52 protein-coding genes and 3 pseudogenes (1 of these 55 cut by a window edge) are annotated in these 56005 nt (G+C 66.2%); 21 read left to right on the top strand and 34 right to left on the bottom strand.

The genetic code is table 11. The annotated features are described in order from the left end of the window. The 3 genes in view from AB3X98_RS17885 to AB3X98_RS17875 are tightly spaced (at most 16 nt apart) and all read right to left on the bottom strand, a layout consistent with a single transcriptional unit that may run on beyond the window. Positions 1–673, bottom strand: partial view of an ATP-binding cassette domain-containing protein gene (locus AB3X98_RS17885; RefSeq protein ID WP_069265810.1) — the 5' portion only. It extends 1187 nt beyond the left edge of the window; only the first 673 of its 1860 coding nucleotides appear in the window; its start codon is at positions 671–673; its stop codon lies off the left edge, out of view. A 3-nt stretch (positions 674–676) separates the two neighbouring features. Next, on the bottom strand, positions 677–1576 hold the full coding sequence (locus AB3X98_RS17880) for a branched-chain amino acid ABC transporter permease (RefSeq protein WP_069265809.1): 900 nt from the start codon (positions 1574–1576) through the stop codon (positions 677–679). 16 nt (positions 1577–1592) lie between these two features. Further along, a complete protein-coding gene (locus tag AB3X98_RS17875; RefSeq protein ID WP_368602380.1) occupies positions 1593–2759 on the bottom strand; it encodes a branched-chain amino acid ABC transporter substrate-binding protein in 1167 nt (388 codons plus the stop codon). Between the two features lie 271 nt (positions 2760–3030). Here AB3X98_RS17875 and AB3X98_RS17870 point away from each other — a divergent pair, with 271 nt between their 5' ends. Next, positions 3031–4275, top strand: a complete 1245-nt coding sequence (locus tag AB3X98_RS17870; protein ID WP_342949048.1) for a D-amino acid dehydrogenase — start codon at positions 3031–3033, stop codon at positions 4273–4275. Further along, positions 4272–5057 carry an aspartate/glutamate racemase family protein gene (locus AB3X98_RS17865; protein ID WP_368602379.1) on the top strand — a complete coding sequence of 262 codons (786 nt, stop codon included), beginning with the start codon at positions 4272–4274 and terminating at the stop codon, positions 5055–5057. The genes AB3X98_RS17870 and AB3X98_RS17865 overlap by 4 nt, the downstream gene beginning before the upstream one ends. Before the next feature lie 152 nt (positions 5058–5209). Here AB3X98_RS17865 and AB3X98_RS17860 read toward each other — a convergent pair whose 3' ends face one another. From AB3X98_RS17860 to AB3X98_RS17805, 12 genes and pseudogenes are all read right to left on the bottom strand, one after another. Next, entirely contained in the window at positions 5210–6175 is a 966-nt protein-coding gene (locus AB3X98_RS17860; RefSeq protein ID WP_069265805.1) for a chemotaxis protein, read from the bottom strand. A 126-nt stretch (positions 6176–6301) separates the two neighbouring features. Beyond that, positions 6302–8647 (bottom strand): putative bifunctional diguanylate cyclase/phosphodiesterase, encoded by a 2346-nt coding sequence (locus tag AB3X98_RS17855; RefSeq protein ID WP_368602378.1) that lies wholly within the window; start codon positions 8645–8647, stop codon positions 6302–6304. Positions 8648–8943: 296 nt separating this feature from the next. Beyond that, on the bottom strand, positions 8944–9237 hold the full coding sequence (locus AB3X98_RS17850; RefSeq protein ID WP_028202427.1) for a hypothetical protein: 294 nt from the start codon (positions 9235–9237) through the stop codon (positions 8944–8946). 22 nt (positions 9238–9259) lie between these two features. Next, on the bottom strand, positions 9260–9778 hold the full coding sequence (locus AB3X98_RS17845) for a hotdog family protein (RefSeq protein WP_368602377.1): 519 nt from the start codon (positions 9776–9778) through the stop codon (positions 9260–9262). Beyond that, on the bottom strand, positions 9775–10602 hold the full coding sequence (locus AB3X98_RS17840; RefSeq protein WP_368602376.1) for a beta-ketoacyl synthase chain length factor: 828 nt from the start codon (positions 10600–10602) through the stop codon (positions 9775–9777). Before AB3X98_RS17840 ends, AB3X98_RS17845 begins: the two co-directional genes overlap by 4 nt. Positions 10603–10607: 5 nt before the next feature. After that, positions 10608–11813, bottom strand: a complete 1206-nt coding sequence (locus AB3X98_RS17835; RefSeq protein WP_368610294.1) for a beta-ketoacyl-[acyl-carrier-protein] synthase family protein — start codon at positions 11811–11813, stop codon at positions 10608–10610. Between the two features lie 30 nt (positions 11814–11843). Beyond that, entirely contained in the window at positions 11844–12704 is an 861-nt protein-coding gene (locus tag AB3X98_RS17830) for a polysaccharide deacetylase family protein (RefSeq protein ID WP_368602374.1), read from the bottom strand. Beyond that, complete coding sequence (locus AB3X98_RS17825) at positions 12701–15244, bottom strand: MMPL family transporter (RefSeq protein ID WP_368602373.1); 2544 nt, start codon at positions 15242–15244, stop codon at positions 12701–12703. The genes AB3X98_RS17830 and AB3X98_RS17825 overlap by 4 nt, the downstream gene beginning before the upstream one ends. Next, positions 15244–15813, bottom strand: coding sequence for an outer membrane lipoprotein carrier protein LolA (locus tag AB3X98_RS17820; protein ID WP_368602591.1), 570 nt, complete (start codon positions 15811–15813; stop codon positions 15244–15246). The genes AB3X98_RS17825 and AB3X98_RS17820 overlap by 1 nt, the downstream gene beginning before the upstream one ends. Before the next feature lie 218 nt (positions 15814–16031). Beyond that, a pseudogene (locus tag AB3X98_RS17815) lies at positions 16032–16937 on the bottom strand (acyl-CoA synthetase); the annotation flags it as partial. Then, positions 16934–18673: an AMP-binding protein gene (locus AB3X98_RS17810; RefSeq protein ID WP_368602590.1), complete on the bottom strand. Its 1740-nt coding sequence runs from the start codon at positions 18671–18673 to the stop codon at positions 16934–16936. The gene AB3X98_RS17810 and the pseudogene AB3X98_RS17815, both read right to left, overlap by 4 nt. A gap of 68 nt (positions 18674–18741) precedes the next feature. Continuing rightward, a complete protein-coding gene (locus AB3X98_RS17805) occupies positions 18742–19398 on the bottom strand; it encodes a hypothetical protein (RefSeq protein WP_368602372.1) in 657 nt (218 codons plus the stop codon). A gap of 527 nt (positions 19399–19925) precedes the next feature. Here AB3X98_RS17805 and AB3X98_RS17800 point away from each other — a divergent pair. The 3 genes from AB3X98_RS17800 (at position 19926) to AB3X98_RS17790 (ending at position 21973) form a co-directional block, all read left to right on the top strand. After that, positions 19926–20186 (top strand): phosphopantetheine-binding protein, encoded by a 261-nt coding sequence (locus AB3X98_RS17800; protein ID WP_069265977.1) that lies wholly within the window; start codon positions 19926–19928, stop codon positions 20184–20186. Between the two features lie 71 nt (positions 20187–20257). After that, entirely contained in the window at positions 20258–20974 is a 717-nt protein-coding gene (gene fabG, locus AB3X98_RS17795) for a 3-oxoacyl-ACP reductase FabG (RefSeq protein ID WP_069265799.1), read from the top strand. Positions 20975–21214: 240 nt separating this feature from the next. Then, positions 21215–21973 carry a glycosyltransferase family 2 protein gene (locus tag AB3X98_RS17790; RefSeq protein ID WP_342949057.1) on the top strand — a complete coding sequence of 253 codons (759 nt, stop codon included), beginning with the start codon at positions 21215–21217 and terminating at the stop codon, positions 21971–21973. Between the two features lie 15 nt (positions 21974–21988). On the opposite strand, the gene AB3X98_RS17785 is transcribed toward AB3X98_RS17790, so the two are convergent. Further along, on the bottom strand, positions 21989–25567 hold the full coding sequence (locus AB3X98_RS17785) for an indolepyruvate ferredoxin oxidoreductase family protein (RefSeq protein ID WP_368602371.1): 3579 nt from the start codon (positions 25565–25567) through the stop codon (positions 21989–21991). A gap of 345 nt (positions 25568–25912) precedes the next feature. Here AB3X98_RS17785 and AB3X98_RS17780 point away from each other — a divergent pair, with 345 nt between their 5' ends. From AB3X98_RS17780 to AB3X98_RS17765, 4 genes are all read left to right on the top strand, one after another. Further along, positions 25913–26431: a hypothetical protein gene (locus tag AB3X98_RS17780; RefSeq protein WP_368602370.1), complete on the top strand. Its 519-nt coding sequence runs from the start codon at positions 25913–25915 to the stop codon at positions 26429–26431. Positions 26432–26706: 275 nt separating this feature from the next. Continuing rightward, complete coding sequence (locus AB3X98_RS17775) at positions 26707–27864, top strand: HPP family protein (protein ID WP_368602369.1); 1158 nt, start codon at positions 26707–26709, stop codon at positions 27862–27864. A 120-nt stretch (positions 27865–27984) separates the two neighbouring features. Further along, on the top strand, positions 27985–28398 hold the full coding sequence (locus AB3X98_RS17770) for a MarR family winged helix-turn-helix transcriptional regulator (RefSeq protein ID WP_069265794.1): 414 nt from the start codon (positions 27985–27987) through the stop codon (positions 28396–28398). A 12-nt stretch (positions 28399–28410) separates the two neighbouring features. Further along, the gene (locus AB3X98_RS17765; protein WP_368602368.1) at positions 28411–30213 is read left to right on the top strand and encodes a chloride channel protein; all 1803 of its coding nucleotides are present in this window, start codon (positions 28411–28413) and stop codon (positions 30211–30213) included. A 16-nt stretch (positions 30214–30229) separates the two neighbouring features. Here AB3X98_RS17765 and AB3X98_RS17760 read toward each other — a convergent pair whose 3' ends face one another. The 4 genes from AB3X98_RS17760 to AB3X98_RS17745 form a co-directional block, all read right to left on the bottom strand. Then, on the bottom strand, positions 30230–30637 hold the full coding sequence (locus AB3X98_RS17760; protein WP_368602367.1) for a DUF2000 family protein: 408 nt from the start codon (positions 30635–30637) through the stop codon (positions 30230–30232). 98 nt (positions 30638–30735) lie between these two features. Then, positions 30736–31593 (bottom strand): sigma-70 family RNA polymerase sigma factor, encoded by an 858-nt coding sequence (locus AB3X98_RS17755; protein WP_342949063.1) that lies wholly within the window; start codon positions 31591–31593, stop codon positions 30736–30738. After that, the gene (locus AB3X98_RS17750; protein ID WP_368602366.1) at positions 31590–32066 is read right to left on the bottom strand and encodes a carboxymuconolactone decarboxylase family protein; all 477 of its coding nucleotides are present in this window, start codon (positions 32064–32066) and stop codon (positions 31590–31592) included. The genes AB3X98_RS17755 and AB3X98_RS17750 overlap by 4 nt, the downstream gene beginning before the upstream one ends. Before the next feature lie 141 nt (positions 32067–32207). Continuing rightward, positions 32208–32978 (bottom strand): alpha/beta fold hydrolase, encoded by a 771-nt coding sequence (locus tag AB3X98_RS17745; protein WP_368602365.1) that lies wholly within the window; start codon positions 32976–32978, stop codon positions 32208–32210. A gap of 174 nt (positions 32979–33152) precedes the next feature. On the opposite strand from AB3X98_RS17745, the gene AB3X98_RS17740 reads away from it, so the two are divergent. Beyond that, a complete protein-coding gene (locus AB3X98_RS17740; RefSeq protein WP_069265788.1) occupies positions 33153–33773 on the top strand; it encodes a TetR/AcrR family transcriptional regulator in 621 nt (206 codons plus the stop codon). On the opposite strand, the gene AB3X98_RS17735 is transcribed toward AB3X98_RS17740, so the two are convergent. Next, on the bottom strand, positions 33758–34534 hold the full coding sequence (locus tag AB3X98_RS17735) for an SDR family NAD(P)-dependent oxidoreductase (protein WP_069265787.1): 777 nt from the start codon (positions 34532–34534) through the stop codon (positions 33758–33760). The genes AB3X98_RS17740 and AB3X98_RS17735 overlap by 16 nt on opposite strands. 189 nt (positions 34535–34723) lie before the next feature. Between AB3X98_RS17735 and AB3X98_RS17730 the strand changes: the two genes are divergently transcribed. Further along, positions 34724–35623, top strand: coding sequence for a LysR family transcriptional regulator (locus AB3X98_RS17730; RefSeq protein ID WP_069265786.1), 900 nt, complete (start codon positions 34724–34726; stop codon positions 35621–35623). Positions 35624–35753: 130 nt separating this feature from the next. Here AB3X98_RS17730 and AB3X98_RS17725 read toward each other — a convergent pair. After that, positions 35754–35840: pseudogene (locus AB3X98_RS17725) on the bottom strand (LysE family translocator); the annotation flags it as partial. Positions 35841–35908: 68 nt separating this feature from the next. After that, on the bottom strand, positions 35909–36310 hold the full coding sequence (locus tag AB3X98_RS17720; protein WP_368602364.1) for a hypothetical protein: 402 nt from the start codon (positions 36308–36310) through the stop codon (positions 35909–35911). Between the two features lie 108 nt (positions 36311–36418). On the opposite strand from AB3X98_RS17720, the gene AB3X98_RS17715 reads away from it, so the two are divergent. Then, a complete protein-coding gene (locus tag AB3X98_RS17715) occupies positions 36419–37387 on the top strand; it encodes a LysR family transcriptional regulator (RefSeq protein WP_368602363.1) in 969 nt (322 codons plus the stop codon). Positions 37388–37536: 149 nt separating this feature from the next. Continuing rightward, positions 37537–38556: an alcohol dehydrogenase gene (locus tag AB3X98_RS17710; RefSeq protein WP_069265783.1), complete on the top strand. Its 1020-nt coding sequence runs from the start codon at positions 37537–37539 to the stop codon at positions 38554–38556. A gap of 64 nt (positions 38557–38620) precedes the next feature. On the opposite strand, the gene AB3X98_RS17705 is transcribed toward AB3X98_RS17710, so the two are convergent. Next, positions 38621–40387 carry a SulP family inorganic anion transporter gene (locus AB3X98_RS17705; protein WP_368602362.1) on the bottom strand — a complete coding sequence of 589 codons (1767 nt, stop codon included), beginning with the start codon at positions 40385–40387 and terminating at the stop codon, positions 38621–38623. A gap of 411 nt (positions 40388–40798) precedes the next feature. On the opposite strand from AB3X98_RS17705, the gene AB3X98_RS17700 reads away from it, so the two are divergent. After that, positions 40799–41383, top strand: coding sequence for an ANTAR domain-containing response regulator (locus AB3X98_RS17700; protein ID WP_069265976.1), 585 nt, complete (start codon positions 40799–40801; stop codon positions 41381–41383). 19 nt (positions 41384–41402) lie between these two features. After that, a complete protein-coding gene (locus AB3X98_RS17695; RefSeq protein WP_368602361.1) occupies positions 41403–42524 on the top strand; it encodes a CmpA/NrtA family ABC transporter substrate-binding protein in 1122 nt (373 codons plus the stop codon). 24 nt (positions 42525–42548) lie between these two features. On the opposite strand, the gene AB3X98_RS17690 is transcribed toward AB3X98_RS17695, so the two are convergent. The 5 genes from AB3X98_RS17690 to AB3X98_RS17670 all read right to left on the bottom strand — a co-directional run bounded on the left by AB3X98_RS17690 (position 42549) and on the right by AB3X98_RS17670 (position 46683). Continuing rightward, positions 42549–42842 (bottom strand): antibiotic biosynthesis monooxygenase, encoded by a 294-nt coding sequence (locus AB3X98_RS17690; protein WP_028202455.1) that lies wholly within the window; start codon positions 42840–42842, stop codon positions 42549–42551. Positions 42843–42902: 60 nt separating this feature from the next. Then, entirely contained in the window at positions 42903–44012 is a 1110-nt protein-coding gene (locus AB3X98_RS17685) for an NAD(P)/FAD-dependent oxidoreductase (RefSeq protein ID WP_368602360.1), read from the bottom strand. 160 nt (positions 44013–44172) lie between these two features. Next, on the bottom strand, positions 44173–45228 hold the full coding sequence (locus AB3X98_RS17680; protein ID WP_342949106.1) for a porin: 1056 nt from the start codon (positions 45226–45228) through the stop codon (positions 44173–44175). Positions 45229–45481: 253 nt separating this feature from the next. Further along, positions 45482–45841 carry a protocatechuate 3,4-dioxygenase gene (locus AB3X98_RS17675; protein ID WP_324157852.1) on the bottom strand — a complete coding sequence of 120 codons (360 nt, stop codon included), beginning with the start codon at positions 45839–45841 and terminating at the stop codon, positions 45482–45484. Further along, positions 45838–46683, bottom strand: coding sequence for a gallate dioxygenase (locus tag AB3X98_RS17670; RefSeq protein WP_368602359.1), 846 nt, complete (start codon positions 46681–46683; stop codon positions 45838–45840). The genes AB3X98_RS17675 and AB3X98_RS17670 overlap by 4 nt, the downstream gene beginning before the upstream one ends. Before the next feature lie 373 nt (positions 46684–47056). Here AB3X98_RS17670 and AB3X98_RS17665 point away from each other — a divergent pair, with 373 nt between their 5' ends. Both AB3X98_RS17665 and AB3X98_RS17660 read left to right on the top strand, forming a co-directional pair. After that, complete coding sequence (locus AB3X98_RS17665) at positions 47057–47800, top strand: GntR family transcriptional regulator (protein ID WP_368602358.1); 744 nt, start codon at positions 47057–47059, stop codon at positions 47798–47800. Between the two features lie 40 nt (positions 47801–47840). After that, the gene (locus AB3X98_RS17660; RefSeq protein ID WP_368602357.1) at positions 47841–49100 is read left to right on the top strand and encodes a LysR family transcriptional regulator; all 1260 of its coding nucleotides are present in this window, start codon (positions 47841–47843) and stop codon (positions 49098–49100) included. A gap of 68 nt (positions 49101–49168) precedes the next feature. Here AB3X98_RS17660 and AB3X98_RS17655 read toward each other — a convergent pair whose 3' ends face one another. After that, positions 49169–50053: a GNAT family N-acetyltransferase gene (locus tag AB3X98_RS17655; protein ID WP_368602356.1), complete on the bottom strand. Its 885-nt coding sequence runs from the start codon at positions 50051–50053 to the stop codon at positions 49169–49171. Positions 50054–50177: 124 nt separating this feature from the next. Here AB3X98_RS17655 and AB3X98_RS17650 point away from each other — a divergent pair, with 124 nt between their 5' ends. Then, on the top strand, positions 50178–50681 hold the full coding sequence (locus AB3X98_RS17650; protein WP_368610293.1) for a hypothetical protein: 504 nt from the start codon (positions 50178–50180) through the stop codon (positions 50679–50681). Between the two features lie 105 nt (positions 50682–50786). Here AB3X98_RS17650 and AB3X98_RS17645 read toward each other — a convergent pair. Together AB3X98_RS17645 and AB3X98_RS17640 are read right to left on the bottom strand one after the other, a co-directional pair. Continuing rightward, positions 50787–50921: pseudogene (locus tag AB3X98_RS17645) on the bottom strand (NAD(P)-binding domain-containing protein); the annotation flags it as partial. Positions 50922–50985: 64 nt separating this feature from the next. Further along, positions 50986–51726 carry an SDR family NAD(P)-dependent oxidoreductase gene (locus AB3X98_RS17640; protein ID WP_069265773.1) on the bottom strand — a complete coding sequence of 247 codons (741 nt, stop codon included), beginning with the start codon at positions 51724–51726 and terminating at the stop codon, positions 50986–50988. Positions 51727–51847: 121 nt separating this feature from the next. Between AB3X98_RS17640 and AB3X98_RS17635 the strand changes: the two genes are divergently transcribed. After that, on the top strand, positions 51848–52738 hold the full coding sequence (locus AB3X98_RS17635; RefSeq protein ID WP_069265772.1) for a LysR family transcriptional regulator: 891 nt from the start codon (positions 51848–51850) through the stop codon (positions 52736–52738). 27 nt (positions 52739–52765) lie between these two features. Here AB3X98_RS17635 and AB3X98_RS17630 read toward each other — a convergent pair whose 3' ends face one another. Continuing rightward, entirely contained in the window at positions 52766–53656 is an 891-nt protein-coding gene (locus AB3X98_RS17630; protein WP_368602354.1) for a LysR substrate-binding domain-containing protein, read from the bottom strand. A gap of 101 nt (positions 53657–53757) precedes the next feature. Here AB3X98_RS17630 and AB3X98_RS17625 point away from each other — a divergent pair, with 101 nt between their 5' ends. Together AB3X98_RS17625 and AB3X98_RS17620 are read left to right on the top strand one after the other, a co-directional pair. After that, positions 53758–54348: a LysE family translocator gene (locus AB3X98_RS17625; protein ID WP_069265770.1), complete on the top strand. Its 591-nt coding sequence runs from the start codon at positions 53758–53760 to the stop codon at positions 54346–54348. Between the two features lie 2 nt (positions 54349–54350). Then, positions 54351–54743: a cupin domain-containing protein gene (locus AB3X98_RS17620; RefSeq protein WP_069265769.1), complete on the top strand. Its 393-nt coding sequence runs from the start codon at positions 54351–54353 to the stop codon at positions 54741–54743. Positions 54744–54777: 34 nt separating this feature from the next. On the opposite strand, the gene AB3X98_RS17615 is transcribed toward AB3X98_RS17620, so the two are convergent. Beyond that, a complete protein-coding gene (locus AB3X98_RS17615) occupies positions 54778–55866 on the bottom strand; it encodes an NADH:flavin oxidoreductase/NADH oxidase (protein ID WP_368602353.1) in 1089 nt (362 codons plus the stop codon). Between the last annotated feature and the right edge of the window lie 139 nt (positions 55867–56005).

The following is a 56005-nucleotide window of genomic DNA, read 5'->3' as shown; positions in this document are numbered from 1 at the left end:
GACTGCCCGCGAGGCCGCCGATCAGTGCGCCGATCACGTAGGCGAGCATCTTCACGCGCAGGGTCGCGACACCCACCGCTTCGGCGGCGGCTTCGTCCTCGCGGATGCTGGTCCAAGCGCGGCCGAGGCGCGAGCGTCCGAGCCGCACGGCGAACACCAGCACGACGATGAAGAACGCCATGCCCAGCACATACACCGAGCGCGGCGAACTGAATTCGAAGCCGAACAGGCTCGGCGGCTCGATGCCGTAGATGCCGTTCGGGCCGCCGGTAATGTCGAGATTGGTGGCAACGATGCGCGTAATCTCGCCGAAGCCGAGCGTGACGATGGCGAGATAGTCGCTACGCAGGCGCAGCGTGGGGTAGCCGATCACGACGCCGGAAGCGCCCGCGAACACCAGGCTGAACGGCAGCGTCGCCCAGAACGAGAAGTGCAGCAGCGTTTCCAGCAGCGCCGTCGTATAGGCGCCGATGGCAAAAAACGCCGCGTAGCCGAGGTCGAGCAACCCGGCATAGCCCACGACGATGTTCAACCCGAGGCCCAGAATCGCGTAGGTGATGATGGTGAGCCCGACATCGACGACATAGCCGCTCGCGAACTTGGGCAGCGCGATCGCCAACGCGAGCAGCACGCCGGAAACGACCCATGAAGTGTCCGTGGCCCGCGCGCGCATGTCTCACATCCTCTCGACCACGCGTTCGCCGAATAGCCCGGTGGGCTTCACCACGAGCACGGCGATCAGCACACCGAACACGAACACGTCGGTCCATTGGGAGGAGACATATCCCGCGCCGAACGCCTCCAGCAAACCGATCAGGAAGCCGCCCACCATCGCCCCCGGAATATTGCCGATGCCGCCGAGCACGGCCGCCGTGAACGCGCGCAGCCCGAGCACGAAGCCCATGAAGAAGTTGATCTGCGTGTAGAAGAGCCCTTCCATCACGCCGGCGACCGCGGCGAGCGCCGAACCGATGAAAAACGTGAGCTGGATGAGCCGCTCGACGTCGATGCCCATGAGCCGCGCCGCGTCCTGGTCGATGGCGAGCGCGCGCATGGCCGTACCGACGAACGTATGGTGTACGAACAGATACAGCGCGATCATCAGCGCGAAGCTGGCCGCGATAATGCCGATCTGCGCGAACGTGATGTGCACTTGCGCAACGTCGAAGCCCGTATGCGTGAGCAGGTGCGGGTACGTACGAAAGCCCGCGCCGTAGGCAATCAGGACGCCGTTCTCCAGCAGCAGAGAAACGGCTAGCGCCGTAATGAGAATGGACAGGCGCGGCGCGCGCAGCAACGGCTGATAGGCCACGCGCGCGATCGCCACGCCGAGCACGCCGGTCGCGAGCATGGCCACCGCGAAGGCCACGAACAGCGCGAGCGCGAGCGGCAGGCGAGCGGCCGCGAGCGCGGCGAGCGCGGTCCAGCCCACGAACGCGCCCACCATGAAGAGATCCCCGTGTGCGAAGTTGATGAGCCGGATAATGCCGTAGACCATCGTGTAGCCGAGGGCGACGAGCGCGTAGAACGAGCCGATCGTCAGCCCCTCGATGACGAACTGGAAGAAGGTGCTCATGAGCGGCCCGGTACGCTTACTTCATAGCCACCCACTTGCCGCTGGCATCCTGGCGTTGGTAAGGCTCGAACTGATCGTTATGCACGACGACCGTGATGTACACGGCACGGCTGCGGTCGCCCTTCGGATTGAAGCCGATCGTTCCCGTGGCGCCCTGGTAGTCCGTGATCTTGTGCAGCGCGGCGCTGATGTCTGCGGGCTTTGCCGACTTGCCGTCGGCGATGGCCTTGGCGGTCACGCCCACGGCGTCGTACTCGTACACCGAGTACGGCCCCGGCCCCTGACCATAGCTCTTGTTGTACTGATCGAGGTAGTCGTGCGCACCAGGAAGGAACTGTGCGAGCGGCGCAGTCGTGATGATCATGCCGTCGGCGGCTGGCCCTGCCGTCTTCATGAGCGTGGGGTCATTGGTGCCGTCGCCGCCCATGAAGGTCATCTTCAGGCCCACCTGGCGCGCTTCCTTCACGAGCAGACCCGCTTCGGAGAAATAGCCCGTGTAATAGATCACGTCCGGCTTGAGCGAGGAAACCTTGGTGAGCGTCGGCGAATAATCCATCTGGCCCGGCGTGATCGAGTCGGCATAGACCACGTCCACGCCCATCTTCTTGAGCGATTCCACCGTGTTCTGCGCGAGACCCTTGGCGTAGGTCGTGTTGTCGTCGATCACTGCCGCGCGCTTCGCGTGCAGCGAATTCTTGATGAAGCTGGCCGCGAAAGGCCCTTGCTCGTCGTCACGGCCAATCGTGCGGAACACATTGTCGTAGCCCATTTCCGTGAGCTTCGGATTGGTCGAGGCATCGAGCACGTAGGGAATGCCGGCGCGGTGGAATGCGGTCAACTCGGGCAGTGCCGCGCTGGAACAGTAGCCGCCCGCCACGGCAACCACGCCCGCGTCCACGAGCTTCTGCGCGGCCTGTACCGCCGTTTGTGCGTCGCATGCGTCGTCTTCGGGCACGAGTTCGATCTGCTTGCCGAGCACGCCGCCCGCCGCGTTGATTTTGGCGGCCGCGAGCTTCGCGCCGTTCAGGATATCCGTGCCCGCTGCGGCGCTGCTGCCCGAAAGCGGCACCGGCACGCCGATCTTGATGGTCTGCGCCTGGGTGAGTCCAGGCGCCAGCGCGGCGAGCGAGAAGAGCGTGAGCGCGAGGGTTGCGTGCAGCGCGCCATTGTTCTGAGGATTCATGTGAGCGGCTCCTGAGCGTGGACCCGACCGGGCGATGCCGCAACGCAGGCGAGCCCGCGCGGTCAGTTAGCGAAACGAAATAATTCGTCCAGTGCGATGCCCTGCAGGTCTCGCGCGCTCATGGCGCGCGGCTTGCATGGGACCGGCGCATAACGACTTATCCATGATAGATGCACGTCACCGTTTAACTGCCTAGGGTATGCGCGTATACAAATTACGTGCGCTCGCGGCAGCGTGAAGGTAATTTGTATACACGCATGGAGGGGTGCGAATGAAGACCATCGTACTGGGCGGCGGCATCGCGGGCGTCACGAGCGCGTATTACCTTGCGCGCGACGGCCGCGACGTCACCGTTATCGAGCGACGCTCAGGCGTTGCACTCGAAACCAGTTTCGCCAACGCGGGGCTCGTCGCGCCGGGGCACTCGTACACGTGGGCCTCGCCGCGTGCGCCGAAAATCCTGCTCAAATCGCTGTTCGTCGAAGGCCAGGCGCTGCGCCTGCGCCTGAAGGCCGATCCGCATATGTGGGCCTGGTGCGCGCAATTCCTGCTCAACTGCACCGAGGCGCGCTCGCGCGAGAACACCTCGCGCAAGGTCAAGTTGTGCCGCTATTCGCAGCATCAACTGCAAGAGATCACGGCGCGCGAGCAGCTCGAATACGACCTCATCAGCCGCGGCCTGCTCTATCTCTATCGCGACGCCGCCTCGTTCGAGCGCGGCCGCGCCCACATGTCGATCCTCGTGGAAAACGGACTGCCGCTCGAAACGCTCGACGCCGCCGCCGTTGCAGCACGCGAACCGGCGCTCGCCCACGCGCGCGAGCGCATCGCGGGCGCGATCTACTGCCCCAGCGACGCAAGCGGCGATGCCCACCGCTTCACGCGCGGGCTCAAGGAAGTTTGCGAACGTATGGGTGTGCGCTTCGTGTTCGATGCCCCGATCGAGGCCATCGAAGCCACCGGCGACCGCATTGCCGGCGTGCGCACGAGCGCGGGCATGATTCAGGGCGACGACTACGTGCTCGCGCTCGGCTCCTGGTCGCCGATCCTCGCGCGGCCACTCGGCTATCGCATCGCGGTCTATCCGGTGAAGGGCTATTCGGCCACGTTCCCCTGCGGGCCCGGGCACCGGCCGCCCGAGATGGGTGGCGTCGACGAGAATCACCTCGTGGCATGGGCGCGTTTTGGCGCGCGCCTGCGCTTCACGGCCACTGCGGATTTCGCGGGCTACGACACGCGCCACACGCCCGCCGATTTCACTTCCATGATGCAGGCGGCGCGCGAACTCTTTCCCCAGGGCGCCGATTACACGCAGCCGGCGTACTGGGCCGGGCTGCGGCCGATGACGCCCGAAGGCACGCCGCTGATCGGCCGCACGCGCCATCGCAACTTCTTTCTGAACACGGGTCACGGACACATGGGCTGGACCATGTCGTGCGGCACCGCAAAACTGCTCGCCGACATCATGGCCGGGCGCGAGCCCGAACTCGACATGACGGGATTGATGCTGAGATGACCATTAGCGCACCGCCGCAAGATCACGAGGATGCCTACACGAAGCTCGGCTTCGCGCTCGACGGCGGCATTGCCCGCCGCGCCGCGATCGGCCTCGTCGTGCTGGCCACCGATCATACGATCGAATACGAATGGCGCGATCTGTTGCGCCAGCCGGGCGTGGCGTTCTACGAGAGCCGGCTCGAGAATTCGCCGGACATCACGCCGCCTCGCCTCGCGGAAATCGAGGCGCGCATCGCCCCCGCCGTGAGCCTCATGCTGCCCGGCGAGCGCCTCGACGTGGTGGCGTTCGGCTGCACGTCGGCTTCGATGGTGATAGGCGAAGACAAGGTTGCGGCACGCATCCGCGAGGCGCGGCCCGATATTGCCTGCACCACGCCGATCACGGCCGCGCTCGCCGCGCTAAAGGCGCTCAAGGTGCGCCGCGTGGCGCTTCTTACACCCTACGTGCGTACCATCAACGACTTCATGCGCGATTACATCGAGGCGCGCGGCGTGGCCGTCACACGCATGGCTTCGTTCGAGCACGCGGACGACAACGAGGTGGCGCGCATCGATGCGGGTTCGATTCGCAGTGCGATAGAAACGCTGGCGCGCCACGACGATGCCGATGCGGTGTTCGTGTCGTGCACCAGCCTGCGCGTGGCCGCGCTCGTGCCTCAGATCGAGGCGCAGACCGGCAAGCCCGTGCTGTCGAGCAACTACGCGATGGCGTGGCACGCGCTGCGGCTCGCGGGGGTGCAGGATAGCGAGCCGCAGCTGGGGCGCCTGTTCGCGCGTTGATGCGCTAATGCACGACTGAGCAACGCGACGATCGATCGACTCCTTCACGACACGCGGGTCGGCCAGCGTTGAAACGTCACCGAGATTGCCGTAATCGCCATCGGCGATCTTGCGCAGACATTGCGCACCGGCGCGAACATCCGCTGATGAAATCAGGCGTAAATGGGCTTGCCGGCGAGCGCGCTGCGAATCGCCCCCGCGAGGTCGCCGGCGGCGAATTTCGCCACGTAGCCGCTCGCGCCTGCATTCTTCACGTGCGCCTCATTCGCCGTGCCCGTGAGCGACGAATGAATCACCACCGGAATATCCACGGTGCGCGGGTCCGCCTTGATCTTGCGCGTCAACGTGAAGCCGTCCATCTCCGGCATTTCGAGGTCGGTCAGCACGAGCGCAATGCGATCCTTCGCGCGCACGCCGTCGCGCTCCGCGTTCCTGGCAATCTCGTCGAGCTGCTTCCACGCTTCGAGTCCCGTCTTCGCCATCGTGTATTCGACGCCGAGCGCCTTGAGGCTCTGGCCGATCAGCTCGCGCGCGAAGCCCGAGTCGTCGGCGGCCAGCACCTTCGCACCCGGCGGAATCATCGCGGGCTCGCCCACCTCCTCCGGCACGACCGCGCCGTGCTGCGCCGGGAAGACGTCGCGCAGCACCTGCTCCACGTCCACCACCTGCACGAGTTTCTTGCTCTCGGGGTCGTTCTCGAGCCGCGCGATGCTCGTCACGCGGTTGCCCATCGTGACGTCGGCGGTCAGCACCTGGCTCCATTCGAGCCGCACGATCTCGTCCACGCTTTCGAGCGCGAAGCCCTGGGTGGAACGCGCGAATTCGGTCACGAGCAGGATGTTCAGGCCCGTGACCGGCTCGCAGCCCATGAGCCGCGGCAGGTCGATCACGGGCATCACCTGGCCGCGGATGTTCGCCGCGCCCAGCACGTAGGGGGACGACGCCGCGATCGGCGTGATCGCCGGCATGCTCAGAATTTCCCGTACCTTGAAAACGTTGATGCCGAAGACTTCGCCAACGTCGCTGCCCGGCGCCGCGCCGAGACGGAAAAGCAGCAGCTCGAACTGGTTCGTGCTCGTCAGGCGGGTTCGTTCGTCGATTGCGAAGCCGCTATCCATGATTCTCTCGTGTCCTTTACGTGTGGCGCGATGCGTCCGGCATCCGCTCTCTGCCAACGTCTACGGCCTGGCGCGGGAAATCTTGAGCCTGCCGCTCCCGCACGAGCGTGCCGGATCAGGACACGCTCACACGCCCTCGCGCACGCGCACGCGCACGCGGCCAGCAGCATGCTCGCGCAGGAGCGCCGCGCAGCCCTGGGCGCTCACTGGCCTGCCGAACAGGTAGCCCTGCTGCCGCTCGCAGCGCAGCGAGCGCAGAAACGACGCCTGCTCGGGCGTTTCTACGCCTTCGGCGGTCACGCGCATGCCGAGCGAATGCGCCATCGCCACGACGGCCGAGGTGATCGCCACGGAGTCGCGGTTGTCGGGCAGACCCGCCACGAACGTGCGATCGACCTTCAGATGGTGCAGCGGAAAGCGCTTCAGATACGAAAGCGACGAGTAGCCGGTGCCGAAATCGTCCACTGAAATGCGCACGCCAATGGCGTTCAGCGCGTGCAGGAGAGGCAGCACACTCTGGCTGTCGCTCATCAGAATGCCTTCGGTGATCTCCACTTCGAGCGCGTCGGGCGCGAGGCCCGTGCGCGCGAGGCACCCCTCCACCTGTTCGACCAGCCCGTCCGCGATCTGGCGCGGCGAGAAGTTGACCGCCATGACGAAGTCGGGCGCGAAGAGGCGCCGCCACTGCGCGGCCTGGCGGCACGCGTGCTCGAGCACCCATTGGCCGATCGGGATGATCATGCCGGTGTCCTCGGCCACGGGGATGAACTCCACCGGCGAGACCTGGCCGAGCTCCTCGCTCTCCCAGCGCAGCAGCGCCTCGGCGCCGATCATGCGGCCGCTTTCGCCATCCACGATCGGCTGATAGACGAGGCGCAGTTCGCCCGAAGCGAGCGCGCGGCGCAGCCCCCGCTCGATCTGGAAACGGCGCTGCAGGTGCTGGCGCAACTCGTTCGTGAAGAACTGGAACTGGTTGGTGCCGCGCTGCTTGGCCGCGTACATGGCCGAATCGGCGTTGCGCATGAGCGCGGCGGCGCTGCGGCCATCGTCGGGATACAGGCTGATGCCGATCGAGGCACCCAGGTAGTACTCGTTGCCCGCGACCGCGAACGGCGCGGCAAGCGCGCCGAGCACGCGCTGCGCAAGCGCGACAAGGTCGTCCACGCCCTTGTAGCAGCACACCGCGATCACGAATTCGTCGCCACCCACGCGTGCGAGCGTGTCCCCCTCGCTCACGCAGCCGGTGAGGCGCCGCCCCACGTCGCGCAGCAGCGAGTCGCCGGCTTCGTGGCCGCCCGTGTCGTTGACCTTCTTGAACCCGTCGAGATCGACGAAGAGGAGCGCCGGCTTCGCCGAACACGTAGCGCGCTCCAGCATCGCGTGCATGCGATCGGCGAGGAAGGTGCGGTTGTACAGGCCTGTGAGCGCGTCGCGCGTGGCGAGGTAGCGCAATTGCTGCTGCGCCTCGCGCACGGGCCCGATATCCGTGAACGAGACCACCACGGAAATCGGCTCGCTTTCGCCGGGCCGGAAGATCGGCAGCACGTTCTCGCTCACCCAGACGATCTCGCCGTCCGCGAGTTCGAGGCCGACGGTCTCGCCGAGCACCGGCTTGCCCGTCTCGAGCGCCTTCATGCTCGGGCGCTTCGAGGTGGGCAGGGGCTTGCCGCTTTCGTCGAGCACGCGCGGAATCACCTGCATGATGCTCATGCCGACAGCGTGCTCGGGCAGGCGCAGGAGGCGCCGCGCGCTGCGATTGCAGGCGAGCACGGTGTCGTCGCGGGCCTGCATCACGATGCCTTCGTTGAGGTGGTCCACCACGAGGCGATGGTGCTCCTCGCTGAGCGCGAGACGCTCGGCCATGGTCTGCTGGTTGAGCATGGCCGCGACGCTGTGGGCGATGTCGCACAGCAGCGCCTCCTCGGCCGCGCTGGGCCGCCAGGGCCGGCTCTGGTACACGGCGAGCGCGCCCAGCACGCCGCCGTTGTCGTCGTCGAGCGGCGTCGTCCAGACCGCGCGCAGGCCGCTGTCGAGCGCGATGCGGCGGTACTCGCCCCACTCGTGCGCGAGTTCGTAGTCCTCCACGCATATCGTGCGCCGCTCGGCGATCGCCGTGCCGGACGGGCTCGTGCCGGAACCGACCGGCGTGCCGTCGAACGCGGCGTGATACTGCGCCGGCAAGTTCGGCGCACTGCCGATGCGCAGGCGCTGGCCGTCGGCATCGAGTTGCAGGACCGCACAGTTTGCGCCCGCGCCCAGCAGCCGCCCGGCGCGACAGCAGACTTCCGCCAGCAGTTCCGGCAGCGGCATGCTGCGCGACACCAGCCGCAATACGCTGCGCTCCTGTGCGAGCGCCGCATCGGTTCCGTTCGCGGCCCCGCTGGTTGCCCCGTCCGATTCTTTCGACACCTCCGACTGACCGCCCCGTGATCCCGCTGCGCCGAACGCTCCCGCCGCTTGGGAATAGACCATACCTTCTTCCCCTCTTGTTGCCGCGGTGCCTGTGGTGCAGGTAGCGCCCGCGGCCGGCTCGATCTCTAATGTGGTGCGCGGCAAACCGCTCGCCGTCAGGCGAGCGATTGCGCCGCCCCTGCGTTAACGGCAAGGGCGGCGCGATTCTTGAAGCGTTGGGGCGAAAGGTACGGGCCGGCGGCGAGCCGGATAACAGGGCGCGGACGGGAAGGCGCGCCGGGTGGAGGGGTATGGGCGGCGCGTAGGGGTTCGCGAGGGTAAACGCCTACGCGCGCCGGTACATCGCAAAAAACGCCTTACGCCTGACTCTTCTCGCTGCTTTCGCCGCTGCCGTCCTTGTGGAACACGCGCTTGGTCGCGCGCTTGGTGGCCTCGTAACCTTCGCGCGACGCATGCGCGATGCCGTGGCCCACCGTCTTCGCCGCGTGCGCGGTGGCGTGGCCGAAGTCGCGTGCGGCGTGGCCGGTTTTCGTGGCCGCTTCCTTCGAGTCGTGCTTGATGTTCTCCTTCACTTCGTGAAGGTCGGCGTGCGCCATCGTGCTGGCCATGCCCAGCACGAGCGCGGCAAGTATGAACCGTTTGGATTTCATCATCGGGCTCCCTTTTGTATTGTCATCGAATGACTGCGGACGCGTCGAGCATGACTGCCGCGCGTCCCGTAAGCAGCACGCGGCCCTCGCCGCGCACCGTAAAACCATAGAGTACCGTGTTGCCGCTGCCGCTCACGCGTTCGGCTTCGATCGCGAGCGGCGCGGCGAGCGTGTCGAGGCGCTCGATATGCGCCACTACCGTGCGCACGCTCGCAAGAAAACCGACGCGCGGACGCTCGGCCTCTGCGCCGTCCAGTGCGCCGAGCAACGCGCCATGCACCGCCATGGCCTGCGCCGCGTACTCCACGCCGCACACCGCCGCAAGGCGGCCGCGCGAGCGCAGCGGATTGTGCGGATCGCGATGGCTGGTCGCGATGCAGCGGATACGCGTCTCATCCCATGACTGTACCGCGTCGAGCAGGCACATCGCGCCGCTATGCGGTATGCGCGCCGCGATCCATGCGCGGTCGAGCGGCGCGCCCGGCGCGGCGTTCGCGATCACGTCCGCGAGCGTAGCGGGCAGAGTGGCTTGCGTCGTCATGCCCCCTCTCCAGACGCGTCCACGGGCTCGACGTCGATTTGCACACGCAGCTCGGGCATGTAGTCGATGACCACGCTCGCACGTTGGCCGGATGCATCCATGCGCGCGAGCGCTTCGAGCAGCGGCAGCACACGCGCGGCGGGATTGTTCGTGCGCAGCGCTTCGAGTTCAGGCGAGGCGAGCGGCGTCGCGAGCGCTTCGGTGAGCGTCACGTCGAGGCGCGCGAGCGTCGTCGCGCTGGCCTGCGGCGCGAGCACGAGCGCGACGCCGAATGCATCGGCCACGGGACGCAACGCGTGCAGCGGCTCGGGATAGTCGGCGTCGTAGGCGATCAGCAAGGTGGGCACGCCATCCACGGCCACCTGACACGCGCTTTCGAGCAGCCCCGCTGCGAAGCTGCCGTCGTGCGCGCACAGCACGTTCGATGCGGCCCGGTCGCGCGTCGCGATGCTCCAGTATCCCGCGGGCGCGTTATGCACCGAGTTGTGAAAACGCGTGGGCGAAAGCAGGCGGTCGTCGCTTGCCAGCGCGTCGCAAATTATGTGGCAGTTCTGACCATCTCCACCCGAGGCCGCGAACACGGCGGCAAGCGTCGTCGCGTCGCGACCGCTCGCCGCGACGGCTTCGTGGCCCACGGCGAGCGCGGTCTTGACGACGGCCCCGGTGCGGCGGCGCTCTGCCGCCGGCAACCCCTCCGGCGGCGGCAGCACCGTGCGTGCGCTCGCGTAGGGCGCGCGCGCGGCGAGCACGTCGGCCGTCTGCGGCCAGTTGGCGAGACCCGGGCCGATCACGCCGACGCTTTCGATGAATACGGAAAGTTTCATGGCGGTCATCCGTGATGTGCGCGGTCCGCGCGCCCGAACAGGAGGCTGCAATTCGTGCCGCCAAAACCGAATGAATTGCTGAGTGCGGCGCCGATTTGCGCTTCGCGGCTTTCCAGCACGTAGTCGAGGCCGAGCGCGGCGTCCGGCTGCGTGGTGTTGACGCCGGCGGGCACGAAACGATGGCGCAGCGCGAGCGCCGCGATCACGGCTTCGAGCGCACCCGCCGCGCCGAGCGTATGCCCCGTCGCGCCCTTGGTCGAGCTGCATGGCGTGCGCTCGAACAGTGCGTTGATCGCGCGGCTTTCAGCGACGTCGTTGCTCGGCGTGGCCGTGCCATGCAGATTGATGTAACCGATTTCGTCTGGGGCCACGCCCGCGGTGGAAAGCGCCTGCGCCATCGCGGCGCGCGCGCCGAGCCCTTCGGGATGCGGCGACGACATGTGATGCGCGTCGCTCGATTCGCCCACGCCGAGCAGGAGGATGGCGTCGTCGTCCAGCGTGTCGGGCGTGCGCTCGAGGAAGGCGAACGCCGCGGCCTCGCCAATCGAAATGCCGTTGCGGTTCACGTCGAACGGGCGGCACGGATCGCGCGAAAGCAGTTCGAGCGAGTTGAAACCGTACAGCGTCGTCAGGCAGAGCGAATCGACGCCGCCCACCACGGCCGCGTCGATCAGCCCCGCTTCGATCATGCGGCGGGCGGAGCCAAACACCTTCGCGCCCGAGGAACAGGCCGAAGAAATCGACGTGGCCGGGCCGCGCAGGCCAAAATAGGCGCGCACGAACGAGGCCAGCGCGAACGGGTTGTGCGTCTGCGCGTAATGAAAGCCCGGCTTGAGCGCGCCGCTTTCCAGGTCCCGCTGCCGGTAGGCGTTTTCGGTTTCGAGAATGCCCGAGGTGCTGGTGCCGACGAATACGCCCACCCGCTCGGCGCCATAGCGCGCGACGGCGGCCCGAATGTGTTCGGCGAAACCGTCTTGCGTGAAGCCGATCTGCGCGAGACGGTGGTTGCGGCACGCATAGTCCGCGAGGTCGGCGCGTAGCGTCTCGCTCTCGAGGCCCGCCACTTCGCCAATCCACGTATCGAGGTCCGCGCGCGCGAAGTCGCAGCGCGCGAGGCCCCCGCGCTTGCCGCGCAGCGCGTCGAGCGTCGCGTCGAGCCCGCGCCCGAGGCAGCTGGTAGCGGTGAAATGCGAAAGGATCAGTGGTTTCACGTCAGTCGTTCCGTTTGCGCAGCGGTGGAATCAGGGTTGACCGGCTTCGCCGTCGAGGCACGCGCGCAGTGTGGTCCACTGGAGCTGGCGTTCGGCGGCGGCGCGCAGGAGCGGCGGCAGCACGTCGAGCACGAGCGGCTTGCCGCTTGCGTCGCGCGCCGCGTGGCCGTCGTGCACGAGCAGGATGTCGCGCGCAGCCAGGCCGTCGAGCAGGCGGTGCGTGACCGTGCCGGCCTCTTTCGCGCGGGTGTCGAAGCCGCGCCGCGTCCAGCTCGCGAGGTGCAGGCCGAGGCCGCACAGCACCGGCTCGAGGAACGGATTGCGCAGGCCCGCCGGTGCGCGGAAAAAGCGCGGCGGCGTCCCCGCGATTTCGGCAAGCGTGCGCTGCGCCGCCTCGATCTCGCGCTTCATCACGATGGGCCCCGAGACTGAAAACGTATGCCGATGGCGCTGGCTATGGTTCTCGACGGCATGGCCGCGCGCCACGATCGCTTCGACCAGATGCGGGTGGCGTCGCGCGAGATCGCCGATGCAGAAGAAGGTTGCGCGAACTTCGAAGTGGTCGAGCAGGTCGAGCACGCGCGGTGTCACTTCGGGGTCCGGACCATCGTCGATGGTGAGCGCGATGCGCTGCCCCGCGTGCTCGGGCAGGCGCGTCCAGTTCGGGCCGAGCAACGCGCTGCGCGGCCACAGGCCCGCGGCGATCAGCGCGAGATGCGACGCGACCACGCTGCCCGCGGCCCACGGCCACGCGTGCGGCTGCGCGACCACGGCGGCGGCCGCTCCCGCGTGCAGCGCCACCGCGCCGCTTATGAACGGCGACGGCCTCCAGCGGCGCGCCGTGGCGGACGCGGGCGTCACATGCGTAGCGCGCAACGAAGCCGAATTCATGCGCGGCCTCCGTGCGGGTGGGTCATCTGCGCGGGTTCGGTACGCGGGCGAGCGTGCCGCCGCTCGTCGCGCGTATCGGCGCTCAGGTGCGCCTCGTCGCTGCTGTGCACGAGCGGCGGCGCGAGAATCGCCGCGAACACGAGCGCGAGCATCGCGCCCGGCCCCACCGTCAGCCCGAACGTTTCGAGCAGTGGCACATGAGACAGCGAGAGCAGGCCGAAGCCTGCCACCGTCGCGAGATTGGCGACGAGGAGCGAGACGAGCGTGCGCGGCGTGATGCCCGCTGCGTCGTCGCGCTTGCAAAAGAACAGTGCATAGTTCGAGCCCACGGCGACGATGAGCAGCATGCCGACCAGGTGCAGGATGGTGAGCGGCACGCCTGCCAGCGCGAATCCCGCCGCCACGACCAGCACCGCCGCGACGAGCGGCGCGAGCGCCCTCGCCGCACGCGAGAACGAGCGCAGCGCGAACACCAGCAGCACGACGATGACGGCGAAACCCGCGAGCGAGAGGCGAATGTCTTCGTGCACGTAGTCCACGTACATGCGGTCGGCTTCGGCCTTCATGTCGACGAAGAGCGCGCCCGGCACGTTCGCACGGGCGACGGCGCCGCTCACGGAGCTGGCGTCGAGGCTCGGCGTATTCACGGCCTGCGCGCCTTGTGAATGGCGCGGCGCGCGCAAGGCGAGCATGGCGCTCCACTGGCCGTCGCGCTGGGTCAGGAGCGCATCGACGGCGAGCGCCATCGACGTGCCCTTGAGGTCCGCGCGCGTGACGAGCGGCGGGTTGCGCGCCGCTTCGACGTCGGCGAGGAACGGCGCGAAGGCGTCGGGCCTCACATCCACCGGCTGGTTCCTGAGCGCCTCCTGCAGGCGCGCCGTGAGCACGTCCTTGCCGGGCAGGCTCGCGAGGCGTGCACGCTGGGTGGCGTCGCTCGGCAGGTAGCGCGCGGGGCTCTCGAAGCCGCCCAGCACACCACGCTCGACGAGCGGCTCCAACTGCGCGCCGACCTTCTCCGCGCCTTCGAGCGCGGCCTGCTCGCTCGCGGCCGGAATCACCACGAGATAGCGCACGTCGGGCGCGCCCACGTCCGCGCGCAAGCGCGTGTCGAGCGCCTGGCTCGCGGCGGGCACGGGGCTCAAGGCGGCAAGCTCGTGGCTCCAGAGGTCGTCGCGATGCAGCCAGAGCGACGCGAGCGCGGCGAGCACGAGCGCCGCGAGCGGCCAACGCAGGCGCGGTGCGGCGTGCGCCAGGCGCGCGAGCGCCGCGCCGATACGCGACACATCGCGGATCGCGACTGCTCCGCCCGACAGTTGCGGCAGCACGAATCGCGTGACGAGCGCGGCGCTCACGAGGCCCGCGATCGAATAGAGCCCGAGTTGCACGAGGCCGGGGAAGCCCGAGAACAGCATCGTCGCGAAGCCGCACACCGAGGTCAGCACGCCAAGGCGGATGGTCGGCCAGTAAGCGGCGAGCCATGCGCGCATCGACTCGCGGCCCTGAGGCGCGCCGCGGGGGCCACCCTGCGACGACTGCACGAACAGATAGATCGAGTAGTCCACCGCCTCGCCCATCAGTGTCGTGCCGAAGCCGAGCGTCAAGCCATGCACCGTGCCGAACACGAGCGAAACCGTCGCAATGCCCGCCGCCACACCCGAGAACACCGGCAGGAGCCCGAGCCCCAGCGTGCGCGGCGAACGGTACAGCGTGAGCAGCAGCGCGACGATCAGCACGAGGCTCAGGGTGGAGAGGCGTTCCACGTCGTGGCGAATCGCGTCGCGCGTGGCGACCCCGAACACGCCCGGCCCCGTCAGCGATACCTGGTAGGCCGAAGCATTGGGCAAGGTGCGCGTGGCGGCGGCAAAAGCGGCGCGCACGGCGTCGATGGCGCGGGACTGGGCGTCCGTGTCGGAGCCGGCGGCCGCCGTTTGCGCCACCAGCACGGCGCGCCGGCCGTCGCGCGAGGCCCAAACGCCGCCGCGGCTCGCAGGCTGCGCCGCGCTATCGAGCTGGCCGACCATCGCCGCCACTTCGCCCGTCGGGTCGCGCGGCAGCAGGTCCTTGGCAACGAGGCCCGCCGACGAAGTCAGCAGATCGAGGCTCTCGCCCAGCGCTTCGTGCAGCCCTTGTTCCGTGAAGTGTTGCGGCGTGACCGCGGGGCTCAGCACATAGCGGTGGGCGAACATGAACTGCTCGTCGCGCGCGTCGTTCTGGCCCGAGCCGTTGTGGATCGCCACGAATTGCGGGTCGCCGCGCAGGCTCGCCGCTACGCGGCGCGAAAGCTCCGCGCGCGTGCTCTCGTAGCCGCCGTCGATGCCGATCAGAATGAGCCGGGACGCCAGCCCGTCGCGCAGTTGATCGACGAGCACTTGCTGCGTGGGGCTCGGCGAGCGCGGCAGAAACGCCGAGAGATCGGCGGTGAAGTTCGCGCGGCCGATCGCCACCGCGCACGCGACGAGGCACAGCAGCCACACCGCAACGGCGCGGCGCTGAACGAGCGCGACGCCGCGCGCAAGGACCGGATGGGCGCGCGGGTCCATCAGTTCGCGTCCGCGGAAAGGGCATGCAGGCGCATCACCGAATGATCGCCGTCTGCCTGCTGGATCGCGACGCTGCGCATCGCGTCGCGCGTGCCGTCTATCGTGATGGTGCTCACTACCTTGCGCATGCGCGAGTCGAGCGGCGTGAGCGTGAGCGTCCAGTCGTCGCCCTCACCCGTGAGCGCGACCTTGTACACCTGCTCCAGCGCGAAGCGGTTGCCTGCGAGCGTCGCACGGATGCTCTCGATGAACGCGCCCAGTTCCGGATAGCGCGCGAGCGCCAGCGTGTACTTGTGGTTCTCGCGCTGCACGGTGAGCATGTCGCCGTCCACCACGAGGTGCTCGGGCTTCGGGTTCTGCGTGATCTTTTCCAGATGGTCGGGCGCGACGAACACGAGTTCGCCCGACGACTCCACGGGCTGTGTCGCAATCGAGAGGTACTTCGTCTCGGTGAAGCTCGCACGGCCGGACTTGCGCTGCGCGAGCGTGGACATCAGGCGGTCGAGCGTCCACGCGGGCTGCGCGGTTTCGGCGGCCTGCGCCAGCGCGGCGGGCGCGGCCGCCGTCATGACGGAAGCGGCGAGGAAAGCGGCGCTCGCCAGCGCACGCTGGCAGCGCGCGCGCAAGGTTGCGCAACGGCGGTTCGCGCTCATGCGTCGGTCACCTCGTGCACGGGTAGCTCGGCATGGGGGCGCGTCTCGCGGCGGCGCACCGTGGCCGGCGCACGCGCTGCAGTGCTCGCCGCCGCAGTTGCCGATGCCGGTGCGCCAACCATCGCGCCCTGCCTGCCGCCCTGCCAGAAGTCGTAATAGTTGAACCAGTTGTACGGCGCCAGGCGGCAATAACGGTCGAGCAGGGTCACGTAACGCACGAGCGCCGCGTCGATGGCGCGCTGGCGCGACTCGCGCGGCACGTCGGTAAAGTCCGCCAGCGTTTCGAAGTGCACGTCGTAGCGATTGCCGCCGCGATACAGGCCCGTCATGAACAGCACCGGGCGCTTGAGCATCGCGGCCATGTAGAGCGGCCCGAGCGGGAACGCCGCCGGTTCGCCGAGAAACGCCATGCGGCGCATGGTGGCGGCGTCGTCGGCGAGCAGCGTGCGGTCCGCGAGCATACCCACCATGCAGTTCTGGTCGAGACGCTCGTGCACCTTCAGCATCGAGCCAACCTGGCCGAGCCCGATCACTTCGGGCTTCGCCGCGGGATTCACGGCGGCGAGCGTCGCGTTGATCTTCTGCGCGTTCTCTTCGTACATCGTCACGACCACGCGCAGGTCGGGCCGCGTGCGGCCGAGCGCGCGCACGATCTCGAAGCTGCCGAGATGCGCGCCCATCAGGAACACGCCGCACCCCTTGGCGAGCGTCTCGTCCACGAGCGTATGGCCGTGCGGGCGGATATCGAACATGTCGAAGCGCGCGTTCGCCAGGTAAATGCGGTCGTGAATCGTCGACGCGAATGTAAACACGTGGCGGTAGATGTCGCGCCAGTGGGCCGGGCGGCCCAGCACGCGGCGCAGGTAATCGCGCGAGGCGGCGCACGCGCGCGGCGAAAACAGCACGAAATACAGCGCGATCAAATGCAGCAGCACGCGGCCCGCGCGGCGGCCGAGGCGCAGCGAGAGCCACGTCATGATGCGCAGGAGCAGCGTATTGCTGCGCTCCTGCTGGTTCGCCCAGTCGGTGCGCTTCGTCATGGCTGCGCTCCGGTTTTCTCGTCGCTGATGACGCCGCTCGCGACATCGCGCGCGCCCGCGCGCAGCGTGAAGCGGATCGCGCCGCTCGCCGCCGCGTCCCAGGCGAGGTCGAGCGTTTCGCCAGGCGCGGCCGGGCTCAGGAATTTCGCGGTGCTGAGCTTGAACGTGGTGAACGGCCGGTTCAGCGCGTCGCCGATCGCGTCGATGGCGTGATCGAGCAGCACGACGCCGGGCACGATCGGGTGACCCGGGAAGTGGCCCGGCAGCGCGGGATGATCGGCGGGAATCGCGAACGAAAGCGTGGTTGCGGGTTCGGATAGAGCGTCGCCCGCGTCCTGCGCCGCCGGCGCGAGGCCGCCGCGCATCTGCCGCGCGACGAACGCCGCGAGCACGTCATGCGGCAGCTTGCCGGTGTCGTTGCGCGGCAGGGAATCGACGAACAGCAGCGGACGCGGCAGAAACGCGCGATCGATGCGCTCGCGCAGCGCGCGCTGCAGATCGGCAAGCGTGAGCGTGGGCGCGACCACGAGCGCGACGAGGCGCTGCACGATGTCGTGTCCCGTATGCGCATCGTGCTCGAGGTGCGCTGGCATGAAGAACACGCCGTCCACCACGCCAGGAATCGCGTTGAGCTGATGGTTGAGGTAGGCGAGCGAGGTCCGCTTGCCCGCGATGTTGATGAGGTCCGCCTTGCGCCCGTGCAGCAGGAAACGCTGCGCGTCGAGCAGTTCGATGGCGTCGCCCATCGGCACCGGCTCTTCCACGTGGCCGCCCGAAACCCACATAGTGGGGCCTTCGTCGTCCTGGACCGCGCTTGCGCGCGCTTCGAAGCGAACCTGCGGGAACAGTTGCCACGTTGCGCCCTTCGCGGTGCGGCGCGTCGCGATCTGGCCGGTTTCGGTGCTGCCGTAGATTTCGACGAGCGGCGCCTTCAAGCGCGTTTCCGCTTCGAGCGCGAGCTTTTCCGAGAGCGGCGCGGTGGCAGATAGCACCAGCTCGGCCGGCGGCAGCGCGTGATCGGTGGCGAGCAGCGCGCGCAGATGGATCGGCGAGGTCACGAGCACGCGCGGCTGCGGCACGGCTTCGAGTTCGTCGCGGATATCGACGGGATAGAACGGCAGCCGGTTGCTGAAGGCGAAGCCACCGATCAGCGGCAGCAACACGGTCACTTCGAAGCCATACATGTGCTGCGGCGGCACCGTGCCGACGATCGTGCAGTCGCGCGCGGCGAGCAGGCCGTGCCGCTCGGCCGACGCGCGCACGCCCGCCACCAGCACGCCCCACGTCTTGGCATGCGGCACCGGCGCGCCGGTGGACCCCGACGTGAACACGTAGGCCGCGACGCGCGAGGCGTCGATCCGCGGGACGGCGAACGGCGCGTGCCCGTCGGCTTCCTGCCGGGCTTCGGGATACGCGAAACGCGGCAGGTCGATCGCGCAATCGGGCGCGTCGTGCAGGCAGAACGCGTCGGGTGCGAACGAGGCGAGCTGGCGCACCGTTTCCGGCGTCTGCGTCGAGGGCAGCAGGCTGATGCGGCCAGAGACGAGCGCCGCGCACAGGCCCACGGTAAAGCGGTAGCGGTCGCGGCAGACGTTGAATACGTGGCCGCCCGCCGGCAGTGCCGCGGCCACACGCGTGACATCGGCGAGGAACGCGCGCACCGTGACGGGCGCGCCGTCGCGCCAGGCCATGACCTGATCGGGCGACGTATGAAAAACGAGCGGATGAGTCTGCATAACTTCAGTCAATACGGATTCCTGCGTTGTTCCCTGCTTTGATTCAGGCTGGCGAGCGGCGTCCATGATCAGGAATGCTCCGCGTGCGCCTGGGTCGCCTGCCGGTATGCGCGAATCGCGTCGAGCATGCCGGCATTCGCCTCGCCAGGCAGCACGAAACGCCGGCATGCGTGCTCGGCGACGAACATCACCGCCACGAGCGGCAACGCCAGATAGTTGGCGAACGTCGACCACGCGACGATCGGTGCAACCGCGAACATCAGCGTCGAAACGCCGGCAATCGCGACGAAAAAAACCGTCCATGCGAGCGTGATCTGGCGCGTATAGCGCGCGACGGACGGCGTCAGCGCGCCGCCGTGAATCATCGACGCGAACTGCGTGCAAAGCGGCACGCGCCCCGCCGCGAGCGTGCGCCCGAACAGCAGCGCCATCGCGAGGTTGAAGCTCACATGCTCCAGATACAGTCCCCACTCAAAGTGCAAAGCAAGCGGCGTGCGCATGAACCACAGCGCGAGCACCACGAGCGTCCACAGCGGCAGCAGCCACGCCCGGCGCGGCGAACGCGCGGCGGCGGCCAGCGCGATCGCGAGCGGGGGCACGAGCGCCATGGCCAGGCCGAAGCCGTGCGCGCCGGGCGTCGCGACCGCGTAGTGCGCGCCGATTTGCCAGGCGGCCACGGCCGCCACACCCAGCGCCGCGCGCGCTGCCGCAGCCACGGCGCTCACCGCCCGCCTCCGCGCACGCGCGCGCCAGAGGGCCGTGCGCAGGGCGCCGGCGGGCGGTCGGCCCCGGTGCGACCCAGGGCGGTCTGGCTAAGCAAAGAGGGCATCTGGCAAATATCGCAAATGGACTCGTAAGTGAATCGTAGGGTAAGGCAAGCGCCCCGAATCCTCTTAAGAAACGCAAGTATCGGGCCGGTTTCTTGCAAGTATGGTCAGGCACGCACATTTTAAGATTGGCGGGACCCGATCACCTGTCCTGCCGGATGCCGGTTTGTAACTGAATGTTCGGAATCGCGTCAGGCGGGGTTTTTGTCCGATCCGGACAGGCCCGAAGCCGTGCAAGCGTCTCGCGCGTTCCGATCCCAAAAAAGCGCGGCGCCTGGCACCGACCCTCTGTAACCCTTTCGGCTGGGAGCACGGTATACGCACCGATACCCTTCACTTAGAATCCTGGTAACTTTTACATCAAACGAACCCTAAAAACGGGTGGCCGGCGCTTTCGGCCCGCACGCCCGGAGAGCCCACGCATGATGAACGCACTGGAACAAGAGCTCGCCACGCAGATCGTGAAAGAGCTGAATCTCGAAGATGTCTCGCTCGACGAAGTGGGCGCCGACACTCCGCTCTACGGCGAAGGCTTCGGGCTCGACTCGATCGACATCCTGGAAATTGCGCTGCTGATCTCGAAGAAGTACGGCTTCGAGCTGCGCTCGGACAATCCGGAAAACGAAAAGATCTTCGCGACGCTCGGCTCGCTGGCCGCCTACGTCGCGGCGCACCGGGTGCGCTGACGTGCGCGGCGCGTAGTGCCATGACTGCCGGCGCAGGCCAGGACCTGGCCAGGATTGAGGGAGGAAAACCCATGCGTGCACTCGTGACAGGCGGCAGCGGCGCACTCGGGCAGGCCATCAGCGTGGCGCTCGCGCAGGCGGGCCACGAGGTCTGGGTGCACGCGAACCGGCGTCTGGCCGAGGCCGAAGCCGTCGCGCAGCGCATCGTCGCGGCGGGCGGCAGCGCACACGCCATCGCCTTCGACGTGACCGACGCCGACGCGGCCCAAGCCGCGCTCGCGCGGCTCGTGGACGACGCGCCCGTGCAGATCCTGGTGAACAACGCGGGCATTCACGACGACGCGCCCTTGGTAGGCATGCGCCGGGAGCAATGGCGCCGCGTGATCGACGTCTCGCTCAACGGCTTTTTCAACGTGACCCAGCCGCTCCTCATGCCGATGATCCGTACGCGCCACGGGCGCATCGTCAACATCGCCTCGCTCGCGGGCGTGATGGGCAATCGCGGCCAGGCGAACTACGCGGCCGCGAAGGCCGGGCTGATCGGCGCAACGAAATCGCTCTCGCTGGAGCTGGCCTCGCGCGGCATCACGGTGAACGCCGTGGCGCCCGGTATCATCGCTTCGCCCATGGCGGAGCACGCGTTTCCCGCCGAGCGCATCAAGCAGCTCGTGCCCGCGCAGCGCGCCGGCCAGCCCGAGGAAGTCGCGGGCATGGTGGCGTACCTGGTGTCCGACGCGGCCGCCTATGTGACAGGGCAAGTGCTCTCGATCAACGGCGGCCTGGCTTGAACACGCGGCGCGTTTTCCGCTGCTGCATCCTCTGAGGAAATACGAGTGTCTGTGCAACCCTTCGACGCAAAGCGGCAGTCGCGCTCCGCGCCCGGCACCAGCACGGGCGCGAGCGCCGAAGCATCCGGGTACGACGTCCCCGCGCACGATGCGCCGGACGTCCGCCCGGGCGGTTATGCGCGCGCAGCGGCGCGACCTAGAATTTTTTCAGGGTCTCACGCTGTCGAGGCACCCGCTGCCATGGCCACGCCTTCGTCCACGCATCTCGTCCTGATCCCGAGCTACAACCCCGGCGCCAAGCTCGACGAAACCGTGCGCGGCGCACGCGCGCAATGGAACCCCGTGTGGGTCGTGGTGGACGGCAGCACGGACGGCAGCGCCGCGCGCCTGCAGGCCATGGCCAACGACGACCCCGGCCTGCACGTCATCGTGCTGCCCGACAACCGGGGCAAGGGCGGCGCGGTGCTCGCGGGGCTCGAAGCCGCCGCGGCGCGCGGATTCACCCACGTGCTGACGATGGACTCCGACGGCCAGCACCCCGCCGCGCTGATTCCCGAATTCATGGCCGCCTCGCAGGCCGCGCCCGACGCCATGGTGCTGGGCCTGCCGAAGTTTGACGCGAGCGCGCCGCAACTGCGCGTGCAGGGACGACGCCTGTCGAACTTCTTCGCCGACTTCGAGACGCTGTGGGCCGGCATTGGCGATTCGCTATACGGCTTTCGCGTGTACCCGATCGCGCCACTGAAGGCGATCATGCACCGCCAGACGTGGATGCGCCGCTTCGACTTCGATCCCGAAGCCGCCGTGCGCCTGTGCTGGGCCGGCGTGCGGCCCATCCAGATCGAAGCGCCGGTGCGTTACTTCGGCGCCGATGAAGGCGGGGTCTCGCATTTCAACTACGTGCGCGACAACCTGCTGCTCGCGGGCATGCATCTGCGGCTCGTGAGCGGGTTCGCGCTGCGCCTGCCGCGCTTGCTAGGCAGGCGCCTGTTGCCCTGATCGCTCGATGGCTTCTTACGCCGTGGCGCGCATCGCTGCGCTCGCGCGGTAGTCGGCCAGCAAGCGCTCCTGCTTTTTGCCGGCCGCCGCGAGATTGCGCGCCTTGACGTGGCCGAAGCCGCGAATCTCGTCGGGCAGCGCCGCGAGCTGCAGCGCGACGGGCAGGCGCTGGGCGTCGAGGCTCGCGCAGAATTCGTCCACGAGCGCGACGTATTGCGCAATCGAGCGGCGTTCGTCGCGACGCTCTCCGGTCTTGCCGAACACGTCGAACGCCGTCCCGCGCAGCCCCTTCATGCGGGCCAGCGTGCGCAACACCGGCAGCACCCACGGACCGAAACGGCGCTTCACGAGATGACCGTGCTCGTCGCGCTTCGCGAAGAGCGGCGGCGCGAGCCAGAAGTTCAGCTTGTAGTCGCGTCCCGGCTCGCCTTCGAACTGCTCGCGCAGCTTCTGCAGATACGCGGGATCGGCGTAAAGACGCGCGACCTCGTATTCGTCCTTGTAGGCCATGAGCTTCGCGAGATTCACGGCAACGGCGCGCGTGAGCGGCAGCTTCGCGTCGCAGCCAAGCGCTGTCTCTTTCACGCGAATGCGCTCGACCACGCGGCGATACTGCTGCGCATAGGCGGCGTTCTGATACGCCGTGAGCAGCGCTTCGCGCGCGGCGATCACCTTGTCGAGCGATTCGGGCATGCGCAGAACGACGGCTTGCGGCTCTGCCTGCGTCCTGGTGAGCGCGCGCACGACCGCCTCGCCATGATGCGCGACATAGCGGCCCCAGTTGAACGCCTGCTGGTTCTTCTCCACGGCCACGGCGTTGAGTTCGATCGCGCGGCGCAGATGCGCGAGTTCGAGCGGCAGCCAACCCTTTTGCCACGCATAGCCCAGCAGCAGCGGATTGCTGTAGATCGTGTCGCCGAGCAAGGCCAGCGCGAGCGCATTGGCGTCCACGAACGCACAGCCCTCGCCGATACTCGCACGGAGTTCAGCCTCGGTTTGCGCGCCCGGGAACGTCCACTTCGGATTCTTGACGAATTCCGCGGTCGGCGTCGCGCCGCTGTTGATCGCCGCGACCGTCACGCCATGCTGGGTGCGCGAGAGCACGTCGCCCGAAGCGGAGACGATCGCATCGCAGCCGATCACGAGGCGCGCCTCGCCCGTGGCGATGCGCGTGGCGTGCAAGGCGGCGGGCGTCGCCGCCACCTGCACGTGGCTCAGCACGGCGCCGCCCTTTTGCGCGAGCCCGGCCATGTCGAGCACGGTCACGCCCTTGCCTGCAAGATGCGCGGCCATGCCGATCAGGCCGCCGATGGTCACGACGCCCGTGCCGCCCACGCCCGTCACGAGGATGCCGTAAGGCTTCGCCAGTTGCGGGAGCACCGGCATGGGCAGCGCGTCGAAATCGATCGATGCGGCGCTGGACACGTTCGCCGCGCGCGGCTTGCGCAACTGCGCGCCCTCGGCCGTTACGAAGCTCGGGCAAAAGCCCTTCACGCACGAAAAGTCCTTGTTGCACGACGACTGGTTGATCTTGCGCTTCGTGCCGAGCGGCGTATCGAGCGGCTCGACGGAAAGGCAATTCGATTGCACCGAGCAGTCGCCGCAGCCCTCGCACACGGCGTCGTTGATGAACGCGCGGCGCGCCGGGTCGGGATAGGCGCCGCGCTTGCGGCGACGGCGTTTTTCGGTGGCGCAGGTCTGGTCGTAGATCAGCACCGTGGTGCCCGCGATTTCGCGCAATGTCCGCTGCACGCTATCGAGCTGGTCGCGATGATGAACATCCACGCCCGTCGGCAAAACGATATTGGCGCCGTATTTTTGCGGCTCGTCCGTGACGATGACGATGCGCTTCGCGCCTTCGGCATGCACCTGATGCGCGATCTGCGGCACGGTGAGCACGCCGTCCACGGGCTGGCCGCCCGTCATCGCCACCGCGTCGTTGTAGAGAATCTTGTAGGTGATGTTGGCATTCGATGCGATGGCCGCGCGAATCGCCAGCAGTCCTGAGTGAAAGTAGGTGCCGTCGCCGAGATTCACGAACACGTGCCTGTCGCCCGAGAAATGCATCTGGCCGAGCCACGCCACGCCCTCGCCGCCCATCTGGCTGAACGTTTCGGTCTTGCGGTCCATCCACATCGACATGTAATGGCAGCCGATGCCCGCCAGCGCACGCGAGCCTTCGGGCACATTCGTCGAGGTGTTGTGCGGACAGCCCGAGCAGAACCACGGCTTGCGCTCCACCGTCACGCGCGGCTTCGCTGCCTCGCGCTCCTTCGCCTCGATGATCGCCACGCGCGCGAGCATACGTGCCCGGACTTCCTCGGGCACGTCGGCGCGCGCGAGACGCCGCGCAATGGCCTTGGCGATCAGTGCGGGCGAGAGTTCGTAGTGCGCGGGCAGCAGCCAGTTGCCGCGCGGCACCGACCATTCGCCGCCTTCGTTGTCGCGCTCGTCGAACTTGCCGTAGATCTTGGGGCGCACGTCTTCGCGCCAGTTGTAGAGCTCCTCCTTGAGCGCGTATTCGAGAATCTGGCGCTTTTCCTCCACCACGAGAATTTCTTCGAGCCCGGTGGCGAAGCCGCGCGCGTCCTGCGCGTCGAGCGGCCACACACAGCCCACCTTGAGCACGCGCACGCCGATCTGCGCGCAGGTCTCGTCGTCGAGGCCGAGGTCGGTGAGCGCCTGGCGCACGTCGAGATACGCCTTGCCCGCGGTCATGATGCCAAAGCGTGCGCGCGGTGAATCGATCACCACGCGGTTCAGGCGGTTCGCGCGCACATAGGCGAGCGCGGCGTACCACTTCTCGTCGAGCAGGCGCGCTTCCTGGGCGAGCGGCGTGTCGGGCCAGCGGATATTGAGCCCGCCTTCGGGCATGGTGTAGTCGGCGGGCGTGACGATTGCCACGCGATCCGGGTCGAGGTCGATCGACGCGGTCGATTCGATCACGTCGGTCACGCACTTCATGGCGACCCACAAGCCGGAGTAGCGGCTCATGGCCCAGCCGTGCAAACCGTAGTCGAGATATTCCTGCACGTTCGCGGGATAGAGCACGGGAATGCCCGCCGCGATGAGCGCGTGCTCGGACTGGTGCGCAACCGACGACGACTTGGCCGCATGGTCGTCGCCCGCGAGCACGAGCACGCCGCCGCGCGCGTCGCTGCCCGCGGAGTTGGCGTGCTTGAACACGTCGCCGGTGCGGTCGACGCCGGGGCCCTTGCCGTACCACATGCCGAACACGCCGTCGCGCTGCGCGCCGGGCCAGAGATTGATCTGCTGCGTGCCCCACACGGCGGTGGCGGCGAGGTCTTCGTTCACGCCGGGCTGGAACACGACGTCGTGGGCCTGGAGGTGCTTTTTCGCCTTCCAGAGCGACTGGTCGAGCGCGCCGAGCGGCGAGCCGCGATAGCCCGAGACGAAGCCCGCGGTATTCAGGCCGGCCTTGCGGTCGCGCGCCTTTTGCAGCATGGGCAGGCGTACCAGCGCCTGGGTGCCGCTGATGTACACGCGGCCCTTTTCCAGCGTGTATTTATCGTCGAGCGAAACGGATGCGGCTAGCGATGCAGCGTCTACGGCGGCACGGTCTGGGGCGTTCATGGCGGGGCTGTCTCCGGAATCGGTACTTCATCGGTACGTTTTCCGGGCGAGTATAGGAAGCCGATATGCCATCGTAAAATCACAAATTGGGAACACCGGTATGCGAAAAACGGATGGCTGGACGCGCAGTCATCCCCGCGTCGACGGGCGCTTGCTCAAGCGCCTCGGGCATTTGCCGTTAACACGCGGGACCAGCAACCACTCATTCCGGAGTCCCGCTTGCACGCGAAACCACGCGCCCTGCCATCTGCATCTGTCTTGTTCGGAACCCTGGCCGCAACCCTGCTGATCAGCGGCTGCGTCTCGAGCCCCCGAGTCGCCACCGCCCCCGCGCGCCCCACGACCATGGTTGTCGCTCCCCCGCCGCCGCCCCCGCCTGTCGTCGTCGCACAACCCGTTTATGTGCCGCAACCGTACGACGCCTACGTTTCGGTCGTGCTCGACCGCGACGTGGTCTACGCCGGCGGCAGCACGTATATCTGGATCGTGGGGCCGGACGGCCACCGCCAGCGCCGCTACTACGGCCGCGGCGACCTGCGCGGCGAAGTCCTGCACCGCCGCGCGGAACTGCGCGTGGTGATGGCGCATAACGAAGGCCATCTGCCGATGCAACATGCGCACATGCCCGAGCCCCAGCGCGTGCGCGTGACGATGCAGCCGCACGGCACGCCGCCGCATGGCTACCGGCCCCAGCCGGGCGGGCATCCGCCGGCGCACACCGCCCAACATCGCCCGCCGCCTGCACCGAACCGCAACGCGAACGCCAGCGCCAACGCCAATGCCGGCCATCACCGCCACCCCGACGGCCATTCCAACGCCGCTCCCGCGCCGCGTTTCGCGGGTCAGCCGCCGCCTGCCGGTTAAGGCTGGCTAAAACTTGAAGTTCGAACCGGCGGCCACCGTTCACTGGCCGGCCTAAAATGCGCCGCCGCCCCTCTGGCGGCGCCTCCTCCCTTGCCTCACCTGCCGCCGCCCGCCGCGCGGTTACGGTTGCGTCCCCAAAAATTCCTGCCCGAAGCGCATCCTCGGTACAACATCGCCGCGACTAAGTGACGCGATATATATCACATCGCGATATAATCCCTTTCTTTGGGCGGCGCCGAGCCGTCTGCGCTCCCCATCCGTTTCCGCTCCGAATCGTGTCACGCTTCAAGGTCCTTCGCTGGCTCACCCGCTTCACCCCTTCCAGGGTCACCATCACATGGCGCGAGCGTCTGCGCTCGGGCGGCGGTGCGCTGGTCGGCATCGCGCTGACGGGCGCGCTCGCGCACCGGCTGCCTGGCGGCGATCCGGGCATTTCGTACCTGATCGCCCCGATGGGCGCCTCCGCCGTGCTGCTGTTCGGCGTCCCCGCCAGCCCGCTCGCGCAGCCCTGGTCGATCATCGGCGGCAACCTCGTTTCCGCCACCGTGGGCGTGACCGCGGCGATGTGGATCCATGACCCCGTGCCGGCTGCCGCCGTGGCCATCGCCGTGGCCATCGTCGCGATGTTTACGCTGCGCTGCGTGCATCCGCCCTCAGGCGCGGTCGCGCTGACCGCGGTGCTGGGCGGCCCGGCCGTGCATGCGCTCGGCTATGAGTTCGTATTCGTGCCCGTCGCGCTGCAGTCGTTCCTGCTGCTCGGCGGCGCGCTCGTCTATCACGCCGCCACGGGGCATCGCTATCCGCATGCCGCGCGGCGCCCGCGGGTGGCCGGCCCCGTCCCCGCGCAAGCCGGTTTCACGCGTGCCGACCTCGAAGCCGTGCTGCGCGAGCGCGACGAAATGCTCGACATCGACACCGACGACCTGGAAGCCGTGCTCCAGGACGCCGAGATCCGCGCCTACGCGCGCAGCTTCGGCGAACTGACCTGCGCCGACGTCATGTCGGCCAACGTGGTGAGCATCACGCCCGCGACGACCGTGGGCGAAGCGCGCTCGCTGCTCAAGCGCCACGATGTGAAGGCACTGCCCGTGGTGGACGCGCATCACCAGGTGAAAGGCATCGTCACGCGCGCCGACCTCGCCGACGACGGGCGCGAACGGCATCCGCTGCGTCTCATGCTTTACGCGATTGCGCGCCTGTTCCGGCCGCACGCAGAGTCCGGCCAGAGTGTCGGCACGCTGATGACCACGCATGTGCTCACCGTCGCGAACACGACGCCGATCGTCGAACTCGTGCGTATTTTTGCGGGCCGCGGGCACCACCATGTGCCGGTGGTCGATCACGAACACCGGCTTGCGGGCATCATCACGCAGGCCGATTTGATCTCCGGGCTCTATCACCAGGCGAAGACGCCGCAGCAGGCACCGGCCTGAACCGCTTGGCGGCCAGAATCGCGGCCATACACCTGGCCGCATGCCGATGTGACGGGCGTTTTCGGGAATAAATGTCACATCGTGATATATTAGGCGACTAAACCGTTCCAGGGACTCCCGATGAAAAAAAGCGCGCGTGAGCTCGACAAGGTCGACTTTGAACAGCTGTCCGAATTTCGCTACCAGATGCGCCGCTTCGAGCGCTTCTCGGAGCAGGCCGCGCAGGCCGAGGGCATCACGCCGTTGCAATACCTGTTGCTGCTGCATGTGAAGGGTTACCCCGGCCGCACGTGGGCGACCATCGGCGAGTTGGCCGAGCGTTTGCAGGCGCAGCATCACGGCGTGGTGGCGCTCGTCTCGCGCTGCGAGGCGATCGAACTCGTCGAGCGCCGCGTGAGCGAGCGCGACCGGCGCCAGGTGGAAGTGCATTTGCTCGCTGCCGGCGAAAAGCTGCTCGCGCGCCTGGCCGAACTGCATCGCGCCGAGTTGAAGTCGCTCGAGGGCGCATTCACCATTCCGCGTATCGATCTTTAGGGCCTGCTCACCATGCATTCCGACGATTCCCACAAGCGCGACTTCTCGGCGAACGCACGCCTGCCCGGCATCAGCGCGCTGGCCGCCGTGATTGGCGCACTGGCCACGCTCGCGGCGTTCGTGCTGCTGAGCCTGATCCACTGGTTCACGAACCTGTTCTTCTTCGGCCAGTTCTCTTTCGGCGACCGCTCGCCCGCGCTCAACACGCTCGGGCCGTGGGTCATCGTCGTGCCGGTAATCGGCGGACTGATCGTCGGGATGATGGCGCGCTTCGGCTCCGAAAAAATTCGCGGCCACGGCATTCCCGAAGCCATCGAAGCCATTCTGTTCGGCAAGAGCAAGATGTCGCCGAAGGTGGCCGTGCTCAAGCCGCTTTCGTCGGGCATCGTGATCGGCAGCGGCGGCCCGTTCGGCGCGGAAGGCCCGATCATCATGACGGGCGGCGCGCTCGGCTCGCTGCTCGCGCAGTGCGTGCGCGTCACCTCGGCCGAGCGCAAGACGCTGCTCGTGGCGGGCGCGGCCGCGGGCATGACCGCCGTGTTCGGCACGCCGGTCGCGGCCGTGCTGCTCGCCGTCGAACTGCTGCTGTTCGAATGGCGCCCGCGCAGCTTCCTGCCGGTGGCGCTCGCGTGCGCGGTGGCCGGCTTCGCGCGCTCCGTGTTCTTCGGCACGGCGCCGCTCTTTCCCTTGCAGACCCTGCCGCCGCACGCAGTGGCGCTCTTCTCGTGCATCATCGCCGGGCTGCTGGCGGGCGCGCTCGCGTCGGGGCTGTCGGCGGCGCTCTACAAGGTCGAGGACCTGTTCGGCCATCTGCCGCTGCACTGGTCGTGGTGGCCGGCCATCGGCGGGCTCGTGGTGGGCATCGGCGGCTTCATCGAGCCGCGCGCGCTCGGCGTGGGCTACGACGTGATCGGCGATCTGCTGCATCAGCACATCGTTCTTCAGGTCGCCATTGCGATTCTGGTGGTGAAAGCCGTGATCTGGGTCGTGGCGCTCGGCTCCGGCACCTCGGGCGGCGTACTCGCCCCGCTGCTCATGCTCGGCGCCGGGCTCGGCTCGGTATTGAGCCACGTGCTGCCCGGCAGCGACCCGGCGCTGTGGCCGCTCGTGTGCATGGCGGCGACGCTCGGCGCCACGCTCGGCGCGCCGCTCACGGCCATCGTGTTCGCGTTCGGCCTCACGCACGATACCAATGCGCTGCTGCCGCTGCTCACGGCCACGCTGGTTGCGCACGGCTTCGCGACGGTCGTCATGAAGCGCTCGATCATGACCGAAAAGATCGCGCGCCGCGGTTATCACATCTATCGCGAGTACGGCGTCGATCCGCTCGAGCGCCATTACGTCGATGAAGTGATGACCCGCACCGTCGATACGATCGACGCGAACGTCACCGTGCGCGAAGCCCTCGACCGCTATTTCGGTTCGACCCAGCAGCGCCGCGCCTTCCCGGTGCTGCGCGACGGCGCGGTGCTCGGTGTGGTGGATCGCGCGATGCTCGACGCCGTGCGCGCGAGCGCCGCGACCGAAGCCCTCGACACGCCACTCGGCTCGTTGCTCGCGCAACGTTCCCCCGACATGGCGCTGCCCGCGGAAACGTGCCGGCAGGTTGCCACGCGCCTCGCGATTCACGGGCTCGAACGCCTGCCCGTGGTGGCCGACCGCGAATCGCGGCGGCTCGTGGGCATCGTCTCGCGCAGCGACCTCGTCAAGCTCTCGCTTGCGCACTTCGAGGAAGAGCACAAGAAGGAGCGCTTCCGCCGCATTCCCATGGGCAACAGCAAGCGGCGCTTTCCGCCGGTGCGCAAGGCGGGGTGACGGAAACGGCGCGCGTCTACTGATGCAGCGCCAGCCCCTTCACGGCCTTGTCGACCGCGTTCTTCGGGCCGTATAACGCGATTCCCACCAGATCGGGATTCTCCGGGGCCTCGGCGCGAAAGACCTCGCGGTTCGCCGCGTCGTGGCCCGTCGAAAACATGGCGTGCACATACGGCACGATCGTGAGTTCGCGCGAAACGCCGCGCCGCAGCGCCGCCTGCAATCCCCCGACATCGGCGCCATAGATCATCATCGGCTGGCCCAGCATCCTGCCGTAGCGTTGCCCGCGCGCGTCTTCGTAGGGCTCGCCAAGCGCTTCGGGCACCGCCGCCGCAATGCCCGTGGCGAGAAACGCGGTCACATTGAGCTTCTGCCAGACCGCGAGGTTTTCCCGCACGACCAGCGCGACTTTCGTATCGAACATGCTGCCTCCTTTTTCGAGGCAGTCATGATCCGCGAAACGCCGCTGCAAGTCTGGAATGTTTGTGCACGGCGGCTTGGGTCGCCCGGAAGCCGCACATCTCAGTGCAGATGCCGCAGCTTGTCCGGATTGCGCATCACGTAAATGGCCGTGACCTTGCCGTCTTCGATCTCGAGCGCGGTGGTCTGCAACTCGCCATCGGCCTCGCGCGAGACGAAGCCGGGCAGGCCGTTGATGAAACCCGCGCGCACGAAAGTCGAGCCATTCTTGCGGAACAGGTCGGCTAGCTGCGCATGCAGCTTCATCACACTCTCGAAGCCGAACACCGGGCGGCCGATCGCCGGGCGCTTGCCGCCGCCGTCCGCGTGCAGGCTCACGTCGTCGGCAAGCATGGCGCCCAGCGCGCTCATGTCGCCGCTGCGCGACGCCGCGAAGAACGCCTGCGCCAGTTCGAGGCCGCGCGCTTTCTCCACATGAAAACGCGGGCGCGCCTCTCGCACATGAGTGCGGGCGCGCGCCGCGAGTTGCCGGCATGCGGCGCTCTCGCGCCCGATCGTGGCCGCGACTTCGTCGAACTCGAGCCCGAACACGTCGTGCAGCAGGAACGCCGCGCGCTCCAGCGGCGAGAGGCGTTCGAGCGCGAGCATGAGCGGCAGCGTGACGTCCTCCTGCTCGTCCTCTTCGACGACCGGGTCGGGCAGCCACGGACCGACATAGGTTTCGCGCTGATGCCGCGCCGATTTGAGCTGGTCGAGGCACATGCGCATCACCATGCGGCGCAGGAACGCCTCGGGCACGCGCACCTCGTCGCGCTCCACGTCCGCCCAGCGGATGAACGCGTCCTGCACGATGTCCTCGGCGTCGGCGACCGAGCCGAGCATGCGGTACGCCACGCGGATCAGCTTGCGCCGCAGCGGATCGAAACTCGCCGCGGCGTCCGTGAGGCCAGCGTCCGTCATGCGGCAACCATCTTCCTGGCCATGGCCTTCGCCGCCGCCGGATCGACCCACAGGCCGAAGCCGACCGCAAGGCGGTTCCAACCGTTGATCACATTGATCATCAGCGTGAGCTTCACCTGCTCCTCCTCGGTAAAGTGGTCGGTGAGCGCCGCGCGTGCCTCCTCCAGCACATGACCTTTGGAAAGGCGCGTGAGGGCGTCGGTCCAGCCGAGCGCCGCGCGTTCGCGGTCGGTATAGCAAGGCGCTTCTTTCCACGCGGAAAGCAGGTAGAGACGCTGTTCGGTCTCGCCTTCCTCGCGTGCGTGGGCGGTATGCATGTTAAGACAATTCGCGCAGCCGTTGATTTGCGACGCGCGCACCTCCACCAGCGCAATGAGGCTCGGCTCGAGGCTCCCGGACACGGCGAGCGAAGTGCCCATCCAGGACTTCATCAGGGTCGGGGCGGCGGCGAACAGGTCGAGCTTGGCAGTCATGTTGCATCTCCTTTCGGTTGGGTTGCCATGACATGACGAGACAGCCTGGGCCGCGTGTGACATTGGGGCGAAAAAAGTTCGTTAGCGACAATTGCGCCGCCTCGGCCGGTATCACGGCCGAAGGCGGCTCGTCACGCCACATCACTCTTTGGCCGACTGCGCGGCGGCTTGCTCGATGATCTTCGCCACTTCCGCCGGATGCGACATGTAGACCACGTGGCTCGAATTGATCTCGACCGTCTTGCTGCCGGCGCGCTGGGTCATGAAGCGTTCCAGATCGGGATTGATCGCGCGGTCCGCCGTCGCCACGACGGCCCAGCTCGGTTTCGTTCGCCAGGCGGCGTGCGCGATCGGAACGCCGAATGACTGCGCGGCGGGCGTGACCTGCGAGATGGCCATGAAGCGGGATTCGGCGGCGGGCAGGTCGGCGGCGAAATCCTCGTGGAAATTCGCCGGGTCGATATACAGGTGGCCGTCGGCGGTGGCCTTGATCGCCTGGGTGGCCGGCGGCGTCTTCTTCGTCAGTTCGAGCGGCGATTCTCCCGTGTCGGGCTGGAACGCGGCCACATAGACGAGACCCGCGACCTTGTCGTCATTCCCCGCCTCGGTCACGACCGCGCCGCCGTAGCTGTGGCCGACGAGGATGCTCGGGCCGTCCTGGGCGTCGATCACGCGGGTCGTCGCCTTCACGTCGTCGTCGAAGGACGTTTCCGGCTCCTGCACGACGGACACCTTGTAGCCGTCGCGCGTGAGGATCTTCGACACGGCCTGCCAGCCCGAACCGTCGGCGAAGTAGCCGTGCACGAGCACGATGTTCTTGACCGGTGCGGCCGTGGCCGCCTGCGAGCCGAGCGCGGCGGCGGAAAGGGCAACGGCGGCGGCGATGCGGGTGACGTATGAGGAAATCTTCATTTTCATGCTCCAGGTGATTTTGAGGGCTCGACAGGGCGTCGCCTGTTCGATGAAGCCATCCTACTAGTAGGATGGCTGAGGAGCAAGAAAAATTTTGCAGGGGCTTGGGGGGTGGCAATGAATTCCCGCTCCGCGTAAGCTGTCGGTAATTCAACCGACTAGATGGTAGGCAAAATGACAGTAAGCGGCGAACTGACGGCCGACAGGATCATCGCGGCGGGACGGCAGCTCATCATGCGGCGCGGCTACAACGGCTTCAGCTATGCCGACATCGCGGATGCGATCGACATTCGCAAGGCCAGCATTCACCACCATTTCCCCGCCAAGACCGATCTCGTGGTGGCGGTGCTGGACGCGTGGCAGGAAGCGCTCGACGCCGATGTGGCGGCGCTGGAGGCGAGCGGCGCGGACGCCATCGCACAGTTGCGCGCCTACATCGGCCATTGGGAGCGCTGCATTGCCGACGACACGGCTCCGTTCTGTGTCGCGGGCATGCTGGGCGCCGAACTGCCTTCGCTGCCCGAAGAAGTGGCTCAAGGGGTGAAGACGTTCTTCGATCACCTGACGGCGTGGCTCGAGCGGGTGCTCGAAGCCGGCGTGAAGGGCGATCTCCTCAAACTGGATTCGTCGGTTCACGCCGAAGCGGCCACGCTCGTCTCGCTGGTCTACGGCGCCATGCTCGCTGCGCGGGCGTATGCGAACGTCGAGCTGTTCAAGCAGGTGACCGAGGATGCGGTCGAAAGACTGGTCAAGCCTCGCAAACGCACCCGCTCCACCGGTCAGGCGACCGAGTAGCCGCCGTCGGCCACCAGAGCGTGGCCTGAAACGTAGCTCGAGTCGTCGGAGGCGAGGAACGCCACGATAGTCGCCATCTCCTGCGCGGTGCCCCAGCGGCCAGCGGGCGTGCCGGCGGCGAACTGCTGCTGCACTTCGGCCGATGGCCAGATGCCGCGATGATGGAACGGCGTCTCGATCAACCCCGGGCACAGTGCGTTTACGCGTATGCCTTGGCGGAACCATTCGATCGACGCCGATTTTGTCATGCCGACTACCGCGTGCTTGCTCGCGATATACACCGACGCGTTCGCGAAACCGATCAGCCCGCCCATCGAGGCGTTGTTGATGATGCTGCCCGCGCCTTGCTCGAGCATGACCTGCGCTTCGTATTTCATCGCGTTCAGCACGCCGCGCACGTTCAGGTCGAAGACCATGTCGAATCTTTCGGAATCCTGTTCGATGAGCGGCGCGAATACGCCCTCGGTTCCCGCATTGTTGAAGGCGATGTCAAGGCGCCCGTAGGTCTGCACCGTGTAATCGACGAGACGCTCGATGTCGACCTCTTTCGAAACGTCCGCCACGAAGGTCGACGCTTCGCCACCCTCGCCCGAAATCTGCTGCACGAGCTGGTCGAGTTCGTCCTTGCGGCGGGCCGCCACGACGACCTTTGCGCCGCGGCGGGCGAGTTCGACGGCCGAAGCGCGGCCGATACCGGAGCTTGCGCCGGTCACGAGTGCAATCTTGCCTTCGAGCTGCCGTTGTGTGCTGATCGTGTTCATGATGTCGTCCTTGGTTCCAGTGGATATTGCGCAGGGTCTGGCGCGCTTGTCACGGCTACATTGCCTCACGCCTGGAACGAAGTATGGATACCCAGCCCTCGAAGGTGAATGGAATAATCGCGCTTTCACAATTCCTGATTTGGGAATTTTCAACGACAATGACTCGTCCTTCTCAGCGCAGGAACAATCATGCTCAATCGCCTTGATCTCCTGAGGATCTTCCTGGCCGCCTCGTCGTGTACGAGCTTTCGCGAAGCCGCCGCGCGACTCGGCGTTTCGCCGCAAGTGGTCACGCGCGCGGTGCGTGAGCTGGAGGAGCAACTGAGGGAAACCCTGTTCCATCGCAATACGCGACGCGTGCAGATCACGACCTTCGGCCAGTCGTTCGTCGCACGCGCGCAGGCCGCGCTAGCAGGCGTCGACGGCCTGTTCGGCCAGGCAAGCATGAGCGACGACGCAATGGGCGTTGTGCGCATTACTGCGCCGTCAGCCTTGGGCCGCTACTACGTACAGCCGATTTTGATGGAATTGATGGCTCGCCATTCCGGTCTGATTGCCGATCTCAGACTCTCGGATGCCCCCTCGGCCGTCGTGGACGAGCAGATCGACCTGGGCGTGCGTGTGGGCGCAATTGGCGACAACCGGTTTGTCGCGCGCGCTATCGGTCCACTACCGGTGTGGACTGTCGCGTCGCCTGCATTGATCGCGCGGTTGGGAGAACCGAAGAACTTGAAGGACCTCGAAGCACTGCCTGTGACGTGCCTGATCGACCCCGCAAGCGGTCGTCCGTGGCCATGGATGTTCCGCGGCGAACGCCACTTCCAGCCGGCTGCACCTGCATTCGTAACCAACGATACTTCCGTGGAGGTCGAAGCAGCTTGCGCTGGAATTGGCTTCAGCCAATGCACCGAATATCTGATTCGACCTTACATTCAGCGAGGTCAACTCGTCCGGCTTCTACCTCGCCTCGATCCCGATCCCTGGAAGCTATACGTCTACCGTCCCCAACGCGGCCCGGTGTCGAGGCGAGTCCGTGTCGTATTCGACGAACTGGTTGCCAGACTTCCCCTCGCAACGTTGCGTGAGTAGCTGGCGCGCCCCGAAGAGCGAACGTCAGTTCAACGCGAAGGCGAAGTCTGAAACCGGGCTAGATACGCGTCGCCAGGAGTTTGATCCCGGCGATCCCGAATACGACAGCGCTGCGACCGTCGCCCAAAGCGTTGCTCGGCCCGGCACTCGCGGTGCCGACGAAATACGCTGTGTAGGCAAGCAGCAGGTTGGTCGAGAAGAAGGCGTTTCCAGTCATGATTGAAAGGGGTTTCAAAACGTTGATATGCGATGCAAGCCAGCATGCTCCGGACGCTCCAGTGCCTGCTACTGGGGGGCAGGCGAATTCAAAAGCTTGCTCAACGGCTTCAGCGGGCCTATTGGGAAGAGCGAGAACGTCATCAAATGCGCTTTCCCCAAGGGCAGTGCCTCGAGCATTTCATGCGCTTGGTCGACGTCCGTTACGTTCAGGATGAATGCCACCCCGGCCCGGTCTTGCAGTGAATACCACTGATCAATCTTGCCCTCGAGGTAAAGCTGCGCCGTCTCGCGCACTTCGGTCGGCAGCGTGTGTTGGACAAGTTGCATGTCCGTGCCCGGCGGAAAAGTGCCGATCGCCAGAATCTTCGTGGTTGGCGTGGCAGGCATAGGCGTGGTTTGCGACATGGAAACTCCAGCAGAAGCGACCAGCACAGAGGCGATGGTCGAATTAAGAAGAAGGCGTTTCATTCAGCGTCCAGTGACTGTGGTGCGAGCCGCTGATGCTCCGGACCAATGGCTGGTGCCAAGGTATCATCGCTATTCGCACGCGGCTATCCATCACATTGTTGACGGGCCATGAAGCAGAACTTCACAGTCAGGCAGGGCGCGCTGGACGGCGTGGAAGTGTTCCTGAGCGTTGCCCGGCATCGCAGTTTTCGCAAGGCGGCCGCGGAGCTCGGTGTGACGCCCTCGGCTATCAGCCAGACAGTACGTGTACTCGAAGCGCGCATTGGCGCAGCGCTCTTCATCCGCAACTCGCGCAGTGTCGGCTTGACCGAAGCCGGCGAACAGTTTTTCGCGCGCGCCAAGCCCGCCTTCGAGGAGCTGGTCGCCGCCAGTGAGCTGGCGCGTGGACTCGGCCAGCGACCGGCGGGATTGCTGCGCCTCTCGGCGCCGCGCGCGGTGATCCCCACTCTGCTTGAGCTGGTCACATCGTTCTGCAAGGCTTATCCCGAGGTCGAGGTGGAGCTTGCTGCGAGCAAGGAGGTGACCGACCTTGCTGCCGAAGGCTTCGACGCCGCTGTCCGGCAGGGTCATCTCGTTGCTCCCGATATGGTCGCGGTGCCGATGACGCCGCCGTTCCGTCTCATCGTCGTCGGCAGCCCGGGCTACTTCGCCGGGTCAGGCCCGCCCGCTCACCCGAACGACCTGCGCCAGCATGCCTGCTTGCGATGGCGGCGGTCCAACGGCGCGCTCGCCCTATGGTCCTTCAACGACGAAGACGAGTCGATCGAGATCGCCGTATCCGGCCCCCTCATCGCCAGTGACTTTCCCACCGTGCTGGGCGCTGCGTCAGAAGGACTGGGCCTCGCCCAGGTACCCGAGCCGCTGGCCGCTGCCGGGTTGAGATCGGGTGAACTGATCGAGGTGCTGGCGGCCTACGCGCCGATGAGGCCCGGGGTGTTTCTCTGCTATCCGGACCGCCGGCAGGTCATGCCGAAACTGCGCGCGTTCATCGACCATTTGAAGAGCCGCACGGCGGGCGATGGAAAAGTCCGCGTAAAAGCTGATGCAAAACGCGCAGGGTCGCGAATAGAAAGCTGATGCCGCAAAGCATTCACAAACGCCGAACGCTAACAAACATCCCCTACGCCGCGCAGCGCGAAGCGCTCGCACCATCGTCCTACAATGTCGCATAGCCATACGTCGCCACGACATCACCGGTGCAAACCTCTCTTTCCCAGGAGCAGACGATGCCAAAGATGCACGTAGTGCAGGTAGCAAAACCCGGCGCCCCTCTCGAACTGGTCGAGCGCGATATTCCCGAGCCGCCCGAGGGACACGTCCTCGTCAAGGTGCAGGCCTGCGGGATCTGCCATAGCGATTCCCTCACGAAGGAAGGCCAGTGGCCCGGCCTGCAGTTCCCTCGCGTGCCCGGCCACGAGATCGCAGGCGTGATCGAAAAGCTTGGCCCGCGAGTCGACGAATGGAAGGTTGGTCAGCGCATCGGCGTGGGCTGGCACGGCGGACACTGCGGCCATTGCGAACACTGCCGTCACGGCGACTTCGTGCTCTGCAAGAACGGGCAGATTCCCGGCATCAGCTACGACGGCGGCTATGCCGACTACATGGTGGCGCCGCAGGAAGCGCTCGCACGCATGCCCGACGACCTCTCCGACGTCGACGCCGCGCCGCTCCTGTGCGCGGGCATCACCACCTTCAACGCGCTGCGCAACAGCGGCGCACGCGCGGGCGATGTCGTGGCGATTCTCGGCATAGGCGGTCTCGGCCATCTCGGCGTGCAGTACGCCCGCAAAATGGGCTTCGTCACCGTCGCCATCGCCCGCGGGCAGGACAAGGCGCCGCTCGCGAAACAGCTCGGCGCGCATCACTACATCGACAGTTCCTCGCAGGACGTCGCGCAAGCCTTGCTCGCGCTGGGCGGCGCGCGCGTGATCCTCGCCACGGCCACGAGCGGCAAAGCCATGAGCGCTGCGCTGGGCGGGCTCGGCCTGAACGGCAAGCTGATCATGATCGGCGTATCGGAGGAGCCCGTGGAAGTGCCGATCACGCAGTTCATCATGGGCCGTCACTCGGTGCAGGGCTGGCCCTCGGGCACCGCCGCCGATTCTCAGGATACCCTGGCATTCAGCGCGCTCTCGGGGGTGAAGCCGATGATCGAAGAATATCCGCTGTCGCGCGCGGCAGAAGCCTATGAACGGATGATGAGCGGCAAGGCGCGCTTTCGCGTGGTGCTCAAGCCCGGCGCCTGACGCGCATCGAGGCGAAGTGCGGTGCGATGCGGCGCTGGGAGGCTGGCACCGCATCGGCTTTTCACTACCGTCCCGTTTGCGGCCCGGCCTCGTCCTTCGCGAGGCCGGTCTCGTCGACATAGCGATCGACAGCACTGCTCACGGTCGGATCGAAGCGCTCCGGACCGATGTCTTCGAGCAAATCGAAGCGCTTGAGCTTGTCGCGCACCGGGTCCTTCATCTCAGCGAAATGCAGCGCGATGCCGCGCTCGCGCAACGTATGAGTCAGTTCGCGCAGCATGTCGGCGGACGTGACGTCCACACTCGTCACGGGCTCCGCCGCCACCACTACCCGGCGCACCGGCGTGGGCGACGCTTCCACCGCCTCCATCAGGCGCTGCTGAAACAATTCGGCATTCGCGAAAAACAGCGGCGCGTCCCAGCGAAACAGCACGAGTCCCGGCGTGCGCACCGCTTCGGGATAGCGCTCGATGTCGTGATAGCCGCGCAAGCCCTCCACACGGCCGAGCACTGCGAAATGGGGCCGCCAGCCGTCCCAGAGGAATTCGATCACGGCGATCAGGACGGCAAGTCCAATGCCGGGAATCGCCCCAAAGACCGCGACTGCCACGAAGCAACCGATCGACAGCCAGAACTCCCACTGCTGAATCCGGTAGATGCGTTTGAGATCCGCGATTTCGAACAGGCCGAGCGCGGCGGCAATCACCACGGCGGCGAGCGCGCTATTGGGCAAATATCGCAACAGATTGGGCGCGACCATGAGCAGCGCCGCCACGGCGAGCGCGCCGACTACGCCGGTTAGCTGCGTGCGGGCGCCCGCGGCTTCGGCAACCGGCGTGCGCGAGGCGCTGCTGCTGATCGGAAAGCCCTGGAACAAGCCGGCCGCGAAGTTCGCCACGCCGAGGCCCACCATCTCCTGGTTCGGGTCGACGCGCGCATGAAAGCGCGCCGCATAGGTGCGCGAGAGCACGCTCGTATCGGCGAAGGCGATCAACGCGACGGCGGCGCCGCCCAGCACGATCTTGACGAGGTCCACGTTGGCGACCCACGGCAGCGAAAGTCCAGGCAAGCCCTGGGGGATCGTGCCCAGCACTTTCACACCCAGGGTGTCGAGATGAAGGAGACTGACCGAGAGCGTGGCCACGATCACGGCGATCAGGATGCCGGGCACCTTGTCGAAGCGCTTGAGCACGAGGATCAGCACGAGGCTTCCCGCGCCCACGGCGAAGCTGTACCAGTTCGCCTCGCCGCGCGCGAGCGCCTGGGCGAGGCTGAGCAGGTCTCTCATCGGGCCCTGCTCGTCGATGGAGACGGCGAAGAGCTTCGGCAACTGGCTAATCAGCACGGCGAGCGCAATGCCGTTCATGTAGCCGTATCGAATGGGCTTGGACAGCAGCTCCGTGATGAAGCCGAGGCGCAACAGCCCCATGACGACGCAGACGAGCCCGGACACGATCGCCATCATGCTCGCCACACCGATGGCGCGTGCGGGGTCGCCGCCCGCGACCTGCACCACCACGGCGAGTATCGGCGCGGCAAGCGCGGAGTCGGGGCCGAGCACGAGAATGCGGCTGGGCCCGAAAATGGCGTAGGCCAGCAACGGAATGATCGTGGCATAGAGACCGTATACACCCGGCACACCGGACGCCGCCGCGTAGGCGATGCCGACCGGCACGAGCATGGTGGTCAGCACGAGTCCCGCAGCGAGATCGTTGAGCAACCAGGCGCGTTGATAAGTCCTGAACAACGTGACGCCGGGCAGCCAGCGCAACCAGGGCTGGCTTGCGCTGGCACTGGCGGCCTGTGCGTTGGGGGAAGCAGGTCTTTCCATTTCCATTGGCCGGTTAATTGTCGTGAGAATGCTGGCGCTGGGAATCGTGGAGCCGACGGCGTGCGCTAAAAAGAATAGGTGAAATATGCGTGTCACAAAAGACGCCGCGGTCCGCTGTCTTGACGCCGGAGTCCTGAGCGCGGATTCATGCTGCCCTCCCGCACTTTTTCGGGCATCGCCCGCGACCACTGCGCCAACGGGGTGCGCCGTATCGCCCATCGCACTGCTGCGGTGCACAACACATCGCGCGCCGAGTTTTTGCGCGGCACGCCCAAAACCCCAACGGGCATGGCTTCGCGGCCAACGGACAAACTGGCACGCACCTTGCTGAACCCTCATGCGCGCCCAGCGATGGCGCGCAATGCACCGATTAACCGTCGAAGACGTCATGCCGACGACCACCGAATCCTCATGCTGCGCGTACTGCTCGTAACCGACACCGACAAGCCTATCGGCGACCTGCGCGACGCGCTCGCCAAGCTCGGCTACGACATGCTCGCCGAGCCCGCCACGCCGCAGGCGCTGCATCGCGTCGTCGAGCGCGAGCGGCCCGACGTCATCATCATCGACACCGAGTCGCCCTCGCGCGACACGCTCGAACAACTCGCGGTGATGAACGCCACCGCGCCGCGCCCGGTGCTGATGTTCAGCCACGACGCCAACCAGCAGCTGATCCGCTCGGCCGTGAATGCGGGTGTGACCGCCTATCTCGTGGAAGGGCTCGCGAGCGAGCGCCTTGCGCCGATCCTCGAAGTCGCGCTCGCGCGCTTTGCACAGGAAGCGCAGTTGCGCGAGCGTCTCACGCAGGCCGAAAACGAACTGGCCGAGCGCAAGCTGATCGACCGCGCGAAGCGCATCCTGATGGAGCAACAGAAGCTGACCGAACCCGCGGCCTACGCGGCGCTGCGCAAACGCGCGATGAACGAGAGCGTGAAGCTCGCCGAAGTCGCCCGCCAGATCGTCGCGCTCGCGCAAGCGCAGGAACGACCCGATTGAGCAGGAACGAAGCTCGCCCATGAACGCCACCCCTACCCTCGCCGCGCCCGAGAAAACCCATCTGAAGATCGGCTTCGTGCCGCTCGCCGACGCCGCGCCGCTTGTCGCCGCGAAGCTGCTGGAGTTCGGCCACGCGCACGGCCTCACGCTCGAGCTCTCGCGCCAGCCCTCGTGGGCGGCGCTGCGCGACAAGCTGCTGTCCGGTGAGCTCGACGCCGCGCATTCGCTCTACGGCCTCGTCTATGGCGTGCAGCTCGGCCTGGGCGGCCCGCAGACCGACATGGCCGTGCTGATGGTGCTCAACCGCAACGGCCAGGCCATTACGCTCTCGAACCGTCTCTCAGATGCGCTCGCCGAACACGGCTCGCTGCCGCGCGCGCTCGCCACGCTCGCGCGCAAGCCCGTGTTCGCGCAGACCTTCCCCACCGGCACGCACGCGATGTGGCTGTACTACTGGCTCGCTTCGCAAGGCGTGCATCCGCTGCGCGACATCGAGAGCGTGGTGATCCCGCCGCCGCAGATGGTGGCCGCGCTCGCCGAAGATCGCCTCGACGGCCTGTGCGTGGGCGAGCCGTGGCCTGGGCTCGCGCAGCAGCGCGGCGTAGGACGCACGATCATCGCGAGCGGGGCGATCTGGCCGGATCATCCCGAGAAGGTGCTCGCCTGCCGGCGCGATTTCGTGGTGCGCCATCCGAACACGGCGCGCGCGCTCGTACAGACGATGCTCGAAGCGTGCCGCTGGCTGGACGGCGAAGGCAATCGACGCGAGATTGCGCAATGGCTTGCGCGCCCGGAGATGCTGGGGGTGGACGCCGCGCTGATCGCGGCACGGCTCGAAGCGGACCCGGCATCGCACACGCCAGGCATGAAGTTCTTCGAGGAAGGCCGCGTGAACTATCCGCACGAATCCGAAGGCGTATGGTTTCTGACGCAGTTCGAACGATGGGGCATGCTCGCGCGCCGAAGCGACTATCGCGAGATCGCGCGCGGCTTGAACCAGACCGCGCTGTACGGGCAAGCGGCGGCGGCGATGGGAATCGCGCTGCCGGCAGAGACGGCCACCGCGCCGTTCGTCGATGGACGCGTTTGGGACGGGGAGGACGCGGTGGGGTATGTGGAGGGATTCGGTATCAAGGCGTAAGCGCGGCTGGCCGCGCCCAGCCGCTTACTTCACGACGACCTGCGTGTGCCCCACGACAGGCGGCTTCTCGAAGTACGGGCCGACGAGCCGGCGCCATTCCTGAAAGTCATCCGACTCGCGAAAGTGCACCATGTGATCTTCGACGGTGTCCCACTGCACGACGAGCACATACTGGTTCGGCTCTTCCACGCCGCGTTGCAATTCCACGCTGCGGCAGCCGCGTGCGCGATGAAAGAGCGGCAGCGCCTGCGCCACGTTTGCCTCGAATTCGGCGTTCTTGCCTGCGCTCACCGTGATATGCGCCATCTCGTAGACCATCCTGTTCTCCTTGTGATTCGCGTTGATTCGCGTTGATTCGCGTTTGATCCGCCACTGCAGTCAGTGTGTTTTCAGGCGTTCGATGACTTCGTGTGCAATCGCGAGCGAAGCCGTCAGCCCAGGCGACTCGATGCCGTAGAGGTTCACGAGCCCGCTCACGCCGTGCTCGCGCGCGTCCTGGATCACGAAGTCGCCGCCATGCTTGCCCTCGGCCAGCTTCGGGCGAATGCCAGCATAACCCGGTTGCAGCGCGTCGTCAGGCAGCGCGGGCCAGTAAGTGCGAATCGCCTCGTAGAATTTGGCCGCGCGGCCTGGGTCCACGGTGTAGTCGATCGTGTCGATCCATTCCACGTCGGGACCGAAGCGCGCCTGGCCGCCCAGGTCGATCGTCAGATGCACGCCCAGGCCCCCTTCCTCCGGCACCGGATAGATGAGCCGCGAAAACGGCGCCGCGCCCGCCAGCGAGTAGTAATTGCCCTTCGCGTAGCGCCCCGGCGGAATCGATTGCGCCGGCACGCCTTCGATGCATGCCGCGATCTGCTGCGCGTAGAGGCCCGCACTGTTCACCACGCGCGTGGCGAGCAATTCCATCGGCTCGTCGCCGCCTACCTTGAGGAGCGTCGGCTGGCCCGGCCGCACGAGGCCCCCCGTGACCGGCGAGCAAAACGCGAGCATGCCACCCGCCGCTTCAAAGTCGCCCTGTAGCGCGAGCATCAAACCGTGGCTGTCGACAATGCCCGTGGAGGGCGATTCGAGCGCCGCCACGCACTCGAGCGCGGGTTCCCGTGCGCGCGCCTCGCCACGGTCGAGCCAGCGCAGGTCGTCCACGCCATTGGCGGCGGCCGCCGCGCGAATCGCGCGCAGCGCGTCGAGCTGCCCTTTGTGCGTCGCGACGATGAACTTGCCGCAACGGCCGAACTCCACGCCCTTCTCCTCGCAATACGCGTAAAGCTTGTGCTTGCCTTGCACGCACAGCCGCGCCTTGAGTGAGCCTTGCGGGTAGTAAATGCCCGCGTGTATCACTTCGCTGTTGCGCGAGCTGGTGCCCGTGCCGATGGCGTTTTCCGCCTCGACGAGGACGGTTTCCCAGCCCTGCTGCGCGCACGCGCGCGCAACCGCGAGACCGACCACGCCCGCGCCGATCACGACGCAATCCACCGTATCCGTCATGAAACTTCCTTTCTCGTCACGCGAGTGCTGTTGCGACTGGCGTTATTTTGCCCAATTCGCGAGCCTTTCGTGAAAGGATGCGCACCATGAAAAAACGCCGCCCGATCAGCCGATCGGGCGGCGTCAAACAACTGCCGGAGATGATGAAGCCAGCGGTGCATCAGAAGTGCGTATGCAGGCCCACGCGCGCAACCGCCTGGCTCTGACCGCTCGAAGCGCCGTCCGAGGAGTTCATGCCGTTGATCTGCGCGAGACCGCCCGAGCTGGCGCGCTGGTACACGCCCAGCACGTACACGCTGGTGCGCTTGGAAAGCGCGTAATCGACGATCGCCGCGACCTGGTGCGCGTGATTGTTGTCGACCACGTCGTTGCCCTTCATGTACATGTACGACGCGCCGGCGCTGAGTGCAGGCGTGAAGTTGTAGTGCGCGCCCACCGAGCCCTGATACACCGAGCCGCCGTTGGCCGAGTTGTGCACGGTGGTGAAGAGCGCGTTCGTGATCCAGCCGCCGAAACGGTAGTGCGCGCCGATACCCCAGTTGCGCACGCTCACGTCGCCTTCGCCCGTCACGACGGTCTTGAGGTTCGTATAGGCCGCGTTCACGCCGAAATCATGTGCCGAGTAGTTCAGCGCGAAGCTCGTGCCATTGGCCGTGCCGATCGAACCGGCCACGCCGCCGAAGCTGTACATCGCGCCCGCGCTGAAACCGCCGAACGTCGGCGACAGATACTTCACCGAGTTGTTGACGGTTTCGCCAGCCATGCGGTCCCAGTCGAACGAACCAGTCGGGTTGTTCGGCAGCGCGAGCTTCTGGAACGGACCTGCGCGGAAATCGTAGAAATGGCCCGAGAGCTCCGCCGGATCGTTGCCCGCGAAATACAGCGAGTCCGTCATGAAGTCGTACTGGTTGCCGAGCGTGAGCTTGCCCAGCTTGTCGTTGCTCAGACCCAGAATCGACGTACGGCTGAAAAGACTCTTGTTCGGCATGAACGCGCCGTTGTCCACCTGGAACTGGTTGACGAGCTGGAAGAAGGCCTTCGTGCCGCCGCCCAGGTCTTCCGTGCCGGTCATGCCCCACAGGTTCGGGCCGTTCACGCCGTCGTCCATCTTGACGTTGTGCTTGCCGCCCTGGTTGCTCACGTAGGTAATGCCGGTGTCCATCATGCCGTAGAGCGTCACGCTGCTCTGCGCGAACGCCGGTGCAGCACACGCCATCACACCGATAGCCCCCGTAATCGCCAATGCAATCTTTTTGTACTGCTTATGATCCTGCATTCTCCAAGTCTCCTGTTTTGAACAAACCTGTTTATTCGAGCATCGAAGGGTGGCGCTCTCGCCGCCCCGATATCCGGCGAGCCGCAAGCGAGCGCGCGGCATGTGGGGCCACGCGGGTCAAACGCGTTCGAGTGGGCAAATTGCCCACCCGAGCGCAAAAGTCAATCAGGAAATCAAACGGTCGAGCAAACGCTCAGACTGCGTCGGGCACCTTGCGCGTCTTCAGGAACGCTTCGAGGGTTTCGCCGCGCATACTGGCGTACATGCCGAGATTCGTGATCTTCACCACGCGCGCGAACTTCTCGAGCACGAAGAAGCACACGCCGTATTGAATGAGGCCGAGCCAGTCCGTAGCGTCGACGAGCGCGCGCTCCTCGCTGGTGAGCGCGGCGGCGTCGTAGGCGGCCGTGCGGTCGCGCAGCCACAGATCGCGCGCTTGCGGCAGACGCATTTCCCAGAAGAAGCGATTCAGGCGCATGGCCTTCATGCTCTGGCGAATGTCGAAGGGGTAGGTGCCCGTCAGTTCCTCGATGCCAACCAGTTGCGGATTCATTGCTGGCCCTCTTCTTCGTACACCGTGACCGCCATCGCCGTGCTGGTCGCGAGATAGTAGTTGCGATGGACTTCGCGGATCTTGCCGCCCAGCGCCCCGCGCATGGCGAGCCACATGATCGTCTCCACGCTTTCGGCGCCGCCAAGGCGCACATAGTCCACATGCTTCATGCGGGCGAGGCGCTCCGGATCGTTCACGATCAGGTCGAGGAACTCCATGTCCCATTCGGTGTTGTTGTAACCGCTGCGCTCGCCGTGCACCTGATGCGAAAGGCCGCCCGTGCCGACCACCACCACGTCGAGATCCTGCTCGAACGATTCGATCGCGCGGCGCAGCGCCTGGCCGATCCGGTAGCAGCGGTTCGCCGTGGGCAGCGGATACTGGAGCACATTCACCTGGACCGGCACCAGCGCCGCGGGCCAGCCGCCTTCGTGCGGCAGCATGAGCGAAAGCGGCGAGTTGCAGCCGTGGTCGAGCGGCTTGTCCTGGAAGATCGTGAGATCGAACTCGTCGTTGACGAGCTGCTCGGCAATATGGATCGCGAGATCGGGGTGGCCCGCGATGTCCGGCAGCGCGCGCTTGCCCGCGCCTTCGTCGGCGAACTCGTGCGTGGCGGAAACGCCCAGCGCGAAGGTGGGATAGCAGTCGAAGAAGAAGCTGTTGGCGTGGTCGTTGTAGAACATCACGAGCGCGTCCGGCTTGCGCTCGGCGAGCCACTTCGCCACCGGTTCGTACCCCTGGAAGAGCGGCGCCCACGCGGGTTCGTTCTGCTTGCCCTTGTCGTATGCCATGCCGATTGTCGGCACGTGCGATGTGCCGATGCCGCCCAGTATTCTTGCCATGATCTTGCCCTCTGCTGCTGTTCATGCGGCGCACTCGCGCCGCGCTGGACCCGATGCGCCCGCAGACGCCTTCGATCCATCACTTGGGATACGAAATTACAAAAACGCCGGCCAAACCGTAAGCAAGGGTTAACCCCGATTTTTTCCCTTTCCCTCATGAATTCAAGGCTTGTGCGCGCTTGCGCACATTCGGCCGATCGCGCAAACCCGCGCGCCGCAACGGTTTTTGGTATCCTGAAACCCTGTTGCGGGAAGTGCGGCCGGTCCGCCCTGGCAACCTCCTCATAAACGAAACAGATATCAAAAGAACGAACTCGCAAGGGCCGCGCGCGCCATACGCCGCGCGCCTCGCCCGCTGCGATTCACGCATGACATGAACGGGACGACCCAGCAAACCATCGTGCAGGCGCTGCGCACGCGCATCCTCTCCGGCGAACTCGAGCCCGGCGAGCGGCTCGTCGAGGCGCAACTCGCCGAGCGCCTCGGCATTTCGCGCACGCCGCTGCGCTATGCGCTGAGTGTGCTCGCCACCGAAGGCCTCGTCGAGCGCTCGGGCGCGCGCGGCTACACCGTGCGGCGCTTTTCGGTGACCGACGTGCTCAACGCCATCGACGTGCGCGGCGTGCTCGAAGGGCTCGCCGCGCGCACGGTCGCCGAGCGCGGCGTGGACCAGGCGCTCGCGCGCGCACTCGAAGACTGTCTGCGCGAAGGCGACGCGATTTTCGCGGCCGGCGTGCTCGACAGCGAAGCGGAAACGCGCTACGCCGAGATGAACGGCCGCTTCCACGCACTGATTGTGGAAGCGGCGCACAATCTTGCGGTGAGTGCCGCGCTCGGGCTCAACGACAAGATTCCATTCGTCTCGCCGGGCACGGTGGTGTTCGACAAGGCCGCGCAGCAGCGTCAGTTCATGATGCTCTCGTATGCGCACCGCCAGCATCACGCCATTGTCGGCGCGCTCGTCAACGGCGAAGGCGCACGCGTCGAGGCGCTGATGAAAGAGCACACGCATATTTCGAAGGAGAGCCTCAATCTTTCGGTCGACCGGCTGCATCTGAGCGCGGTCGACGATGGCGCCGCCGCCGCAGTTGCCATGGTTGCCACGGTCGCCGCATGAGACACGGCGCGTATCCCACCCAAAACGACATGATCGAGCCGTGAGCCAGTCCGAACTCCTGAACCTCGCGCATCTGCGCGCTTTTCGCCTCGTTGCCGACACGGGCAGCGCCACGCGCGCCGCTTCGGCCTTGTATCGCGCGCAATCGGCCGTCACGCGCTCGGTGCAGGAACTGGAGACGGCGCTGGGCGCGCCGCTCTTCGAGCGCAAACCGTCGGGCATGCTGCCCACGGCCGTGGGCCGCGTGGTGCTCGAGCGCTGCGCGCGAATTTTTGGCGAACTGGAAGAACTCGCGCAGTGGTGCGCAGCGCGCCAGGCGCGCCGGCGCGCGTTGAGCGAAGGCACGCTTCCCGCGTATCTGCTCAACACCCGGCGGCTGCAGCTATTCGTCGCTCTCGCGCGGCACCGCCATATGCCGAGCACGGCCAATGCATTCGGCATCAGCCAGCCCGCCGTGAGCAGCGCCATGCGCGTGCTCGAAAGCGGCTCGGGTGTCACGCTCTTCCATCGCGGACCGCGCGGCGTGCTGCTCACGGCCGAGGGCGAGACCTTCCTGCTGCACGTGCGGCGCGCGCTCAACGAACTGCGACACGTACCCGACGATATTGCGGCGCTGCACGGCAATATCCAGGGCGCGGTGACCGTGGGCGCGCTGCCATTGGGCCGCACGCTGATCCTGCCGGCCGCCATCGCGCGCCTTTCCGCGCAGCATCCGGGCGTGCGCGTCGTGACCGACGAAAGCGCGTATGAACTGCTCGTGGCGGGCCTGCGCGCGGGCGACGTGGACTTCGTGCTCGGCGCGCTGCGCGAAAACGATGCGGCAAGCGGCCTCGGCAACGAACGATTGATGTCGGAAGACATGGTCGTGCTCGCGCGGCGCGATCATCCATTCGCGAAAAAGCATAGCCTCACGCTCAACGATCTGCGTGATGCTCAATGGATACTTTCACGCACGCATTCGCCTTCGCGCGGGCTGCTCGAAGCGCAGTTCCGCCGCGTGAAGCTCAAGCCGCCCCTGCCCACCGTCGAAACCGCCGATCTCGCCGTGATTCGCGGGTTGCTGCTTGGCACGGACATGATCACGGCGCTCTCGGCGCAGCAGTTGCACTACGAAATCGAATCGGGCCAGTTGGTGATTCTCGACGTGCCGCTGCAGCACACACGCCGCGATATCGGGCTGACACTGCGCGCGCAGGGCTCGCCCTCGCCTGCGGCACGCGCGCTGATCGACGCGATCCGGCTCGTGGTGATGGAGGTTGCGCCCGCAACGCGTGTGGTGGAGGGGCGGCGCGCGGGGTGAATCCGCAAGCCCCATGAGACGATCGTCAGCGAGAATCGAAAGTCCGTAGTGCAAAGCGTTGCGCTCGTTCAGTCCAGGCGCTTTTCGAACCAGTGATGGGCATACGGTTCGGCGTTGAATGCATCGACTTCGACGAATCCAGATTGCCTGTATAGCGATATCGCCTCACACAGCGTTCGATTCGTCTCCAGACGAATAACGCGCGCCTTGGCCTGGCGGGCACGTTTCTCCGCCTCGACGATCAAGCGGCGGCCGACGCCCATACCGCGCGCGCAAGGACTCACCCACATTCTCTTGAGTTCGGCCGGGGACTTCTTGTGGAATTTCAGCGCGACACAGCCGATCGGGTCGCCGTGGAGTCTCGCGACGATTAGCGCGCCTGCGGGCGCCGTCAGTTCGACAGCATCTGCCGACAGGCTCAGGGACGGGTCGAATCCGGCTTCAAAACGCTGGTCGAGTTCGCTGAAGTACTGTTCAAAGCACCACCGCGCGTCACTGCTATCCGGGTCCTCGAGCGCAAAATGCACGAGCGATGCCTGCAGCAAACGTTCGACCTCGAACATGGCTTCGACCAGTCGCTGACGCTGTTTCTCTCCGAGAGGTTCGAGCACGCGTAACGCGACCGCGTCGGAGAGCCGTTCGAGTTCAGCCCTTTCGACGAGACCCGCCTCAGTCAGGCAAGCCCGGCGAACCCGGCGGTCGTTCGAATCGGTGAGGACAACGACCAGTCTTTGCCGCTCGAGCGACGCCAGCGTACGGCTGACATAACCCGAATCAAGACTCAGCCGCGCGCGCAGCGTACGGATATCCGCCCCTTCGACACCGATCTCCCATAGCAGGCGCGATTCACCCATTGGGCGGCCTCGTCCGAGGAAATGATCGTCGATAGCGCCGATGCTTTCCGCGACGATGCGGTTAAACCGACGAATCTGAGGAATCGAGGACGCGCTCATATCTCTGACTCTAGTCAGAGATATCGAATCCGTCAACCGCGCATGCATTGCCCGCTCGTCGAGTCAAACAAATGCGATGCCAGGGTTAACCTCGATAAATATATGCATAACGCACGCCGTAATAGTGGAGATGAGAACGCTAACGTTTGCGCAGAGACTACGAGCAGGCAGGAACCACGAACTCACTAACCGGAGTCATTGCGCCCGCATCGCGCTCGCAGCCTTCGTCACCGCCCTCGCGGGATGCGGAAATGCCGTTTCGGATTCGGACATCCAGTTCGTCACGGCCGCCATGCCGGCGCAGTTCGAGGCGTTCCGCATGTACGGCGCGGTCCCCTTTCGCGACGGCTCACCCGGTTTGTCTGCTCATGCGCCAGCCAGGCTCCAGCAGGGCTGCGAGGCGGTCGTTCGTTCGGCGAAGGGCAGCTTTCGCGAGTCGGTGGTCCTCGACAGCGAATCGGCCGAGTACTTCGAACTCGATGTCTCGCGTACGCCCGACGGATGGACTGTGACAACCGACAGCCTTGCCGCACCGAGCGGCAACTCCGTGGGACTTCGCACCCAGTTCACGAACTGCCTGACCGCAATCAAGGACAAGCTTCGGGCCCAGCCGGAGCGGGTACAGTGAGCCATGCTCCCGCATGGCGAACGGGCAGCGTCCGTCCACAAGCAACGCCATGCCCGTTATGAAAGCGCTCTCGCGGCAAGCGAGTTAGCGCGCGGCCGGTCAATCCAGCGACGGCCCAATCTGCGCTGCGAGCGAATCGACCGGGCGTCTGCCTGCCATGGCTACCTCGATGCCCTGATCGGCAAATGCCTGCGCGATGGCCGTGCCGATTTTGCCGAGCCCGATGATTGCATAGCTAATTGCACCCTCCATTCGTATTCCTGAATAACAGGAAATCACTTTGGCCGATTGTGTGCATCGGTTGTCAGACCTGGCCGATGCCGCCGTCATTCATCAGATCCGCGCCCGTCATATACGAACTCTGTTCGGAGGCGAGAAAGAGTGCCGCGCTGGCCATCTCCTCGGCGCGGGCGAGTCGACCGAGCGGGACCATGCTTTTGTACATGCTCACCAGATCCTCGCGCGTCGCCGACTGGGCGTCGAGTATCGGCGTGTCGGTGACGCCAGGACTGAGCATGTTGACGCGAATGCCGCGATCCTTGAATTCGGCGGCCCAGGTGCGCGCATAGGAACGCAACGCGGCCTTGGTCGCCGCGTAGGCCGTGTGCCCGGGAATGCCCATGACGTGCATGGCCGAAGAAACCAGGATGATCGATCCGCCCCCTGTCATCATCGGCAGCAGCTTCTGCACCAGAAAGACGGGGCCGCGCGCCATCAGGTTGAATGCCTTGTCGAAATGCTCTGGGGTGATGGTGTCGATCGAAGCCTGCTCGGTAAAGCCCGCGTTCGACACGATGATGTCCACGACACCCTTTTCTTCCCTGACCGCCGCGGCGACGCGGTCGAGGTCATCGAGGTTCGCGGCGTCGGCCTGAATCGCAGTCACGTTGCGTCCGATCAGTTTGGCAGCCTCTTCGAGCGGACCTTGCCTACGGCCAAAGATAAAGACGTGCGCGCCTTCGGCGACGAACCGCTGGGCAATCGCCAAGCCGATACCTGTCGTTGCGCCGCTAATGACGGCGACCTTGCCTGTGAGAGTCGACATTGAAATTCCTGCTTGTTGGTGAACGGAATCGACATCGTAATTGCCGCCCCAACGAATGATAATCAGCGGAGTTATCATGAGATCTATTCTTCGAGGGAATGGGTCTCGCGAGAGACGTGCAATGGATCGATTTCACGAATTGAACGCCTTCATCGCCGTTGTCGAAGCGGGAGGCTTTTCCGCAGCGGCGCGTAGAACCGGCGATTCACAGTCCGCCATCAGCAAGGCGATCGGTGCGCTGGAAAAACGCCTCGGCGTGCAGCTATTGAACCGCAGCACACGCAGCGTGACTCTCACTGATCAAGGGCAGAAGTACTACGAGCGCACCAAGCCGTTGCTCGACGAAATCGAGGTAGCCGACAACGAACTGAGCAGCAGCACGCTCGATGTCTCGGGCCTGGCCCGCATCGCCGCCGCCTCGACGTTCGGCCGCCTGCACGTTCTCCCGCTCATTCCCGAACTGCTGTCGCGCCATCCTGGTCTTCGGGTCGATCTCGTGTTGTCGGATTTCGTTCGCGATATGGTGGAGGATCGAATCGATCTCGCGATTCGCGTGGGTACCATCAACGATCCAGATTCGGTCGTGCGGAAAATCGCGAGCACCCCGCTGGTCTGCGTGGGATCGCGCCGCTATTTCGAGCAGCACGGCATACCGAAGGATCCTGCGGAACTCGCGAGGCACAATTGCCTCGTCTATGGCGGCCTGATGGAATCGGCGAACTGGCCGTTTCATGGGCCGCAAGGGCGCTTCAACGTGCCGGTCCAAGGCAACCTGTCGTCCAATAGCGTCGAGACGATACGATCGGCCGTGCTCGCGGGTGTGGGAATCGGCCTCTTCGCGAAGCTCTCGCTCTCCGCCGAACTCGAGCATCCCGACATCGTCACCGTGCTGGACGACTTCATTGGGGACGCCCGTGATGTCAGCATCGTCTGGCCGAGCCGTCGCTTCGTGCCTGCGCGCGTGCGCCGGATCACCGATTTTTTTGCGGATGCCCTACCGCAGCGCTTGTAGAAGCGCGACGGCCTCGAACGCAAGAGATCAGGCAACGCTCGCGAGCTGCGGGCGTCGAGTGCCTGCGTCGTTCGACATCGATTCGCGCACGTGGCGCGCGAATTCCTGCGCCGCGGGCTGAACCGTCGCGGGCAATCGCAGGCAGATCGCGAACGGTGGCAGCGCGGGCAAGCCGGTTGCTTGAGGCGCGAGCGTCTCGAGGTCGGCCGGCACCGTGGAGGCGAGCCAGGTCGTGATCGCGAGGCCCGCACGCACCGTCGCAGCGGTCGCCTCGATGTTGCCGCTCTCGAATACCGTGCGCCACGCAATGCCCTCCTCCGCGAGCGCGCCGAGCACGACCGGCCGGAAGGCACATCGCTCGTCCACCATCGACAGCGGCAACGGCCGCTTCTGCCAGGCATCGCTGCCGCGCCCCTTGACCCACACCAACGGCTCGATGCGGACGACTTCGCCTTCGGCTTCGCTCTCGACATATTCGACCAGCGATATATCCACGCGGCCGCTATGCACCGCTTCGCTCAATTCCGGCGACGCCGCACACACGAGCGAAATCTCCACTTGCGGATGCGCATCGGCGAACGCCTTCATCGCCGGGGCGAGCGGTGTCACGAGATCGTATGGCACGCCCACGCGCAGGCTGCCGCGCAGTGATCCGCCCGTCATATCGGCCCAGATTTCGTCGTTCAACTGCAGCAGCTGGCGCGCCTTCACGAGAAATGACTCGCCATGGCGCGATAGCTCCAGCTTGCGCGTCTTGCGCACGAACAGCAGGCAATCCAGCACGTCTTCGAGACGCTTCACCTGCTGGCTCACGGCGCCTTGCGTCATATGCAGCAGATTCGCGGCGACCGTCATGCTGCCGCTGTCGGCGACGGCAACAAAGGTGCGGATCAGATCGAGGTCGAGGTTTCGGCTCATGGATGCATTATGCCGCGTAATGAATCGCATCAGGATTATTGCCTTTGATGATGCGTCGGCGATCCGTACAGTGCAAGTTTCATTCTTCCGGATCTGCACCGATGACCTCGATCCTGCCGCTTCTCCTGTTTGTCGTCATTGCGACCGTGACGCCCGGCGGCGCCACCACGCTCGCCACCGCTTCGGGTGCGCGCTTCGGTTTCGCGCGTTCGATTCCGCTGATGCTCGGCATCGCGATCGGCCTGGCTGTGCTCGCCGCCGTCGCCGGGCTCGGCCTGGGCGGTCTGCTGCTCGCGCTGCCGTCGCTGCAAACGGCGGTCAAGGCAGTCGGCTCCGCGTATCTGCTGTGGCTCGCGTGGCGCATCGCGCGCAGCGGGCCGCCGAACGCAGGTAACGGCCCCGCGCACCCCATCACGCTCGTCAACGGATTCCTGCTGCTATGGCTCAACCCGAAAAGCTGGGCGATGACGATCGGCGCCGCGGCGTCGTTCGCGCTGCTCGCAAGCAGTCCGAACCGACTCGCGCTGCTGCTCAGCGCTGCGTTCGGCGTGGCCGCATGCGTCTCGCTCGCGCTGTGGTGTGCGCTCGGCGTGCTGCTCGCCCGCCTCTTTCGCACGCCGCGCCATTGGCGCATCCTTAACCTTGCGATGGGCGTACTGCTCGCCGCATCCGTCATTCCAGCATGGAGATAACGATGTCTGGTCATCCGTTTGCCGAATCGTTCGACCTCGAAGCCGCATTCGCCGGCGTGTCCGATTACTGGTCGCCGAAAGTCGTCGCCCAGGTCAACGATCAGTACGTGAAGGTCGCCAAAGTGCGCGGGCAGCTCGTGTGGCACGACCACGAGCACGAGGACGAACTGTTCTTCGTCGTGCGCGGGCACCTGAAAATCGAGTATGAGGACGGGCGTGTCGTCGATCTGCCCGCGGGCTCGATGCACGTCGTGCCGCGCGGCACGCTGCACAATCCCGTCGCAGAGGACGAATGCTGGGTCGTGCTGATCGAGCCCGTGCAGACATTGCATACCGGGCGCGTGGAATCGCCGTTGACGAGGACGATCGACGAGCAGTTGGGCCAAGCGCGCTGAGGCGGCCTGGCCCGCGGACATCGACATCGCCGCTTCAAACAAACACCTTTTGCAGCCGACTGGGTTGAGCGCGAAGATACTGCTTCGGCGCCCTGACCTGGGCTCCGAAGTGAGCGGCAGCGTGCCATGGCCAGCGCGGGTCGAAAAGCACCGCTCGGGCCAGCGCGATCAGATCGGCGTCTCGCGTGCTGAGGATGGATTCGGCTTGTTCGAACTCGGTGATCATGCCGACGGCGATGACAGGGAGCGTCGTCGCCTGCTTCACGGCCCGCGCGAAGGGAACCTGATAGCCGGGCCCGACGGGAATTTGCGCGGCGGGGTTCGAGCCGCCACTCGAGACATTGATCGCGGCGCAGCCCCTGGCCTCCAGTGCGTGGACAAAAGCGATCGCGTCGTGCACGGACCACCCGCCGTCTACCCAGTCCGTCGCGGAGATCCGCATCGTCACGGGGCGATCGTGCGAAAACGCGTCTCGCACGGCTTCGAAGACCTCGAGTGGAAATCGCATGCGGTTTTCCAGCGAGCCGCCGTACTCGTCGTCCCTGTGGTTCGAGAGCGGCGAAAGGAATTGATGGAGCAGATACCCGTGCCCACCGAGGATTTGAATGAAGTTCAGGTCGAGCCGTGAGGCGCGTTGCGCGGCGGCCGCGAAGGCATCGCGAATCGCGGCCAGTCCGCTGCGGTCCAGGGCAGTGGGTGGTGTCTCACCGGCCGCGAAAGCAACCGGGGATGGGCCGTAGGTGTTCCAGCCGTTTGCGCGACCATGAGGAATCTGTGCGCCGCCGTCCCATAACTTCTGCCGCGAGCCTTTTCGGCCGGCATGGTTGAGCTGGATCCCAATCGGCGTGTCGGACCAGCGCCGAACGCTCTGCAGCACGCGCGCCATGGCGAATTCGCTCTCGTCGGAATAGAGCCCTACGTCGCCGTAACTCGTGCGCCCCCCGGGGGTGACCGCCGTCCCCTCGATGGTGAGCGCCGCCGCACCGGAAAGCGCCAGCTGGCCGAGATGAATCAGGTGCCAATCGTTCATCAGCCCTTCTTCGGCCGAGTACTGGGCCATCGGGGCGATCACGATCCGGTTGGCGAGGTTCAGGTTGCCGATCTGTATCGGCGTGAACAGCATTGGATGGCTCGATAGAGAGCGTCAAGCAGCATGGCCGGTCAGCGACAACTATCTTGGCCGGTCAACGGGGTAGTTGTCGTTGGGTATCAGGTCATATTTGACGTTGCTCCTTCATAGTTGTCGTTGCGTGATCGTGTAG

Origin of the sequence: Paraburkholderia sp. BR14312, from assembly GCF_040948675.1 — a bacterium.
Lineage (GTDB): Bacteria > Pseudomonadota > Gammaproteobacteria > Burkholderiales > Burkholderiaceae > Paraburkholderia > Paraburkholderia nodosa_A.
The sequence above is the reverse complement of the archived record's forward strand: the minus strand, read 5'-3'. Positions and strand labels throughout refer to the sequence as shown.

What these genes read in the sequence shown, in the direction of transcription:
- AB3X98_RS17665 (WP_368602358.1), top strand. Translation starts at nt 47,057, where the DNA reads ATGAACGGGACGACCCAGCAAACCATCGTGCAGGCGCTGCGCACGCGC.
- AB3X98_RS17845 (WP_368602377.1), bottom strand. Translation starts at nt 9,778, where the DNA reads ATGACGACGCAAGCCACTCTGCCCGCTACGCTCGCGGACGTGATCGCG.
- AB3X98_RS17630 (WP_368602354.1), bottom strand. Translation starts at nt 53,656, where the DNA reads ATGAGCCGAAACCTCGACCTCGATCTGATCCGCACCTTTGTTGCCGTC.
- AB3X98_RS17620 (WP_069265769.1), top strand. Translation starts at nt 54,351, where the DNA reads ATGTCTGGTCATCCGTTTGCCGAATCGTTCGACCTCGAAGCCGCATTC.
- AB3X98_RS17635 (WP_069265772.1), top strand. Translation starts at nt 51,848, where the DNA reads ATGGATCGATTTCACGAATTGAACGCCTTCATCGCCGTTGTCGAAGCG.
- AB3X98_RS17750 (WP_368602366.1), bottom strand. Translation starts at nt 32,066, where the DNA reads ATGACTGCCAAGCTCGACCTGTTCGCCGCCGCCCCGACCCTGATGAAG.
- AB3X98_RS17745 (WP_368602365.1), bottom strand. Translation starts at nt 32,978, where the DNA reads ATGAAGATTTCCTCATACGTCACCCGCATCGCCGCCGCCGTTGCCCTT.
- AB3X98_RS17765 (WP_368602368.1), top strand. Translation starts at nt 28,411, where the DNA reads ATGCATTCCGACGATTCCCACAAGCGCGACTTCTCGGCGAACGCACGC.
- AB3X98_RS17875 (WP_368602380.1), bottom strand. Translation starts at nt 2,759, where the DNA reads ATGAATCCTCAGAACAATGGCGCGCTGCACGCAACCCTCGCGCTCACG.
- AB3X98_RS17625 (WP_069265770.1), top strand. Translation starts at nt 53,758, where the DNA reads ATGACCTCGATCCTGCCGCTTCTCCTGTTTGTCGTCATTGCGACCGTG.
- AB3X98_RS17755 (WP_342949063.1), bottom strand. Translation starts at nt 31,593, where the DNA reads ATGACGGACGCTGGCCTCACGGACGCCGCGGCGAGTTTCGATCCGCTG.
- AB3X98_RS17770 (WP_069265794.1), top strand. Translation starts at nt 27,985, where the DNA reads ATGAAAAAAAGCGCGCGTGAGCTCGACAAGGTCGACTTTGAACAGCTG.
- AB3X98_RS17705 (WP_368602362.1), bottom strand. Translation starts at nt 40,387, where the DNA reads ATGGAAAGACCTGCTTCCCCCAACGCACAGGCCGCCAGTGCCAGCGCA.
- AB3X98_RS17675 (WP_324157852.1), bottom strand. Translation starts at nt 45,841, where the DNA reads ATGAATCCGCAACTGGTTGGCATCGAGGAACTGACGGGCACCTACCCC.
- AB3X98_RS17790 (WP_342949057.1), top strand. Translation starts at nt 21,215, where the DNA reads ATGGCCACGCCTTCGTCCACGCATCTCGTCCTGATCCCGAGCTACAAC.
- AB3X98_RS17870 (WP_342949048.1), top strand. Translation starts at nt 3,031, where the DNA reads ATGAAGACCATCGTACTGGGCGGCGGCATCGCGGGCGTCACGAGCGCG.
- AB3X98_RS17655 (WP_368602356.1), bottom strand. Translation starts at nt 50,053, where the DNA reads ATGAGCGCGTCCTCGATTCCTCAGATTCGTCGGTTTAACCGCATCGTC.
- AB3X98_RS17800 (WP_069265977.1), top strand. Translation starts at nt 19,926, where the DNA reads ATGAACGCACTGGAACAAGAGCTCGCCACGCAGATCGTGAAAGAGCTG.
- AB3X98_RS17700 (WP_069265976.1), top strand. Translation starts at nt 40,799, where the DNA reads ATGCTGCGCGTACTGCTCGTAACCGACACCGACAAGCCTATCGGCGAC.
- AB3X98_RS17840 (WP_368602376.1), bottom strand. Translation starts at nt 10,602, where the DNA reads ATGAAACTTTCCGTATTCATCGAAAGCGTCGGCGTGATCGGCCCGGGT.
- AB3X98_RS17680 (WP_342949106.1), bottom strand. Translation starts at nt 45,228, where the DNA reads ATGGCGTGTGCTGCACCGGCGTTCGCGCAGAGCAGCGTGACGCTCTAC.
- AB3X98_RS17640 (WP_069265773.1), bottom strand. Translation starts at nt 51,726, where the DNA reads ATGTCGACTCTCACAGGCAAGGTCGCCGTCATTAGCGGCGCAACGACA.
- AB3X98_RS17850 (WP_028202427.1), bottom strand. Translation starts at nt 9,237, where the DNA reads ATGAAATCCAAACGGTTCATACTTGCCGCGCTCGTGCTGGGCATGGCC.
- AB3X98_RS17710 (WP_069265783.1), top strand. Translation starts at nt 37,537, where the DNA reads ATGCCAAAGATGCACGTAGTGCAGGTAGCAAAACCCGGCGCCCCTCTC.
- AB3X98_RS17830 (WP_368602374.1), bottom strand. Translation starts at nt 12,704, where the DNA reads ATGAATTCGGCTTCGTTGCGCGCTACGCATGTGACGCCCGCGTCCGCC.
- AB3X98_RS17715 (WP_368602363.1), top strand. Translation starts at nt 36,419, where the DNA reads ATGAAGCAGAACTTCACAGTCAGGCAGGGCGCGCTGGACGGCGTGGAA.
- AB3X98_RS17690 (WP_028202455.1), bottom strand. Translation starts at nt 42,842, where the DNA reads ATGGTCTACGAGATGGCGCATATCACGGTGAGCGCAGGCAAGAACGCC.
- AB3X98_RS17865 (WP_368602379.1), top strand. Translation starts at nt 4,272, where the DNA reads ATGACCATTAGCGCACCGCCGCAAGATCACGAGGATGCCTACACGAAG.
- AB3X98_RS17825 (WP_368602373.1), bottom strand. Translation starts at nt 15,244, where the DNA reads ATGGACCCGCGCGCCCATCCGGTCCTTGCGCGCGGCGTCGCGCTCGTT.
- AB3X98_RS17615 (WP_368602353.1), bottom strand. Translation starts at nt 55,866, where the DNA reads ATGCTGTTCACGCCGATACAGATCGGCAACCTGAACCTCGCCAACCGG.
- AB3X98_RS17730 (WP_069265786.1), top strand. Translation starts at nt 34,724, where the DNA reads ATGCTCAATCGCCTTGATCTCCTGAGGATCTTCCTGGCCGCCTCGTCG.
- AB3X98_RS17820 (WP_368602591.1), bottom strand. Translation starts at nt 15,813, where the DNA reads ATGACGGCGGCCGCGCCCGCCGCGCTGGCGCAGGCCGCCGAAACCGCG.
- AB3X98_RS17740 (WP_069265788.1), top strand. Translation starts at nt 33,153, where the DNA reads ATGACAGTAAGCGGCGAACTGACGGCCGACAGGATCATCGCGGCGGGA.
- AB3X98_RS17855 (WP_368602378.1), bottom strand. Translation starts at nt 8,647, where the DNA reads ATGGTCTATTCCCAAGCGGCGGGAGCGTTCGGCGCAGCGGGATCACGG.
- AB3X98_RS17695 (WP_368602361.1), top strand. Translation starts at nt 41,403, where the DNA reads ATGAACGCCACCCCTACCCTCGCCGCGCCCGAGAAAACCCATCTGAAG.
- AB3X98_RS17735 (WP_069265787.1), bottom strand. Translation starts at nt 34,534, where the DNA reads ATGAACACGATCAGCACACAACGGCAGCTCGAAGGCAAGATTGCACTC.
- AB3X98_RS17720 (WP_368602364.1), bottom strand. Translation starts at nt 36,310, where the DNA reads ATGAAACGCCTTCTTCTTAATTCGACCATCGCCTCTGTGCTGGTCGCT.
- AB3X98_RS17785 (WP_368602371.1), bottom strand. Translation starts at nt 25,567, where the DNA reads ATGAACGCCCCAGACCGTGCCGCCGTAGACGCTGCATCGCTAGCCGCA.
- AB3X98_RS17685 (WP_368602360.1), bottom strand. Translation starts at nt 44,012, where the DNA reads ATGACGGATACGGTGGATTGCGTCGTGATCGGCGCGGGCGTGGTCGGT.
- AB3X98_RS17780 (WP_368602370.1), top strand. Translation starts at nt 25,913, where the DNA reads ATGGTTGTCGCTCCCCCGCCGCCGCCCCCGCCTGTCGTCGTCGCACAA.
- AB3X98_RS17860 (WP_069265805.1), bottom strand. Translation starts at nt 6,175, where the DNA reads ATGGATAGCGGCTTCGCAATCGACGAACGAACCCGCCTGACGAGCACG.
- AB3X98_RS17810 (WP_368602590.1), bottom strand. Translation starts at nt 18,673, where the DNA reads ATGCAGACTCATCCGCTCGTTTTTCATACGTCGCCCGATCAGGTCATG.
- AB3X98_RS17670 (WP_368602359.1), bottom strand. Translation starts at nt 46,683, where the DNA reads ATGGCAAGAATACTGGGCGGCATCGGCACATCGCACGTGCCGACAATC.
- fabG (WP_069265799.1), top strand. Translation starts at nt 20,258, where the DNA reads ATGCGTGCACTCGTGACAGGCGGCAGCGGCGCACTCGGGCAGGCCATC.
- AB3X98_RS17880 (WP_069265809.1), bottom strand. Translation starts at nt 1,576, where the DNA reads ATGAGCACCTTCTTCCAGTTCGTCATCGAGGGGCTGACGATCGGCTCG.
- AB3X98_RS17760 (WP_368602367.1), bottom strand. Translation starts at nt 30,637, where the DNA reads ATGTTCGATACGAAAGTCGCGCTGGTCGTGCGGGAAAACCTCGCGGTC.